This window comes from Pseudomonas sp. PLB05 (assembly GCF_021106615.1).
GTDB classification, from domain to species: domain Bacteria; phylum Pseudomonadota; class Gammaproteobacteria; order Pseudomonadales; family Pseudomonadaceae; genus Chryseomonas; species Chryseomonas benzopyrenica.
Genome location: NZ_JAJOHO010000003.1, coordinates 1,014,726 through 1,072,079 on the forward strand (window position 1 = coordinate 1,014,726; position 57,354 = coordinate 1,072,079).

General features: G+C 66.5%; 46 protein-coding genes and 1 pseudogene (2 of these 47 running past the window's edge). 26 read left to right on the top strand and 21 right to left on the bottom strand.

Translation table 11 applies throughout. From position 1 onward, the window contains the following. Positions 1-805, bottom strand: the 5' portion of a protein-coding gene (locus LRS53_RS17465) for a glycerophosphodiester phosphodiesterase (RefSeq protein ID WP_231356730.1). Its footprint begins 317 nt before the window's first position; the window shows 805 of its 1,122 coding nt (coding positions 1-805); it begins with the start codon at positions 803-805; its stop codon lies beyond the left edge, outside the window. Between the two features lie 295 nt (positions 806-1,100). On the opposite strand from LRS53_RS17465, the gene LRS53_RS17470 reads away from it, so the two are divergent. The 7 genes from LRS53_RS17470 to LRS53_RS17500 all read left to right on the top strand — a co-directional run bounded on the left by LRS53_RS17470 (position 1,101) and on the right by LRS53_RS17500 (position 10,704). Continuing rightward, positions 1,101-1,316: a cysteine-rich CWC family protein gene (locus tag LRS53_RS17470; protein WP_064307976.1), complete on the top strand. Its 216-nt coding sequence runs from the start codon at positions 1,101-1,103 to the stop codon at positions 1,314-1,316. Beyond that, positions 1,316-2,020: a pseudouridine synthase gene (locus tag LRS53_RS17475; protein WP_064307977.1), complete on the top strand. Its 705-nt coding sequence runs from the start codon at positions 1,316-1,318 to the stop codon at positions 2,018-2,020. Before LRS53_RS17470 ends, LRS53_RS17475 begins: the two co-directional genes overlap by 1 nt. A gap of 60 nt (positions 2,021-2,080) precedes the next feature. After that, positions 2,081-3,052, top strand: a complete 972-nt coding sequence (locus tag LRS53_RS17480) for an aldo/keto reductase (RefSeq protein ID WP_231356731.1) — start codon at positions 2,081-2,083, stop codon at positions 3,050-3,052. Positions 3,053-3,109: 57 nt separating this feature from the next. Further along, positions 3,110-4,048 (top strand): 23S rRNA (adenine(1618)-N(6))-methyltransferase RlmF, encoded by a 939-nt coding sequence (rlmF, locus tag LRS53_RS17485; RefSeq protein WP_442968521.1) that lies wholly within the window; start codon positions 3,110-3,112, stop codon positions 4,046-4,048. Between the two features lie 605 nt (positions 4,049-4,653). Then, positions 4,654-6,291, top strand: a complete 1,638-nt coding sequence (gene mqo, locus LRS53_RS17490; protein WP_231356733.1) for a malate dehydrogenase (quinone) — start codon at positions 4,654-4,656, stop codon at positions 6,289-6,291. A 269-nt stretch (positions 6,292-6,560) separates the two neighbouring features. After that, the gene (locus LRS53_RS17495) at positions 6,561-9,200 is read left to right on the top strand and encodes an MGH1-like glycoside hydrolase domain-containing protein (RefSeq protein WP_231356734.1); all 2,640 of its coding nucleotides are present in this window, start codon (positions 6,561-6,563) and stop codon (positions 9,198-9,200) included. A gap of 121 nt (positions 9,201-9,321) precedes the next feature. After that, positions 9,322-10,704, top strand: coding sequence for a GGDEF domain-containing protein (locus LRS53_RS17500; RefSeq protein WP_231356735.1), 1,383 nt, complete (start codon positions 9,322-9,324; stop codon positions 10,702-10,704). On the opposite strand, the gene LRS53_RS17505 is transcribed toward LRS53_RS17500, so the two are convergent. Further along, positions 10,705-11,097: a hypothetical protein gene (locus tag LRS53_RS17505; protein WP_231356736.1), complete on the bottom strand. Its 393-nt coding sequence runs from the start codon at positions 11,095-11,097 to the stop codon at positions 10,705-10,707. A 336-nt stretch (positions 11,098-11,433) separates the two neighbouring features. On the opposite strand from LRS53_RS17505, the gene LRS53_RS17510 reads away from it, so the two are divergent. After that, a complete protein-coding gene (locus LRS53_RS17510; protein ID WP_231356737.1) occupies positions 11,434-13,245 on the top strand; it encodes an ABC transporter ATP-binding protein in 1,812 nt (603 codons plus the stop codon). Between the two features lie 64 nt (positions 13,246-13,309). Further along, on the top strand, positions 13,310-13,462 hold the full coding sequence (locus tag LRS53_RS17515) for a hypothetical protein (protein ID WP_231356738.1): 153 nt from the start codon (positions 13,310-13,312) through the stop codon (positions 13,460-13,462). 336 nt (positions 13,463-13,798) lie between these two features. Here LRS53_RS17515 and treA read toward each other — a convergent pair whose 3' ends face one another. From treA to LRS53_RS17530, 3 genes are all read right to left on the bottom strand, one after another. Then, complete coding sequence (gene treA, locus LRS53_RS17520) at positions 13,799-15,442, bottom strand: alpha,alpha-trehalase TreA (protein ID WP_231356739.1); 1,644 nt, start codon at positions 15,440-15,442, stop codon at positions 13,799-13,801. A 99-nt stretch (positions 15,443-15,541) separates the two neighbouring features. Continuing rightward, entirely contained in the window at positions 15,542-17,455 is a 1,914-nt protein-coding gene (locus LRS53_RS17525) for a PAS domain-containing sensor histidine kinase (protein ID WP_231356740.1), read from the bottom strand. Positions 17,456-17,580: 125 nt separating this feature from the next. Next, positions 17,581-21,006, bottom strand: a complete 3,426-nt coding sequence (locus LRS53_RS17530; protein ID WP_231356741.1) for an AAA family ATPase — start codon at positions 21,004-21,006, stop codon at positions 17,581-17,583. Between the two features lie 172 nt (positions 21,007-21,178). Between LRS53_RS17530 and LRS53_RS17535 the strand changes: the two genes are divergently transcribed. Further along, a complete protein-coding gene (locus LRS53_RS17535) occupies positions 21,179-21,316 on the top strand; it encodes a hypothetical protein (protein ID WP_231356742.1) in 138 nt (45 codons plus the stop codon). Positions 21,317-21,358: 42 nt separating this feature from the next. Here the strand turns inward: LRS53_RS17535 and LRS53_RS17540 are convergent, their stop codons facing one another. From LRS53_RS17540 to LRS53_RS17560, 5 genes are all read right to left on the bottom strand, one after another. Beyond that, positions 21,359-22,534: a zinc-dependent alcohol dehydrogenase gene (locus LRS53_RS17540; RefSeq protein WP_064308622.1), complete on the bottom strand. Its 1,176-nt coding sequence runs from the start codon at positions 22,532-22,534 to the stop codon at positions 21,359-21,361. Then, on the bottom strand, positions 22,534-23,373 hold the full coding sequence (locus LRS53_RS17545; protein WP_231356743.1) for an SRPBCC family protein: 840 nt from the start codon (positions 23,371-23,373) through the stop codon (positions 22,534-22,536). Before LRS53_RS17545 ends, LRS53_RS17540 begins: the two co-directional genes overlap by 1 nt. A 100-nt stretch (positions 23,374-23,473) precedes the next feature. Beyond that, entirely contained in the window at positions 23,474-24,679 is a 1,206-nt protein-coding gene (gene sbcD / locus LRS53_RS17550) for an exonuclease subunit SbcD (protein WP_231356822.1), read from the bottom strand. A gap of 182 nt (positions 24,680-24,861) precedes the next feature. Continuing rightward, positions 24,862-26,052 carry an MFS transporter gene (locus LRS53_RS17555; RefSeq protein WP_231356744.1) on the bottom strand — a complete coding sequence of 397 codons (1,191 nt, stop codon included), beginning with the start codon at positions 26,050-26,052 and terminating at the stop codon, positions 24,862-24,864. A gap of 174 nt (positions 26,053-26,226) precedes the next feature. Continuing rightward, complete coding sequence (locus tag LRS53_RS17560) at positions 26,227-27,087, bottom strand: LysR family transcriptional regulator (RefSeq protein WP_231356745.1); 861 nt, start codon at positions 27,085-27,087, stop codon at positions 26,227-26,229. 97 nt (positions 27,088-27,184) lie between these two features. Here LRS53_RS17560 and LRS53_RS17565 point away from each other — a divergent pair, with 97 nt between their 5' ends. Next, positions 27,185-28,084: a DMT family transporter gene (locus LRS53_RS17565; protein ID WP_231356746.1), complete on the top strand. Its 900-nt coding sequence runs from the start codon at positions 27,185-27,187 to the stop codon at positions 28,082-28,084. Between the two features lie 73 nt (positions 28,085-28,157). Here the strand turns inward: LRS53_RS17565 and LRS53_RS17570 are convergent, their stop codons facing one another. Beyond that, on the bottom strand, positions 28,158-28,313 hold the full coding sequence (locus LRS53_RS17570) for a hypothetical protein (protein WP_085984310.1): 156 nt from the start codon (positions 28,311-28,313) through the stop codon (positions 28,158-28,160). Positions 28,314-28,498: 185 nt separating this feature from the next. After that, positions 28,499-29,512 (bottom strand): GlxA family transcriptional regulator, encoded by a 1,014-nt coding sequence (locus tag LRS53_RS17575; protein WP_093250807.1) that lies wholly within the window; start codon positions 29,510-29,512, stop codon positions 28,499-28,501. 249 nt (positions 29,513-29,761) lie between these two features. Between LRS53_RS17575 and LRS53_RS17580 the strand changes: the two genes are divergently transcribed. The 4 genes from LRS53_RS17580 to LRS53_RS17595 all read left to right on the top strand — a co-directional run bounded on the left by LRS53_RS17580 (position 29,762) and on the right by LRS53_RS17595 (position 33,866). After that, positions 29,762-31,216, top strand: a complete 1,455-nt coding sequence (locus LRS53_RS17580; RefSeq protein ID WP_231356747.1) for an amino acid permease — start codon at positions 29,762-29,764, stop codon at positions 31,214-31,216. 85 nt (positions 31,217-31,301) lie between these two features. Further along, the gene (locus LRS53_RS17585; RefSeq protein ID WP_231356748.1) at positions 31,302-32,177 is read left to right on the top strand and encodes a GntR family transcriptional regulator; all 876 of its coding nucleotides are present in this window, start codon (positions 31,302-31,304) and stop codon (positions 32,175-32,177) included. Between the two features lie 79 nt (positions 32,178-32,256). Then, positions 32,257-33,264 (top strand): nucleoid-associated protein YejK, encoded by a 1,008-nt coding sequence (gene yejK / locus LRS53_RS17590; protein ID WP_017640943.1) that lies wholly within the window; start codon positions 32,257-32,259, stop codon positions 33,262-33,264. A gap of 164 nt (positions 33,265-33,428) precedes the next feature. Continuing rightward, positions 33,429-33,866 carry a hypothetical protein gene (locus LRS53_RS17595; RefSeq protein ID WP_017640942.1) on the top strand — a complete coding sequence of 146 codons (438 nt, stop codon included), beginning with the start codon at positions 33,429-33,431 and terminating at the stop codon, positions 33,864-33,866. Between the two features lie 316 nt (positions 33,867-34,182). On the opposite strand, the gene LRS53_RS17600 is transcribed toward LRS53_RS17595, so the two are convergent. Next, complete coding sequence (locus tag LRS53_RS17600; protein ID WP_231356749.1) at positions 34,183-35,088, bottom strand: hypothetical protein; 906 nt, start codon at positions 35,086-35,088, stop codon at positions 34,183-34,185. A gap of 125 nt (positions 35,089-35,213) precedes the next feature. Beyond that, the gene (locus LRS53_RS17605; protein ID WP_231356750.1) at positions 35,214-35,729 is read right to left on the bottom strand and encodes a dihydrofolate reductase; all 516 of its coding nucleotides are present in this window, start codon (positions 35,727-35,729) and stop codon (positions 35,214-35,216) included. 81 nt (positions 35,730-35,810) lie between these two features. On the opposite strand from LRS53_RS17605, the gene LRS53_RS17610 reads away from it, so the two are divergent. Together LRS53_RS17610 and LRS53_RS17615 are read left to right on the top strand one after the other, a co-directional pair. Beyond that, positions 35,811-37,199, top strand: coding sequence for a DUF2868 domain-containing protein (locus tag LRS53_RS17610; RefSeq protein ID WP_231356751.1), 1,389 nt, complete (start codon positions 35,811-35,813; stop codon positions 37,197-37,199). Next, entirely contained in the window at positions 37,196-38,572 is a 1,377-nt protein-coding gene (locus LRS53_RS17615; protein WP_231356752.1) for a GTPase/DUF3482 domain-containing protein, read from the top strand. Before LRS53_RS17610 ends, LRS53_RS17615 begins: the two co-directional genes overlap by 4 nt. Here the strand turns inward: LRS53_RS17615 and LRS53_RS17620 are convergent. The 4 genes from LRS53_RS17620 to LRS53_RS17635 all read right to left on the bottom strand — a co-directional run bounded on the left by LRS53_RS17620 (position 38,569) and on the right by LRS53_RS17635 (position 43,053). After that, positions 38,569-39,462, bottom strand: coding sequence for a proline iminopeptidase-family hydrolase (locus tag LRS53_RS17620; protein ID WP_231356753.1), 894 nt, complete (start codon positions 39,460-39,462; stop codon positions 38,569-38,571). The genes LRS53_RS17615 and LRS53_RS17620 overlap by 4 nt on opposite strands. Before the next feature lie 965 nt (positions 39,463-40,427). Continuing rightward, complete coding sequence (locus LRS53_RS17625) at positions 40,428-40,589, bottom strand: DUF2474 domain-containing protein (protein ID WP_017640936.1); 162 nt, start codon at positions 40,587-40,589, stop codon at positions 40,428-40,430. Further along, entirely contained in the window at positions 40,589-41,611 is a 1,023-nt protein-coding gene (gene cydB / locus LRS53_RS17630) for a cytochrome d ubiquinol oxidase subunit II (RefSeq protein ID WP_231356754.1), read from the bottom strand. The genes LRS53_RS17625 and cydB overlap by 1 nt, the downstream gene beginning before the upstream one ends. Then, positions 41,608-43,053, bottom strand: a complete 1,446-nt coding sequence (locus LRS53_RS17635) for a cytochrome ubiquinol oxidase subunit I (RefSeq protein WP_017640934.1) — start codon at positions 43,051-43,053, stop codon at positions 41,608-41,610. Before LRS53_RS17635 ends, cydB begins: the two co-directional genes overlap by 4 nt. Positions 43,054-43,532: 479 nt before the next feature. Between LRS53_RS17635 and LRS53_RS17640 the strand changes: the two genes are divergently transcribed. From LRS53_RS17640 to LRS53_RS17655, 5 genes and pseudogenes are all read left to right on the top strand, one after another. Next, positions 43,533-44,762, top strand: a complete 1,230-nt coding sequence (locus LRS53_RS17640; protein ID WP_231356755.1) for an MFS transporter — start codon at positions 43,533-43,535, stop codon at positions 44,760-44,762. A gap of 147 nt (positions 44,763-44,909) precedes the next feature. Beyond that, positions 44,910-45,410, top strand: a pseudogene (locus LRS53_RS24020) (MCP four helix bundle domain-containing protein); the annotation flags it as partial. A gap of 393 nt (positions 45,411-45,803) precedes the next feature. Further along, entirely contained in the window at positions 45,804-46,538 is a 735-nt protein-coding gene (locus LRS53_RS24025) for a methyl-accepting chemotaxis protein (RefSeq protein WP_414206702.1), read from the top strand. 85 nt (positions 46,539-46,623) lie between these two features. Further along, complete coding sequence (locus LRS53_RS17650) at positions 46,624-47,427, top strand: glucose 1-dehydrogenase (RefSeq protein WP_231356757.1); 804 nt, start codon at positions 46,624-46,626, stop codon at positions 47,425-47,427. After that, positions 47,420-49,249: a glycoside hydrolase family 15 protein gene (locus LRS53_RS17655; RefSeq protein ID WP_231356758.1), complete on the top strand. Its 1,830-nt coding sequence runs from the start codon at positions 47,420-47,422 to the stop codon at positions 49,247-49,249. The genes LRS53_RS17650 and LRS53_RS17655 overlap by 8 nt, the downstream gene beginning before the upstream one ends. A gap of 388 nt (positions 49,250-49,637) precedes the next feature. Here LRS53_RS17655 and LRS53_RS17660 read toward each other — a convergent pair whose 3' ends face one another. Continuing rightward, the gene (locus LRS53_RS17660; protein ID WP_231356759.1) at positions 49,638-50,042 is read right to left on the bottom strand and encodes a response regulator; all 405 of its coding nucleotides are present in this window, start codon (positions 50,040-50,042) and stop codon (positions 49,638-49,640) included. A 248-nt stretch (positions 50,043-50,290) separates the two neighbouring features. Between LRS53_RS17660 and betT the strand changes: the two genes are divergently transcribed. Beyond that, positions 50,291-52,255 carry a choline BCCT transporter BetT gene (gene betT / locus LRS53_RS17665; RefSeq protein ID WP_085984311.1) on the top strand — a complete coding sequence of 655 codons (1,965 nt, stop codon included), beginning with the start codon at positions 50,291-50,293 and terminating at the stop codon, positions 52,253-52,255. Between the two features lie 128 nt (positions 52,256-52,383). Beyond that, entirely contained in the window at positions 52,384-53,454 is a 1,071-nt protein-coding gene (locus LRS53_RS17670; protein WP_231356760.1) for an AbrB family transcriptional regulator, read from the top strand. Between the two features lie 21 nt (positions 53,455-53,475). Here LRS53_RS17670 and LRS53_RS17675 read toward each other — a convergent pair whose 3' ends face one another. Further along, the gene (locus tag LRS53_RS17675; RefSeq protein ID WP_231356761.1) at positions 53,476-53,736 is read right to left on the bottom strand and encodes a hypothetical protein; all 261 of its coding nucleotides are present in this window, start codon (positions 53,734-53,736) and stop codon (positions 53,476-53,478) included. Positions 53,737-53,940: 204 nt separating this feature from the next. Between LRS53_RS17675 and LRS53_RS17680 the strand changes: the two genes are divergently transcribed. Further along, positions 53,941-55,500 carry a sensor domain-containing diguanylate cyclase gene (locus LRS53_RS17680; RefSeq protein ID WP_231356762.1) on the top strand — a complete coding sequence of 520 codons (1,560 nt, stop codon included), beginning with the start codon at positions 53,941-53,943 and terminating at the stop codon, positions 55,498-55,500. Here LRS53_RS17680 and LRS53_RS17685 read toward each other — a convergent pair. After that, entirely contained in the window at positions 55,497-56,516 is a 1,020-nt protein-coding gene (locus LRS53_RS17685) for a GGDEF domain-containing protein (protein WP_160923574.1), read from the bottom strand. The genes LRS53_RS17680 and LRS53_RS17685 overlap by 4 nt on opposite strands. A 341-nt stretch (positions 56,517-56,857) precedes the next feature. On the opposite strand from LRS53_RS17685, the gene LRS53_RS17690 reads away from it, so the two are divergent. Further along, on the top strand, positions 56,858-57,354 hold the 5' portion of the coding sequence (locus LRS53_RS17690) for an HDOD domain-containing protein (protein ID WP_231356823.1). It continues 316 nt past the right edge of the window; 497 of the gene's 813 nt are visible here — the first part of the coding sequence; its start codon is at positions 56,858-56,860; the stop codon falls past the right edge of the window.

Sequence of the window (57,354 nt, forward strand, 5' to 3'; positions counted from 1 at the left end):
GTACCTGCTGCTTGGCGTAGTAGGCCGCCTTGCTGGCCTCGCCCGACTCGGCATAGGTCGGCCCGGGCTTGGCCGGGATGTAGTCGTCGCCCAGCCACAGCAGCAGGATCTTCGGCGTATTGGGCATCTCCTTTTGCAGCAGCTCCAGGCTGCCTTTCTCGAAGGTCTGCAGGATCACCCGCCCGGGCATGGCGGCGACACCGGTGGCACCGGCCTTGGGCTGACCGAGCCAGCCGCGCTGGGTCAGCTTGGCCTTGAGATCGCGCTCGATGCCGGGGAACAGCTTGGGCTGCTTGGTCTCGATGTAGAGGCCCGGTTTGTTGCGCCCGCCCTCGGCGATGTCGATGACCTCGTCGAGGGTGAGGATCTTGAGTCCGGCGAACTTGGCTCGGGCGCGGTCGGGATGGGCCTGGTTGAACCAGCTGCCGGCATCCAGCGACTTGAGCTCGGCCAGGGTGAACTGGCTGACCGGCGCCTTGGCGCGCTCGGGAAAGCGCTTGGCGACATCGGTGGTGCGTTCCAGGGTGTCGTCGTGCAGGGCGATGAGCTGGCCGTCCTTGGTGCGCTGCAGATCGAGCTCCAGGTAGTCGGCACCCAGCTCTCGTGCCACCAGATAGGCCGGGGCGGTGGATTCCGGCGCATCGAAGGAGGCGCCGCGATGGGCGACCACCGCCGGCCAGGGAATGCCGGCCTGGCGGGCCAGGGTCTGGCCGACGTCGGCTTCGGTGGCCAGGGCCAGTTGGCTGACCAGCAGGGTTCCGGGTATGAGGGTACGGATCAGGGTGCGCAAGGCGTTTATTGTCATGGGGTCCTCGGGTGGTCCGACGGGTAGCGCTGAGGCTGCTGGAGATCGCACGCCCCTTGCAGGTTCGGCTGCGGCTCCACGGAAACAGCTGCAGAAGCCTAGCTCAAGGTGAGCGGATGGGTGGGTCGATCAAGAACGACAGCCTGTCGTCGATCCCCTACACCGCCCCCCTGAACAGCCTTCAGGTGGCAGACTGCACCCCGGATGTGACATTGGGCAGACACCCGGGGCAGCAGACGTTATCCAGGTCGCAATTTCCGGTACTCTGCCGCCCGCTTCGCCTGACGAGATCACCATGGCTGCATCACCCATCCCCTGCGATCCCACCCGCTGCCCGCTGTGCGGCAAAGCCAATAGCTGCGCCCTCGCCGCCGGTGGCGAGATCCACGATTGCTGGTGCCTGCAGACGCCGGTCGATCCAGCGGCCTTGACACGCCTGCCCGAGGACGAGCGCAACCAGCGCTGCCTGTGCCCGGCCTGCGCGGCGGGTATTGCGCGCGAATCCCGCTGATGCGCCTGGACCGTTGGCTGGGCAACAGACCCGAACTGGGTCGCCAACTGGCCCGCCGTCTGCTCGCCGAAGGCCGGGTGCGGGTCAATGGCGCCACCACCCAGCAGGCCGAGCAGGAGGTGTTCGCCTTCGATCGCATCGAGGCCGACGAACGCCTGCTGCAGGACGGTCCCGGCGGTCGCTATCTGATGCTCCACAAGCCACGTGGCTGCGTGAGCGCCACCGTCGACGCCCGCCATGCCACGGTGCTGGACTGCCTGGCGGCGGACCAGCGTGCCGATCTGCATCTGGCCGGCCGGCTGGACTTCAACACCACCGGCCTGCTGCTGCTCACCAACGACGGCCAGTGGTCGCGCGGCCTCAGTCATCCACGGCACAAGCAGACCAAGCGCTACCGGGTCACCACCGCCGAGGTCATCCCACCGCAGCTGGTGACCGCCTTCGCCGAGGGACTCTATTTCGCCTACGAAGACCTCACCACCCAGCCCGCCCAGTTGGAGCTGCTGGATGAGCACAGTGCCTACCTGACCCTGGTCGAGGGCCGCTATCACCAGGTCAAGCGCATGTTCGGCCGCTTCGGCATCGAGGTCATCGCCCTGCACCGCGATCGCATCGGCGCGCTGCCCCTGGATCCGGCGCTGGCCGAGGGCGCCTATCGCCCGCTCACCGGCACCGAGGTGGCCCTGCTACGTCCGGCGGATTAGGGGAACAGGACCTCGGGAGCACCGGTCGGGATGCAGACACGCACCACCCGGAGACCTTTCATGCGTATCGACATCCCCTCCCTCGGTTTCGGCGGCGCCCCTCTGGGCAACATGTTCCGCGAGGTAGGCGACGCCGACGCCCGGGCGACCCTCGAAGCCGCCTGGGATGCTGGCATCCGCCTCTATGACACCTCGCCGCACTATGGCGCCGGCCTGTCCGAGCGCCGCTTCGCCGAGGTGCTGGCCGACAAACCGCGCGATGACTTCGTCCTCTGCAGCAAGGTCGGTCGCCTGCTGGAACCGGCTGACCAACCGGAAAACGCCCCGCCGTTCGTCAACGAACTGCCCTTCAAGCGGGTGCTCGACTATTCCGCCGAGGGTGCCCGCCGCTCCATCGAAGCCAGCCTGGAACGCCTCAAGACCGACCGCCTCGACCTGGTCTGGATTCACGATCTCTCGGAAGACCAGCACGGTCCGGCCTGGCGCGACTACTTCGCCCAGGCCATGCAGGGGGCGGCGAAGGCCCTCACCGAGATGCGCGAGGAAGGCCTGATCCTGGGCTGGGGCCTGGGCGTCAACCTTGTGGAACCCTGCCGTCTGGCGCTGGAGCAAAGCGATCCCGACGCCTTCCTGCTGGCCGGTCGCTATTCGCTGCTGGACCCCCGCGAAGCCCTGGACACCCTCTTCCCCGAATGCGAACGCCGCGGCGTGGGCATCGTGGTGGGCGGGCCCTTCAACTCCGGCCTGCTGGCCGGCGGTAAGCATTACAACTATGCCGAAGCCGAGCCCGCGTTGCGCCGCAAGGTCGAATTGATCGAAGGCGTCTGCCAGGATCACGGGGTGGATATCCGCGCCGCGGCCCTGCAGTTCTGCCTGGCCCATCCCACCGTGGCCGCCACCATCCCCGGCAGCAGCACCCCGGAGCGGGCCCGGCAGAACGCTGAACTGCTGCGGGCGCCTATCCCCGCTGCCTTCTGGCGCAATCTGCGTGAGATCGGGGTATTGCCGGAAGATGCACCGACGCCAGCGTGAGCCCCTTTGCGTGAGTCAAGGGGGCGGCTGTGCTAGGCTCGCCGCCCCCTTTCGACCTTGCCCACCGCCATGACCTCGCCCCGCCGCCCCCTGCCTGGCCGCCCCGCGCCCCTGCATCCGCGCAATCGCCACCAGGGCAGCTATGACTTTCCGGCCCTGATGCGGACGAGCCCGGCGCTCAGGCCCTTCGTAGCACCGACGCCGCGGGGCAATCTGTCCATCGATTTCACCGATCCCCAGGCGGTTCGGGCGCTCAACCGGGCCTTGCTGGCGCTGCACCATGGCGTGCGGGACTGGGATATCCCCGCCGATTTCCTCTGCCCACCGATTCCCGGTCGGGCGGATTACCTGCATCATCTGGCCGATCTGCTGGCCGAGGGCACGGGTGGCCGGATTCCCCGTGGCGCGACGACGCGGCTGCTGGACGTAGGCACCGGCGCCAATGGCGTCTACCCGTTGATCGGTTTCAAGGAGTATGGCTGGCACTTCGTGGGCAGCGACATCGCCCCAGCGGCCCTGGACGCTTTCGGCCGCACCCTGGCCGCCAATCCGGATTGCGCCGCCGCCATCGAATTGCGCCACCAGCCGGATCCCCAGGCGATCTTTGCCGGCATCCTGCAACCCGGGGAGCGCTACGCCGCCACCCTGTGCAATCCGCCCTTCCACGCCAGTCCCGACGATGCCGTACGCGGCAGCACGCGCAAATGGAAGAACCTGGGCAAGACCACCGGCAAGCAGGTTCCCCTGCTCAACTTCGGCGGCCAGGCGGCCGAACTCTGGTGCCCCGGCGGCGAGGCAGCCTTTATCAAACGGATGATTCGCGAGAGCCGCGCCTTCGCCAAGCAGGTCGGCTGGTTCACCTGTCTGGTGTCCAAGGTCAGCAACCTGCCGCTGCTACAGGCGGCGCTGCGCCGCGAGCAAGCCAGCGAGATCCGTGTCGTGGCCATGGCCCAGGGCCAGAAGCAGAGTCGCTTTCTCGCCTGGCGTTTCGGCTAGTTGCTGTACGAAAAATGCCCGCGCGGCGATGTTTCGTTGAAAAAGGCCTGGATCGACAGCCCGCCCTAGGCCTCGTCTGACCTTAGCTCGTCGACCTTTCGTACAGTACCTGGTCGATCTTTCCACCCCTTGCTTACCGCTACGGACGACGACCCTTCGGCGGCTTTCTGGCCGGTTTCGTCGGTACCGCCGGCTATTCGCGGAGTGGCTCCGGCACCGCTGCGGTTCGCCCGCCGAGGCATCTGGCGGGACTTTGACCCAGGTCGCAAGAGATTAGACCAAAGGATAATAGGCAAAGCCTATGAATTACGGGCTAGGCATCCCCGGCCCTTCTCATTAAAATGTCCAGCAACAAAAACGCATGCGCATGTAGCCGCGCCCGAGACCTCTGTCTCCGGTCAGCCGCTGCCAAGGCCGCGCATTGCGTTTTTGCTCCGACTCCTCCGGTGACGCACAAGAGAGGGGCGGTGGAGGGACAAGAACCTGCCCTTGCGTGTTTCCGGCTGCATTCTGCCTTGCCCACTGCACATCTACCCATGTGCCATGGTGCCGCACCGCACCGAAACTCGATAAGCAGACCCCGCTTCTATCGATTGAGAGACCATATGCTGAAGAAAATGACTGGCGCGCTGCTCGGTGTAGCCATCGCCTCCGCCCTGGGCACCGCACAGGCCGAAGACATCAAGAAGGTCGACGTCCTGCTGATCGGCGGCGGCATCATGAGCTCCACCCTGGGCATCTGGCTGAACGAGCTGGAACCGAACTGGACCATGGAAATGGTCGAGCGCCTGGACAAGGTCGCCGACGAGAGCTCCAACGGCTGGAACAACGCTGGTACCGGCCACTCCGCCCTGGCCGAGCTGAACTACACCCCGGAAGACAAGGACGGCAAGGTCACCATCGCCAAGGCCATCGAGATCAACGAAGCCTTCCAGATCTCCCGTCAATTCTGGTCCTGGCAGGTCAAGAACGGCGTCCTCAAGGATCCGAAGAGCTTCATCAACAGCACCCCGCACATGAGCTTCGTCTGGGGTGACGAGAACATCGCCTTCCTGAAGAAGCGCTACGAAGCGCTCAAGGCCAGCCCGCTGTTCTCCGGTATGCAGTACTCGGAAGATCCCGCGCAGATCAAGCAGTGGGTTCCGCTGATGATGGAAGGCCGCGATCCCCAGCAGAAGATCGCCGCTACCTGGAGTCCGCTGGGCACCGACGTCAACTTCGGCGAGATCACCCGCCAGTTCGCCGCCAACCTGCAGTCCAAGCCGAACTTCAAGCTGAACCTGTCCAGCGAAGTCGAGAACATCACCCGCAATGCCGACGGCAGCTGGCGCGTGGAGTACAAGAATCTCAAGGACGGCAAGAAGACCGAGACCGACGCCAAGTTCGTCTTCATCGGCGCCGGCGGCGGTGCCCTGCACCTGCTGCAGAAGTCGGGCATCCCCGAGGCCAACGACTACGCCGGCTTCCCGGTGGGTGGCTCCTTCCTGGTCACCGACAATCCCGAGATCGCCCAGCAGCACCTGGCCAAGGCCTATGGCAAGGCCTCGGTGGGCGCACCGCCGATGTCGGTTCCGCACTTGGACACCCGCATGCTCGATGGCAAGCGCGTGATCCTGTTCGGGCCCTTCGCCACCTTCTCCACCAAGTTCCTCAAGCAGGGCTCCTACCTGGACCTGCTGACCAGCACCAACACCCACAACGCCTGGCCGATGGTGCGTGTGGGCGTGGCCGAGTACCCGCTGGTGGAATACCTCGCCGGCCAGCTGATGCTGTCGGATGACGACCGCATGGCCGCCCTGCGCGAGTACTTCCCCAATGCCAAGAAGGAAGATTGGCGCCTGTGGCAAGCCGGTCAGCGCGTGCAGATCATCAAGCGCGACGCCGACAAGGGTGGCGTGCTGAAGCTGGGCACCGAGATCGTCGCGGCCAAGGACGGCAGCCTCGCCGGCCTGCTGGGCGCCTCCCCAGGTGCCTCGACCGCCGCGCCCATCATGCTGAGCGTGCTGGAGAAGGTGTTCAAGGACAAGGTCGCGACCCCGGAGTGGCAAGCCAAGCTGCACCAGATCGTGCCCAGCTACGGCACCAAGCTCAACGGCGATCCCGAGCGCGTGCAGCAGGAGTGGAACTACACCGCCGAAGTGCTGCAACTGGCCACCCCGCCGGTCGCCACCGGCAGCCAGAACGCCAAGGCCACCGTCAGCGCTCCGCGCGCCGACAAGGCCGCCAACGACATGGCGCTGTAAATCGCCGTCAGACCCGCTGTGCAAGCAGCGGGCTCACCGCGATAAGCAAAGGCCCCACCCCGATCCGGCGTGGGGCTTTTTTTCGCCCCTGCATTGGCCGTGATAGAGCCCTTGCGCCCAGCCAGGCCCTGTGACAAAAACCGCAACGGCGTGAATTTTTTCCCGCCAGACAGGCACTAAAACAGCAGCGATACGCCGAGGCAGCTCATTGCACGCCACAATGCTGATCTATCCTCAAGCCTTAACCGTTACCTGAATCTGGAGACACGATGACGGCACATCCCGCCCCGGGCATCCTGCATACCCGAGAAGGCCAGCGCCTGGCTGATACCGACGCCGCCGCCTGGCGGCAGTGGGGGCCCTACCTGAGCGAGCGCCAGTGGGCCACGGTCCGTGAAGACTACAGCGCCGATGGCGACGCCTGGCGCTACTTTCCCCATGACCATGCGCGCAGCCGCGCCTATCGCTGGGGGGAAGACGGCCTCGCCGGTTTCTGCGACAAGGCTCAGCAATGGTGCCTGGGCATCGCCCTGTGGAACGAGCGCGATCCCTTCCTCAAGGAACGCCTGTTCGGCCTGACCAACGCCGAGGGCAACCATGGCGAAGACGTCAAGGAGCTGTACTTCTACCTGGACGGAGTGCCGAGTCACGCCTACCAGAAGATGCTCTACAAGTATCCCCACGCCGCCTTTCCCTATGCCCAGCTCACCGAGGACAACGCCCGGCGTGGGCTGAACGATCGCGAGTACGAGATCCTCGACACTGGCGTCTTCGACGAAGATCGCTATTTCGACGTCACCGTCGAATACGCCAAGCACACCCCCGACGACATCCTCATGCGGGTCACCGTGGAAAACCGCGGGGCCGAGCGCGCCAGCTTGCGGGTGCTGCCGCAGATCTGGTCGCGCAACACCTGGGCCTGGACCGGCACCCCGCCGCGCTCCATGCTCAGCCTGGAAGGCGACCAGGTCCGCGCCAGCTATTTCGACCGGCCCGACCTGGTGGTGAGCGCCTGGGGCCCCCGCGAGGTCGAGTGGCTGTTCTGCAACAATGAAACCAACCTGCCCCGCCTCACCGGCGAGCCGGCCGAAGGCCCCTTCAAGGACGGCATCAACGACTACGTGGTGCGCGGTGCCCGCGAGGCGATCCGCCGCGACTTCGGCAGCAAGGCGGCCGCCCATTTCGCCGTGGAGCTGGAGGGTGGCGCCAAGACCGTGGTCTACCTGCGCCTGGCGCCCACCAACGCCCTGTCGGTGGATGCCGACGCCGTCTTTGCCGAGCGCATCGCCGAAGCCGATGCCTTCTATGCCGCCCTGCAGGAAAAGATCGCCGAGCCCGATGCGCGCCTGGTGCAGCGCCAGGCCCTGGCCGGCCTGCTCTGGTCCAAGCAGCTCTACTATTTCGAGGTCAATCGCTGGCTCGATGGCGACCCGGCCCAGCCGACGCCACCCGCCCAGCGCCAGCGCATCCGCAACGGTCACTGGCGCCACCTGCTCAATTTCGACATCGTCTCCATGCCGGATAAATGGGAGTACCCCTGGTACGCCTCCTGGGACCTGGCCTTCCAAGCGGTCGCCTATGCGCTGATCGATCCCGGTTTCGCCAAGCAGCAGCTGCTGCTCCTGGTGAAAGACAGATTCATGCACCCCAACGGCCAGTTGCCGGCCTACGAGTGGAATTTCGAGGACGCCAATCCGCCGGTGCACGCCTGGGCCACCTGGCACGTCTACCTGCAGGACAAGTCCCTGACCGGCGTGGGCGATCGGGTCTTTCTCGAACGGGTCTTCCACAAGCTGCTGCTGAACTTCTCCTGGTGGATCAACCGCAAGGACACCGAGGGTCGCAACATCTTCCAGGGCGGCTTCCTCGGCCTGGACAACATCGCCCTCTTCGACCGCTCGGCGCCCCTGCCGGAGGGCTATCACCTGGATCAGGCCGACGGTACCGCCTGGATGGCCGCTTATGCCCTGGACCTGATGCGCATCGCCCTGGAGCTGGCCAAGGAAAATCCGGTGTACGTCGATCTGGGGGTCAAGTTCTTCGAGCACTTCCTGCACATCGCCGGCGCCATCAACCACAGCGATGATCGCGAAGACGGCCTCTGGGACGAACAGGACGAATTCTTCTATGACGTCCTGCACAAGGCCGATGGCAGCGCCGAGCCGCTGCGCCTGAGGTCCATCGTCGGCCTCATCCCGCTGTTCGCGGTGCAGGTGCTGGAACAGCGCGAGCATGAAGGCCTGCCCGGCCTGGGCGGACGGCTACGCGGCTTCCTGCGCCAACGTCCGGACCTCGCGCGACTGGTCTCGCGCTGGACCGAACCCGGCCAGGGCAATAGATTCCTGCTCTCGTTGCTGCGCGGCCATCGCACCAAGCTGTTGCTCAAGCGCATGCTGGATGACCAGGAATTCCTCTCCGAATACGGCATCCGCTCGCTGTCCAAGGCTCACGAGCAGCAGCCCTTCGAGATGCGCCAGGCCGACGGCAACCTGCTCAGTGCCCGCTACCAGCCGGCGGAATCGGATTCGCGCCTCTATGGCGGCAACTCCAACTGGCGCGGGCCACTGTGGATGCCGATCAACTACATGCTCATCGAGTCGCTGCACGAATTCCACCGCTACTACGCTGACAGCTTCTCGGTGGAATACCCCAGCGGTTCCGGCTACCTGGCCAATCTGGAAGAGGTCGCCGACGGCCTCAGCCAGCGCCTGACCCGGCTGTTCCTCAAGGACGCCGACGGCAAGCGCCCGAGCATGGTCGACTATCCGCAATTGCAGAACGATCCGCGCAGTCGCGACCTGGTGCTGTTCCACGAGTACTTCCATGGCGAAAACGGCCGTGGACTCGGGGCCTCGCACCAGACCGGCTGGAGTGCCCTGGTGGCACTGCTGCTGCAACCCCGGCGCTAGCCCGAGCACGCCACGGTGCCGGTCCTGGCCGGCACCGTGGCAGACTGCAACAAGGCTGCAGTTTTCCTCTGCCACCCCGGATACTATGCTTTAGCCAGACATCCCGCCTTCGCGAGCCCGCATGACTGCCCCCGATGACGCCCTGCGTCTCCAAGCCCTGAGCGAATTGCAGATTCTCGATAGTGGCGTCGAAGCCGCCTACCAGGACATCGTCGTCCTGGCCTGCCAGCTGACCCGGGCGCCGGTGGCCTTCATCACCCTCGCCGATCGACATCGCCTCTGGTTCAAGGCCTGTCAGGGCCTGACGGTAGCCGAGGTGTCGGTCGACGCCTCCCTCTGCCACCTGGCGATCCGTACCCCACGTGAGCCTTTTCTGGTGGAAGACCTGCAAAGCGATCCTCGCGTTGCCCATCTCAGGTCAGCTCCTGGTCTGGAAGGGATGCGCGCCTACCTGGGCATTCCCCTGCTCGACCGGCACGGGGTCGCCCTTGGAACCCTCTGCGTGATGGACGACCGGGTTCGGCGTTTCGAGACGGCCCAGGTCGACAACCTGCAACGGCTGGCCCGACAGGTCATCATCCTGCTGCAACAGCGCGAGACCCTGCGCCAACTGGAAGAGCTAGACATCAACTTTTCGGCCTTCATGAACAACGGGCCCTTCATCGCTTACATCAAGGACCGCGACTGGCGCTACCGCTATGTCAACGAGCCGTTTCTGCAGCAGTTGGAATTGACCCGCGACGAGGTCCTCGGCCAGGACGACTTCAGCATCTGGCCAGAGGCGGCGCCACGCTTTCGCCAGGTCGACGAACAGGTGATGAACGAACTCAAGCCGAGCCGACTCGTCGAGCGCATGACTGTCCACGACGGTAGGCGCATCTTCTGGCAGTCCTACAAGTTTCCCCTGGTCACCCGGCAGGGCATCGCCCTGGCCGGATTGTCGGTGGACGTCACCGAGCACATCGAGCAACAGCACCTGCTGGAGGCCTCGCAACGCCAACTGCTGGACATGATGCAGGCCGCCGAGCAGCGCAGCGTCACCGATGCCCTGACCGGTCTGTTCAACCGACGTGCCTTCGACCTGCGCCTGGCAGAGCACTTGCTGCGTGCCGAGGAGCAGCGTACGCCCTTGTCCATGCTGTTGATCGACGTGGATCACTTCAAGGCCTACAACGATGCCTATGGTCACCAGGCAGGTGATAGCGCCTTGCAGACCGTCGGCCAGTTGCTGCTACAGAGCTGCCGCGACAACGACGCCTGCTTCCGCTATGGCGGCGAGGAATTCGCAATCCTGTTGCCGGGTGCCGATCTCACCGCGGCCCATCTGGTGGCCGAGCGCTGTCGTGCGAGCGTGGCCAATCACGCCTGGCCACGGAGTCCAATCACCCTGAGCATTGGCATCGCCACCTATGCTACGGGGATGGACGCCTATGCTCTCACCGAACAGGCTGACAAAGCGCTCTATGCGGCCAAGGGCGCTGGCCGCAATCGTGTGGCGGGCTGATCAAGGAACGACCTTATAGTGGTTCTGTACCGCCCCGGTCTTGCCGTCCAAAAACCACAATCCTTCCGCTGATTGCTTAACCGTGTCGCACTCACGCGGATATCCGGGCGAGTCAATGCAGATTTGCCCATTAGCAACCGTCCAGCGCTCGACGAGCCGCTCAGAGCCCATGGTGAACAGATTGGTGCCATCCGCATTGAAGGTCTGAGTGACAGACTCTCCCCTTTTGCTTTTGGTCTGCAAGGTCTTGCCGATAAGGGCCGCACGGATGCCGGCATCGTCCAGCGTGACGGCATGTGGCGGCGGCGGTTCGTGTCCTGGTTGTGGGCCGCTCGCGCAGGCAACGGTCACCAGCACTACGACGACCAGTGACGATTTCGATATCAGGTCCATGGCGTAGATCCTTGAGGGAGGGAGCTTTACCCTGCCAGTTCGCCCACTACTGCGCATCCTTCAAATGAAGGATGCCTGATCGCAGAAAACAAAAAACCCGCCGAAGCGGGTTCTTTGTTGCGACCATCCCAACATCCTGTCAGGCGCCATCCTGGCCTGGTCTTCGTCCGTGACCTCAGGGCTGCGCATCCTGCGCGGCTGATGGGTGTAGATTACGCAGTCCACGGCAGTGGCAACATGGCCAGGTGACACCAGGACGTGTAAGCCTTTTGCCATAGCCTAGGGAACACCACGACCGCCGCCCCACCTAATGCTGACCCCTGCCGAAGACCCACCATGGCCCTCTCCACCTCCTTCGCTATCGTGCAACAGCAGATGCGCCGCGCTGCCGGCCTGGTCTGGAGCACCTCTCCCGCACTGATGATCGGCCTGTTCCTGGCGACCCTGGTCGCCGGCCTGCTGCCGGCCCTGGCCGCCTGGCTGGGACAGCGTATCGTCGATGCCGTGGTAGCGGCCATGCGGCTGCATGCCGAGCAGGGCCAGGCACCACTGTGGCCGGTACTGAAATTCGTGCTGGCCGAAGCCGGGGTACTGGCAGCCCTGGCGGGCGCCCAGCGCCTGCTATCGGTGCAGCAATCGCTGCTGCGGGTGCGCCTGGGGCAGACCGTGAATCTGCTGATCCTGGAAAAGGCCCAGACCCTGTCCCTGGCGCAATTCGAGGACGCGGATTTCTACGACAAACTGGTGCGGGCCCGGCGCGAGGCCTCCATCCGGCCCCTGGCGCTGGTGACCAAGTCCCTGACCCTGTTGCAGAACCTCATCTCCCTGGTCAGCTTCGCCGTGCTGCTGGTGCATTTCTCGCCTTGGGCCCTGCTGCTCCTGGTGGTAGGCGCCCTGCCGGTGTTTCTGGCCGAAGCGCGCTTTTCCGGCGATGCCTTTCGCCTGTTCAGCCGGCGTGCGCCCGAGACCCGCCGCCAGACCTATCTGGAAACCCTGCTCTCCCACGAGGCCTACATCAAGGAGGTCAAGCTGTTCGGCCTGGCGCCGCTGCTGCTGGAGCGCTATCGCACCACCTTCACCAAGCTCTATGCCGAGGACCGCCGCCTGACCCTGAGGCGTGACGGCTGGGGGTTCGTCTTTGGCCTGCTGGGCACCCTCGCCTTCTATGCCGCCTATGCCTGGGTGGTGCTCGATACCGTGCGCGGTCGCCTGAGCCTGGGCCAGATGACCCTCTATCTCACCCTGTTCCGCCAGGGTCAGGCGGCGGTCAGCGCCAGCCTGACGGCCCTGGGCGGGCTCTACGAAGACAGCCTCTACCTGAGCAATCTCTACGACTATCTGGGCCAGCCGACCAGTGCCGAGGGCGGCAGTCTCACCCTGGGCAGCCAGCCTGGCGATGGCCTGAGATTCGAAGGGGTCGGCTTCACCTATCCGGGTGCGACCGCGCCGACGCTAGAGGACATCAGCTTTCACCTGGCGCCGGGCCAGAGCCTGGCCCTGGTGGGGGCCAATGGTTCGGGCAAGACCACCCTGATCAAGTTGCTGACCCGCCTGCACAGCCCGACGCGGGGCCGTATCCTGCTCGATGGCAGCGATCTGCAGGAGTGGCAGCCGGCGGCGCTGCACAGGCGCATCGGCGTCATCTTCCAGGACTTCATCCGCTACCAGCTCACCGCCGGCGAGAACCTGGGGGTCGGCGATACCGCGGCCTTCCACGACGAGGCACGCTGGCGCAAGGCGGCCGAGCAGGGCCTGGCCGACGAGGTCATCGCCGGCTTGCGCGAAGGTTACGCGACCCAGTTGGGGCGCTGGTTCCTGGGCGGCCAGGAATTGTCCGGCGGGCAGTGGCAAAAGATCGCCCTGTCGCGCGCCTATATGCGCGAAGACGCCGATATCCTGGTGCTGGACGAACCCACCGCCGCCCTGGACGCCGCCGCCGAAGCGGTGATCTTCGAGCGCTTTCGGGCCCAGGCGCAGCAGCGCATGACCCTGCTGATCTCGCACCGCTTCTCCAGCGTGCGCAACGCCGATCAGATCCTGGTGCTGGAAGGTGGAGAGATCCGCGAACGCGGCGATCATGACCATTTGCTGGCCAGCGGCGGCCGCTATGCCCAGCTGTTCGATCTGCAGGCCCGGGGTTATCGCTGATCGCCGGTGGCGAACTTCGCGCAGGGCGCTCTGCCCAACCTTAACAACCACTCGCGGAGGCCGCATGAACGATCAGATCAAGGAAAACCCCAACGACCTGGACATCGATCCGGACATCGCGCCCGATCCCGAAGAGCCCGTAGGCGATAATCCGGATGACAAGCCGGTTGAGGAACGCCTGCCGCAGAAGAATCCGCGCGATCCGGAGTACAGCTGATGAACGCCATCCTGCCGCTGCCCGAGGATGAAGATCCGGAAGGGCTGCATCCGGCGGAGCTGCCGGCCGACGAAGACGACGCGCCGCCGGTGGATCCGCTGTGACGTCTAGAGTCAGTATCCGGATGGATCTGGCGTAGGGTTTGCTCTCACCCTAGCCCTCTCTTGGAGGGAGAGGGGGAAATAGCGGCCCGTAGGTTGGGTTGAGCGCAGCGAAGCCCAACGCTTTTCAGGTCGGCACAGGTTTGTTGGGCTTCGACGATGGGGCTGTCTCAGCCCAACCTACGGGTATTCCGCATCATGAAAAGGTCCGCCGTAGCGGACCTTTTCTTTGGCCTTATTTCGTGCCGGGTTGCGGTTGGTAGAGTTCGAGCAGCTTGAGCGTGACGCCGTTGGTCCAGCCGAAGCCGTCCTGCAGCTCGTACTCGCCGCCGCCACCGCCCTGGCCACCGGTGAGGTCGTATTTTTCCACCAGCTTCTGCTCCCGGGCGTAGAGATTCTGCACCTGGGTCAGGAAGCGGGTGCCGATGTCCGCCGCAAGCTTGTCCTGCTGGTAGCGGCGCAGGCCATCCACGGCCACCCACTGCAGCGGTGCCCAGCCATTGGGCTCATCCCACTGCTGGCCAGTCTTGACCGTAGTGGTGGCAATGCCACCCGGACGCAGCAGCTGGTTGGCCACGGTCGCGGCGGTCTGGTCGGCGCTGCTCTGGCTGGCCGCACCCACGAACAATGGGAACAACGTCGCCGCGGTGACCTTGTCGGTGCGGCGCTTGGCCTGCCAGTCGAAGTCGGTGTAGTAGCCGGCGGGATTCCACAGGTAGCGATCGATGGCCTGCTGGCGGGTCTTGGCCTTCTGGCTGTAGGCCTGGACGCAACTGGCCTCGCCGGTCTTTTCGCAGGCCTTGGCGATGGTCTGTTCCAGGTGATAGAGCAGGCTGTTCAGATCCACCGGGGCGATGGCGGTGGTGCGGATGGTCGCCAGGGTCTTGCCGTCGCCGAGCCAGCGCGAGGAAAAGTCCCAGCCACTCTCGGCACCCGCGCGCAGGTCTCGATAGACCTCGCCGGCCGGTCGACCCTTGGCCTGGGCGGCGGTGGCCAGGTCTTCCATATAGGATTCCTGGCGCGGGGTGTCGCGGGCGTCCCAGTAGCGATTGAGCAGGGTGCCGTCGGCCAGCTTGACCACATGGGCATTGGCCTGGCCTGCCTGCAGCCCTTCGGCGCCGGCCATCCAGTAGGCGTATTCCTTCTGCAGCTGTGGCAGGTAGCGACGATAGGCGGAATCGCCTTCCAGGCTGGCCTGCAGGTCGACCATGTAGGCGAAGAACGGCGGCTGCGAGCGACTCAGGTAGTAGCTGCGATTGCCGTTGGGGATGTGGCCGTAGACGTCGATCTCATGGGCGAAGTTGTCCACCATGTCGCGGACCAGGTCGGTGCGCCCATCCTTGGCCAGGCCCAGCATGGTGAAGTAGGAATCCCAGTAGTACACCTCGCGGAAGCGACCGCCCGGTACCACATAGGGCTTGGGCAGCGGCAACAGGCTGCTGTAGGCCGGGACCTCTTCGTAATGGCGGGTTAGTACCGGCCAGAGGTCCTTAACGTGGGTGGGCAGGTTGGCGCCCGCCTTAGGCGGCTCGGCCTTGATCGGAGCGGATTCTTCGAAGTTGGCGCTGACGAAGGCCTTGAGGTCGAAGCCCGGCTTGTCGCGCTGGGCCAGGTAGTCCTGGCGGATGTCGGCCGGATTGCGCTTGGGCAGGGCATCGACGAAGTGCTTCTGGTCGGTGAACAGCTTGCCCTGCTGCACCGCGGCGAACAGCTCGGGATAGGCCTGGTCCGGCGGCACGGCGCGGGCGTTGCTGGCGTCACGCCAACTCCAGGTCGGGGTTTCCGGCTTGCTGCCCTCATGGGCGCAGGCGGCGAGAAAGGCGATGGACAGGGACAGGACGAGCATCCGCGCGGGTGGCGCAGGTGGCAGGCGTTTCATGAAGCGCTCCTTTTCTTGTCGACACGACAGCAGCCGCAACAGACGTTGCGACACGAAAGGATCGACCCTGAAGCGCCGCGACAGTTCGCCGCGACGGGCTCAGCTACCCGGGCGCAGGCGCCTCACGCTGCGCGCCAGTTCCTCCAGGCCGAAGGGCTTGCCGATGAGTTCGACACCCCCCTCGGCCAGCTCCGGCAAGGACGCGGGATCGGCCTGGCCGGACAGATAGAGCACCGGCAACCCGGGGGTGGTGGCCCTGGCTTGCTCGGCCAGTTGCCGGCCATCCAGCCCGGAGAGGCCGAGACTGGTCACCAGCAGATCGATGCGGAGGGTGCCCGAGGCGATAAGGGCAACCGCGGTGGCGCTGTCGGCCACCGCCAGCGGGGTGTAGCCCAGTTCCGCCAGCACCTCGCCGATGATGACGCGAACCTCGCGCTCTTCCTCGACGATCAGCGCGCAGTCACCGGAGACATCCGGCAGCACCGGGCCTTCGGCTTCGCTGGGGGTGGGCTGCACCTCGGGCTGGGCCAGCAACCGCGGCAGATAGAGACTGATGCAAGTGCCCTCGCCCACCACCGAGTGGATTTCCACCTGGCCGCCGGATTGGCGGACGAAACCATAGATCATCGACAGGCCGAGACCGGTGCCGCGACCGCTGGGCTTGGTGGTGAAGAAGGGCTCGCAGGCACGCTTGAGGGTATCGGCGTCCATGCCGGTGCCGGTATCGCAGACCTGGATACGGACGAAATCACCGGCCACCGTATCGATCGGCAAGCCGATGCTGAGAGGGCCGCTGACGTTTTCCACCCAGATGCTCAGGTTGCCGCCTTCGGGCATGGCGTCGCGGGCGTTGATGGCCAGGTTGAGAATGGCGTTTTCCAACTGGTGCGGATCGCAATGCAGCAGCCAGAGGTCGGCGTCCAGCTGAACGTCCTTGCGGATCTTCTTGCCCAGGCTGTGGCGCAGCAACTCGTGCATGCCCTGCACCAGCTGACCGGCATCCACCGGGCGCGGTTCGAGCACCTGACGGCGGGCGAAGGCCAGCAGGCGCTGGGTCAGGGCAGCGGCGTTCTCGGCCGAGCGGGTAGCGGTGTCCAGATAGCGCTCCAGCTCCTGGATGCGTCCCTGCTGCACCCGCCGACGCATCAGGTCGAGCGAGCCGACGATGCCGGTCAGCAGGTTGTTGAAGTCGTGGGCGATGCCTCCGGTGAGTTGGCCGATGGCTTCCATCTTCTGCGCCTGGCGCAGTTCCTCCTCCAGGGCCACCAGCTCCTGGCTGCGCACCTCGATGCGTTCTTCCAGGTTGCGGTTGAGTTCGTCCAGGGCCTCGCGGGCCCGCACGGTTTCGCTGACGTCGCGAGAGATGGAGAGGAATTTCAGGGGGTTGCCGTCATCGCCCAGGATCGGCGTGACCACCACGTCCCACCAGCGCCGGGTACCCTTGGCGGTGGGCGCGAGCCCGGTGAAGCGGCCGATGCCGCCGTGGCGCGCTGCCTCGATCGCGGCCAGCACCTCGTGACGCTGCCCCTCGGGCCAGAGTTCGGCCCAGAGGCGCCCCTGGAAGGGAATGAAGTCATCGATCTCCATGACCATCAGGCCGCCCGGATTCATATATTCCAGGCGCCCTTCCAGATCGATCAGCTTGATGCAATCGACGCTGCAGACCATGACGCTGCGCTTGAAGGCCTCGCCCTGCCAGAGTTCCGCCTCATGGCGGCGCTGCGCGGTGACGTCCAGCATTACGCCGCCGGCCTCGCGGCGCTGGAACTGCAGGCAGCGCAACTGGCCATCGGCACCCTGGTGCCAGGCCTCCCAGACCTGCCCTGGCGCGGGCAGCAGTCCCTCGGGCGGCGCACTGCGACTCTGCAGGCCGCTCAGCACCTCGGCGGGTGGAAGGCCCCGGGCCAGCACCTCGACGTCCCGTTCCAGCATGGCCGCACAGGCGGCATCCGCACGCCATTCGGCGCGGCTGGGATCATATTCGAACAGGCCGACGGCAAGGAACTGGGACATGGTAGGTAGTGGCCGGTGAAGGAAAGAGATGTCATTGCGCTAGCAGACCCGGAAAACCTGTCTAAGTTAACAGTTTCGGCGTTTCGCTTCGCGCTGGCCTTCGACCACTGCTCCAGAAAAATTACTCACTCGGTCGCGTTTTTCTCCACGGCATAGCGCCGCTCCAGGCCGCTGTGACCCAGACCGACGCCCTTGCGCACCTTGAGCTGCACCGGAATGCGTTCCTTGAGCGCCTCCACGTGGCTGATGATGCCGATGGTCTTGCCGCTGGCATTGAGCTGGTCGAGGGCATCTAGGGCGACCTCCAGGGTCTCGCCATCGAGGGTGCCAAAGCCCTCGTCGAGAAACAGCGAATCGATGCCGGTGCGCTGACTGACCAGATCCGACAGGGCCAGCGCCAGAGCCAGACTCACCAGAAAGCTCTCGCCACCGGACAGGGTACGGATGTCGCGCAGGGCATCGGCCTGCCAGGTGTCGAGGATCTGCAGTTCCAGTTCCGCCGCCTGGCGCCGGATCAGCCGATAGCGGCCGTGCAGACGCATGAGCTGACCATTGGCCAGGTGCACCAGGTGATCCAGGGTCAGGCCCTGGGCGAACTTGCGGAATTTGGCGCCGTCGGCCGAGCCGATCAGGCCGTTGAGGTGCTGCCAGAGATCGTGATCGCGCTCCTGGGCGGCGATCTCGCCGAGCAGGGCCTGCAGGCCGTCCCGGCGCCGTTCGTCTTCGCGCAGGGCGGCGTTGACCTCGCCCTGGCGCTGGCCCAGCGCACGCAATTCGGCGCTGGCGGCGGCCAGTTCGGCATCCAGCTCGGCGGCGCTGCGCTCGGTCTGCGGCGCGGCGTTCAAGGTTGCCAGGCGTTCCTGCGCCGCACCGGCCAGGGCGCGAGCCTCGGTCAGGGCGGTCTCCAGGCGGCTGCGCTCCGCGGTCAGGGCGCTGTGCTCGCCGTCGTCCAGTTGCGCGGCGCGCCAGGCGTCGGCATCGGCAAAGGCACTGGCGGCCAGGGCGGCCTGCCAGCGCTCGTTGGCCTCGCGGGCTTGACGTGTCTCACCCGCCAGCCGCTCGTGCAGCGCCTGGTGGGTCCCCTGCAGCGCCGCCCCCTGCTCGCGGCAGTCTTCCCAGGTCCCGGTGGCCTCAACGAGGACGGCGGCGGCGTCTTGCGGCGCTACCGTGGCAGGCGCGACCTCGCCAGCGCGCTGGCGCCAGGTCGCCACCAGCGGGGCAAGCGTGGCCAGGCGCTGGGCGCTGTCCTTCAAGCGCTGCTGCAACGCCTGCGCCCGTTGGCAATCGGCCTGCCAGAGTCGCCATTCCTGGTCGCGCTGGGCCAGCCATTCCGCCGCGCGACGGGGTACCTCATGGCCCCAGCCGGCCAGTTCCTCGCCCAGTCGACGCTCGGCACTGGTCTGTTGCGCCTGGGCTTCGCGCTGCTCGTCGGCCCCCTCGGCCAGCGCCTGGCGAGCCCGCTCCCAGGCCGCCTCGGCCAGGGCCAGGCGCTGTTCGGCATCGGCCTGCTGGCGCGTCAGGCGCAAGGCCTCCTGGCGGCTTTCCTCGCCCTGCTGGCGCAGACCATCCAGGGTGGCGAGCACCTGCTGGATGCGCGCCAGTTCCTGATCCTGACGGCGGCGCAATTCGGCCACCGCGCCGGGCGCCTCGGGATCGGCGCCCAGGGCCGTGCAACGCTGGCGCCAGAGTTCGCCCAACTGCTCCACTTGTTGACTGGCCTCGGTCTGCTGCTCGTTGGCCTGATCGAGTTGCGCCTTGAGCGCGGCCAGGGCTTCGCTGAGTTCCTTGCCCTCCTGGGTCAGGCGCTCCAGTTCGGCCTTGGCGTCCTGCAGGGCGGTCTGGGTGGCGGAAACGTCCAGAGCGGCATAGTCGGCCACCGCGGGATGCTCGCGAGAGCCGCACAGCGGACAGGGTTCGTCGGGCTGCAATGCGGCACGCTGGGCTTCCAGGCTGCGGATGACCCGCTCCTGTTCGAGCAGCTTCTCGCGCTCGCGCACCTGCTGGGCCACTTCGCGGTAGCGTCCGCGCAGGGCATCCAGGCGCACCTGATGATCGCCATGCTGGCGCTGGCGCTCGCCCTGGCTGCGCGCCAGGCGCTCCAGCTGGGTCTGCAGCTGGCGCCGACGCTCGACCAGCTGATCCAGCTGGTCCACCTCGTTGACCCGGCCCAGCGCGGCCTGCCAGAGGGCACGCCAGGCCTTTTCGTCGCGCCCGTCCAGCGCCGCCTGCCAGCGTTCGGTCTGGGCCTGCTCCGCCGCCAGGGCCTGGGCGGCCTGCTCGCGGGCGCGGGTCAGCGCCCCCTGCTGGGCCTCGCGCTCCTCGGCCAGCAACTGCAGCTGGCGGGTCTGCTCCTGCTGGCGGCGGGTCAGGCGGGTCAGGGCCTCGGCTCTTTCGTCGCGCAGCGCCAGTTGGCTGCGCCAGTCGCCCAGGCGTTCGCCGAGTTCGGCATGGCGGGTACGCTCGGCCAGACTCTGCTCCAAGCGCTGGTGTTCCTCTACCGCCTGGGCCTGCTCCGCTTCGGCCTGGCGCAGCTGTTCGCCACTGGCGCCCAGGGCCTGGGCCAGGGCGGCGTCGCGGCGCCTGGCCAGGGTCTGGATGCGTTGATCGAGCTGTTCCAGCTCTTCCCGGCTGCGCTGTTCGCGGGTCTGGGCCTCGCGCCAGGCCTGTTCGATGGGCAGCAATCGCGCCGCCGGTTCGGCCGCCGCCAATCGCTGGCGCTGCGGCTCGGCGGCCTCCCAGGCCTGCTGCGCCGCGGCCAGGCGCGCCTCGGCCTGCTGCTCGCCCGCCACCGCCTGCTCCAGGGCGGTCAGCCACTGGCGTTGGGCCTGCCAGGTCTTGAGGTCGGCGCCCAGCTGTTCTTCACGCTGCGCCAGACCGAGACCCTCGACGGCCAGCGCCTGACGGCGTTCGTCGTCCAGCACCTCGACTCCCGCGACATGCTGGCGCAAGCCGTCCAGCACGCCCTTGGCCTCCCGCGCCCGCTCGTATACCCGCTGGGAGATCTGGCCGTACACGGCGGTCCCGGTCAGCTCTTCCAGGAGTTCGGCGCGCTGGCTGGCACTGGCCTCCAGGAAGGCGGCGAAGCCCCCCTGGGCCAGCAGCATGGAGCGGGTGAAGCGCTCGAAGTCGAGGCCGGTGAGTTCTTCGGTGAGCCTGAGCTTGTCACCGGTCTTCTCGGCGAGAATGGTCCCATCGAGCCGGGCCAGTTCCACTTTGGGCGGTTGCAGGGCGCCATCGGCACGATCCCGCGCGCGCCTCTGACTCCAGAAGGCCCGGTAGCGCTCGCCACGCACGGCGAACTCCACCTCGGCGAGGCAGTCGCCGGTATGGCGGGTCATGAGTTCGTTGCTCTCCCCGCCCACCTTGCTCATGCGTGGGGTGCGGTGATAGAGCGCCAGGCAGATGGCATCCAGCAGCGTGGTCTTGCCCGCCCCGGTCGGTCCGGTGATGGCGAACAGGCCACTGCTGGCGAAGGGTTCGGCGGTGAAGTCGATCTTCCACTCACCCTTGAGGGAATTGAGGTTCTTCAGGCGCAGGGTGAGGATCTTCATCAGGCTTTTCCAGGACGACTCGGCGAACCGCCGATTCTGGCATTGTTGGGCGCGCGCGCCCACGCCAACCGACCATTCGACCTATGGTCATGCCCGCTGCTGAACTTGCTTCCCGCTCCGTTCTCAACAGAAAGGTACCGCCTTGCAACAACGTTTCCTGGGAGGATCCGTCGTGCGCTCACCTCTGTCTCCCTTCGATTTTCTTGGCATGCCGCTGCTGATCGGCCTGGGCATCCTGGCACTGGTCAGTTGCGGTGGTGATGACCAGACCGCTGCGCTCTGGCAGCCGCTGACAACCTGGCTGGTCTAGCGGATAAAAAGCCCGACGATCCTGGGATCGCCGGGCGGCCCCTCAAGGCATGAACACCGCCCTCATGCAGTTCTTGTCCTTGGACTTGAACAGCTCGTAGCCATAGGGCGACTCTTCCAGGCTCATCGGATGGGTGAGCAGGTAGGACGGATCCAGCTCGCCCTTCTGGATATGCTCGAACAGCCGCTCCACATAGCGCTGCCCCGGCTGCTGACCCGATCTCAGGGTCAGGGCCTTGTTGACGATGGCGCCCATGGGAAACTTGTCGATCAAGCCGCCATAGACACCAATCACCGACACCGTACCGCCCTTGCGACAGGCGCGGATGGCCTGGCGCAACGCCGACCCGCGCTCGGTGTGCAGGCGCAGCATCTGCTTGGTCTTGTCGTAGGCGTAATCCAACTGGGTGCCATGGGCCTCCATGCCGACGCAATCGATGCAGCGATCGGGGCCGCGCCCGCCAGTCAGTTCCAGCAAGGCTTCATGGATGTTGGTGGTCTCGTAGTCGAGGACGATGGCACCGGCCTTCTCGGCCGCCAGCTGCAGGCGATCACTGAAGCGGTCGATGGCAATGACCCGCTCGGCGCCCAGCAGGTAGGCGCTGCGAATGGCCATCTGGCCAACGCCACCACACCCCCAGACCGCCACGGTATCACCGGGCTGGATGTCGGCGATGTCGGCGGCGTAGTAGCCGGTTGGCACGGCATCGGACACGAACACCGCCTGGGCATCGCTGACGCCGTCGGGCACCTTGAACAGGTTGACGTCGGCATAGGGCACCCGCACGTAGGTCGCGTGGCTGCCGGCATAGCCGCCGAAGGCGTGGCTGTAGCCAAAGATGCCGGAACAGGGCTGCCCGTAGGCCAGTTCGGTCATTTCAGGCTTGGGATTGCTGTTGTCGCAGCAGTTGTAATCCTCGCGCTGGCAGTGCTCGCAGTCACCGCAACCGATGATGGAGACGGTCACCACCCGATCGCCCACGGCCAGGCCCTGGTTGCGCAAGCTGCTGCCCAGCTCGACGATCTCGCCGAGGAATTCGTGGCCGATGATGTCGCCGGGTTTCATCGCCGGGACATAGCCGCCCAGCAGGTGCAGGTCCGAGCCACACACCGAGGACATGATGATGCGCACGATGGCATCGCGCGGATTGAGGATCTCCGGATCCGGGACGGTTTCCACCTGCAGACGGTTGGGGGCTTGCCAGGTCAGGGCACGCATCAGTTCGCCCTCCCCGGAGTGCCGAGGCCGGCGTCGATGTCAGCCGAGGGTTCATCGGCCGGGCGAGTCACCGGCGGATGGGGCGGCGCCAGCGGGCGACCGCTGCGCGAGACCTCGGGGGTAGCGATCTCGCCGGTCTCCAGTTGCTGCTTGAGGTGGCGCAGGCCGAGGTTGACCGCCTTGCCGGTGAAGCGGCTGATGCCTTCGGTGACGGCATGACCGAGCAGGCCGGCCGGGGCTTCGCAGGCCAGCACGACCTGCACCAGGGTGCCACGGCCCTGGGGGGCGTCACTGAAGGTCAGGCTGGCCTTGTGCGCCATGAAGGTGCCGGGCACGGTGCTCCACAGCAGGAACTCGTTCTCGCGGCGCTCGCTCTGCTCCAGGGTCCAGCTCAGGGTGCGTCCCAGGGGACCGGAGGCATGCCAGTGGCTGTCGCCATCGGCGCCCAGTTCGATGCGGTCAACGAAGGGCAGCAGCTCGCGCAGCTTTTGCAGGTCGGCGCAGTAGGCGAACACCTCTTCACGCGGCCGCGCGATGGTGACGCTGCGCTGGATGGCGGTGGGATTGCGCCAGCCCCAGCGCTCGGCTAGGGCCTGCTCGAAAGGCGACGGCTGCAGTGCGGCCTTGAGTTCGCAGCGCTGGCGTACCCCGCGGCTGAGGGCCATGGCGCCCAGCGCCATTTTCACGCAGCCGGCCAGGCCACCGCGGCGCAGGCCGCCAAGGATCAGCAGACCGCCGCCGAGCAGGGAAACCACCCGTTCGGTGCCCTGGACGTTGGGGACCTGGTTGTCGGAACGCTCATGGCGCGTGGCGGCGAGGGGTTGGGATAGGTCGTGCATGGGGTCTCCTCCGGTATGGGCTACATAGAGAGGGTGACCCCAGCGCGCGGGACGTTGTTCCGAAGGGGAAAAGCGGTCCGATGGACGCGTCTCGCTGCGATCAGGCAGGCAACTCGCCAAGAACCTCGCGGTAAAGCCCTTCCAGCCGGCTGCGCAGCTCGTCGTCCAGGGTCTCTTCGGCCAGGCGCTGGCTGAAGACGTCCAGGGGACTGAGTTCTTCCAGCGTTTCGCGCTGGGTGCCCTGCAGGGTGGGCGCCATCGCGCTGCGTGCGCGCCTGACGCGCAGTACCTCCAGCGGCAACTCGGCGACCAGGGCGGAGATGCGTGGCTGCAGATCGGCCAGGTAGTCGTCTCCGGTCACCACCACCTCGGCCCACACCGGGCACCCGGGGTGACCATCGGCAGCGGCCTCGATCAGCGCCGCACCCAGGGTATCGAGGCTGCCCTGCACCACGGCCAGGGGCTGGAAACAGGGCACCGCCAAGGGCGTCACCCGCTCCAGGGCGGTGCCGAACTCCACCAGCAGGACCTGCTTGGCGCGCTCTTCGTCGAAACTCAGGCACAGTGGCGAGCCGCTGTAGCGCACCTGCTCCAGGCCGCCGACGCGCTGGGGTCGGTGGATATGGCCGAGGGCGATGTAGTCCGCCGGCGGAAAGGCGCTGGTGGGAAAGGCGTCGAGGCTGCCGACATAGATCTCCCGCACCGACTCGCTGGCGCTGGCGCCCACGGTGGTCAGGTGGCCGGTGGCGATGATCGGCAGAGCCATACCCAACTCGGCGCGGCGCGCCTCCGCCAGACCATGCAACTCGGCATAGTGCCCCTGGATGGCCTGTTGCAGCGCCTGGCGCTTTTCATCGGCGCTTTGCCCGGCCTGGCTCTGCACCACGTCCCGTGGGCGGACGAAGGGAATGCCGCAGAGCAGCGCGCCGATCTCGCCATCGCGGCGACGCAACTCCAGCAACTGATCGGCCGGCGTCTCGCTGACGCAGGGGATCACCCGGGTGTCCAGGCAGGCCAGCAACTCGCGGGACTCGGCCAGCACCGCGGCGGAATCATGGTTGCCGCCCAGCACCACCAGGCTGGCACCGGTACCACGCAGGGCGACGATGAAACCGTTGTACAGCTCGCGGGCATAGCTCGGCGGCGTGGCGGTATCGAAGATATCTCCCGCCACCAGCACCACGTCCACCCCCTGCTCCTCCACCTGGGTGACCAGCCAGGCGAGAAAGGCGCGATGCTCGGCCTCGCGGGTGCGCCCAAGAAAGTGCTGCCCCAGGTGCCAGTCGGAGGTGTGCAGCAGGCGCAGGCCGCCTTGAGCGGTGGCCTTGCGGGCGCGCCTGGGCTTGGATTTTTCCTCGGGGACAGCGGCGGGCAGATCGAACAGCGGGAGGTTTTCCATGGGTATCGGCGGTCAGAGCGGCAAAGAGGCGCAGTATCCTCCTCCTGCTGCACCGAGGGAAATCCGCGCCGGTACGCACGGCCGAGCGGTCACTCCGCGCAGGGCCGTGCCGCGATTGCCGCATCCCTTCGCAAGCCCAGGGGAAGCAGACTCAGCAGCCCCAGCAGCGCCATCCCCAGGCCGACCCACAGCGGCGCGCGCAGGCCCTGACCGGCATCGATGGCCGCGCCACCGGCCCAGGCGCCTACCGCCAGGCCCGCGGTGATCACCGAGGTGTGCAGGGTATTGACCAGGGGCCCTGGCGTGGCAGCGGCCATGACCCGAGCGACCATGGCTGGGTTGAGCGCCACCCCGGTCAGGCCGATCAGGGCAAGGGCCAGGAGGCTGGACGCGGCGCTGTCGGCGCAGCCGACGAACAGGGCGAAGCCCAGCGCCAGCACGGCCAGGCCGACGCCCTGCACCCTCAGGGTATGGCGATCGGCCAGCCGGCCCACCAGCAGATTGCCCAGCACATTGGCTAGGCCATAGCCCATCAGCAACCAGGGAATGGTGGTGGGCGCGAAACCCGTCACCTGGATGAGGATGGGTGAGAAGTAGCTGAAACCGGCGAAGGTCGCACCGATGATCAGGCCGCTGGTGAGGTAGGCCGCCCAGAGCCGGGCACTGACCAGGGTATCCAGTTCTCCGCGCAACTGCCCGGCCGCGCGCGCCGGTGAGCGGGGCACGCACAGACCGACCAGCAGGGTGCAGCAGGCCGCCAGCAGGGCGACCGCCCAGAAGCTGGCGCGCCAGCCGGCCTGCTGCTCGATCAATACCGTACCCGGCACGCCAAACACCGGCGCCAGCATGAGTCCGGACAGGATCAGCGAGGCTGCCCGACCGCGACGATCCGGCGTGACCAGGTTGGCGCCCAGGGTCAGGCACAGCCCTATGCTGGCGGAGCTGGCGACGCCCATGAGCACCCTGCCTGCTGCCATCACCGGATAATTGGCCGCCAGCGCGGCCACCACGGCGCCCACCAGATAGAGCGACAGCAGCCATAGCAGCGCCGACTTTTCCGCCAGGCGCAGGGCCAGCAACAGCAGGGTCAGGGGTGGGCCGCCCAAGGCCATGCCCAGGGCATACCAGGAGATCAGATAGCCGATCTGGCCGATGGAGACGCCGAGATCAGCGGCCAATGTCGGCATCATGCCGGCGACCATGAATTCGGCGGTGGTCAGTGCGAAGATGGTGAGGGCCAGCAGATAGATGATACGAGGGATGGCGGGTGGGGCATTCATGACAGGCGGAGGATTCCAGAAAAGCGGACAGGAGCGGCTGTAGCGGGCCGGACGGGCGGACTGATCCCGCGTGTCTCGGGGGTGGGGCTGGGTTTGATAGGCGCCGGAGGTCGTGCGCCAAGGCGGGCACTTTAGTGGCTGCGCCGCCGTCCGGTCAAACGTGGGGCCGCCTGGCTAGAGGCGGAAATCCTCGGCGATCAGCCCGGCCAGAGAGGCGCAGGCGGAGCTGCGTTCGCCCGGTGGCGAGGCCAACCGCAGTTCGTGCACCGGTAGTTGTCCAAAGCCCTCTTCCGGCATCAGTTCGCGCATCGGCGGGGTCATGCGCGCCCGGTCGGTGATGGCCACGGCCTGGCCCAGTTCGACCGCCGCCTCCAGCGCCGACGAGGCGGCGCTGGTCACCACCGCGTGCCAGCGCCGGCCCTGGCGGATCAGCAGGTCGATGCCCAACTCGCGATAGCTGCAGCCTTCGCCGTGCAGGGCCAGAGGCACGCTGGCGTCCGGGCTCAGCTGCAGACCGGGACCGGCGACCCACACCGGCTGGGTATGGCCGAACAGCTGGCCGTCCGCCCGGTCGGTGCGGGGCGGCCCTACCAGCAGCGCCAGGTCCAGCAGCCCTTGGCCAAGCCAGCGACGGAGTTGGCCGCTATTGCCGGTAAGCACTTCGAGAACGATGCCAGGATGCTCGCCTTGCAGGCGCGGCAAGACAGCCTTGAGCAGTCGCGCGGCATAGTCCTCGGCCACACCCAGGCGCACCTCGCCCACCACCGGCTGCCCCGTGAGACCGGCGAGGATGCGGTCGTGGGCCTGCAGCAGCTCGGCGGTCTCCAGCAGTACGCGACGTCCGAGCGGGGTCAGGGTCACGGCCTGGTTGTCGCGTTCGAACAGCCGGCCGCCGGTCTGCTCTTCCAGCCGGCGGATCTGGCTGCTCACCGCCGAGGGACTGCGGTTGAGCTGCAGCGAGGCCGCGCGAAACTGCCCCAGCCGGACGATGGTGTGGAAGGTGCGCAGGACGTCGATATCGAGAGGAGCAGGCATGATGCACCTTTATCGAAGCATAGCTACGGATAATGTCGTTTGAGTGTATTAGCACCTCGGTTCAGGCTCAAGGCATCCCGCCATCTGGAGCTTGGCCATGCCTTCGACTCTTTCCTCTACGCTGTTCCGCCAGCTCGCCCTGGTACTGTGCTGGAGCGCCGGCTTCGTCGGTTATCACTATGCGGCGGACCAGGCCCCTACCCTGCTGGTGACCTTCTGGCGCCTGCTGTTGGCCGCCCTGCTGTTGCTGCCGTTCGCCTGGACCGAGGTGCGGCGATTACCCCTGAAGATCATCGGCCAGCAGGCGGGCATTGGCGTCCTGGCCTTCGCCGGAGTGGTAGGGCCGGCGGCCAAGGCCATCGAATTGGGTGTCTCACCTGGGCTGGCGGCACTGCTCTCGGATCTGTCGCCGCTGCTGGTGGCCCTGGGCTGCTGCCTGCTGCCGGGCCAGCGTACCAACGGGCGTCAGTGGCTCGGCCTGGGGCTGGGCCTGGCCGGGGTCCTGCTCGCGACCGGTGCGGGACTGGGGCTGGGCGTGGCGCCTGCCTGGGCCTATGCCCTGCCCCTGGGCAGCGCCCTGGCCCTGGCGCTGGCGACCCTGGTGCAGAGTCGCCTGCCGCCCAGTCGCCTGGCCCTGCGGACCCAGCTGTTCATCCAGCTCGCAGCCAGTAGCCTGGTGATGCTGGGAGTGGCCGGAGTGGAAGGCCCGCTGACTCCACCGCTGACCCTTGGCTTCGCCCTGGCGGTTCTGTGGCTGCTGATCCCGACCCTGCTCGGCTTCGGCCTCTACTGGCTGTGCCTGCGCCAGGGCAGCCCCCAGGCGGTGAGTGGCGCCCTCTATCTCAGTCCGCCGGTGGCGCTGCTGTGGGCCTGGGCCTGCTTCGACGAACCCCTGGCCCCAGGCATGCTGCTCGGCCTGCTGTTCGCCCTGGCGGGGCTGCTGTGCCTGAATGCGGCGGAGCGGAGCGGCCGCCTGGAGCCGGCGCTGGGCAGATGAGGGTCTCCAGAACGCGATGCTGACGGCTGTCAGCATCGTCATGCGCCTCGTTCGATACGAGGCGCGCCCATGCTCACTCCTTTTCGTCAGCCTGCTCGTCGTGATCCTTGAGCGCAGGCTTCTTACCTGGTTGCGGCGCGTGCTCGGCATCGGGGGCGATGTCCTCACCATGATGCTTTTTTTCTTGCTGCACTTTCTTGTCGTGGGCGACGTTGCGTGGATCGGTCATGGGATTTCCTTGGCTTGGTAGGTCATTCGGATCCCCATCGACGCATCATGCGGGCAGTTTTGCACCGGGGGTGATGTTTCGAGCGGGACGGCCCGCAGCCGTTCCAGCTCACCGACGAAACACTCCGAAGTAGCCATGCAGGCGTTTTCTCGACGGTTGTCATTGCCTGGCGGCGTACCGGCAGGCTAGTACTTCAACCGCCGCTCCTTGGACGGCGGATAGCCGAAGTAGGCCGAGTATCTCTTGCTGAAGTGGGTGACCGAGGTGAAGCCGCAGGCCACCGCCACCTCCAGCACCGACAGGGTGGAGTGCTGCAGCAGGCGCCGCCCTTCGGTGATGCGCAACTCCAGGTAGTAGCGCATGGGCGCGGTGTCGAGCTGCTCGCGGAACAGCCGCTCGACCTGGCGCCGCGAGCGGCCGGCGTAGTCGCACAGCTGCTCGATGGTCAGGGGCTCCTCGATGTTAGCCTCCATCAGGGTCACCACCTCGCGCAGCGGCGGCGTCATCTGCACCTTGAGCGTCGGATTGACCTGGCGGAAGCGCGATTCCTCGAAGGCCAGGATATTGACCAGGCCATCGGCCAGAGCGCTGCCGCACTGGGCGCCGATCCATTCGAGAAAGAGGTGGAAGGCGCCGCTGGGGCTGGCGGCGGTGAGGCGGTCGCGATCCAGCACATGGCTTTCCGCCGAGGTCTTGCAACCACGCACCCGCTCGCTGAAGGCGCCGCGGTGCTCGGGATGGATGGCGCAGCGATAGCCGTCCAGTACCCCGGCCTGACCCAGTTGCCAGGCGCCATTCCACAGGCCGCACAGGGTCACCTGCTGCTTGGCGGCGCGCAGCAGCAGCGCCTTGAGACGCGGATCCAGCTCCAGCGGTGTCCGCAGCCCGCCGCAGACCACCAGCAGGTCGAAGCGGGCCTGCTCCACGGCGCGGTAGTCGCCATCCGGACGGATGACGATGCCGAGGTCGCTGAGCACCTCGGCGCCGGTCGGGCTGTAGGTCTGGGTGGCGAAGGTCCCGGCGGCCAGCAGGTTCGCGGTGACCAGAGTATCCAGCGCCTGGGTGAAGGACGGCAGGGAGAAGTGATCGAGCAGGATGAAGCCGACCAGCCGGGAAAATTCCGGTCGCGGCCGCGTCGACTGCAACTGCAGGTAGTTCTTGCCCTGGATACCGCTACCAAAGGTTCTTGAATCGATCACGCTATGCTGCCTTCTCCGACCTTGGGCTCATGCTAGCCGAAGCTCAGCCTGGCGATGATCGGACTGCGACAGCTTCGCACCGACGACCGCCATCCCACCTGGCGCCCTTAGCCTGCTAAGCTTCGCCGCTTTTTTGCCGCCTGCCCGCGCAGGTGGCGGCAGGCGATGCGTGCACCGCCCTGCGATCCATGACCGAGAATGGCCGCCAGAGCCAACGTCCGGCCCCTTCAACTGCCAGCTGGAAATTCCATGTCCACCGCCTCTCCGAGTCTGCAGCGCCGGCTCAAGCCCCGCCACCTCAACATGATCGCCATCGGCGGCTCCATCGGCACCGGCCTGTTCGTCGCCTCCGGCGCCACCGTGGCCACCGCTGGCCCGGGCGGCGCCCTGGCGGCCTATGCGCTGATCGGCCTGATGGTCTACTTCCTCATGACCAGCCTCGGCGAAATGGCCGCCTACCAGCCGGTGTCGGGTTCCTTCTCCATCTATGGCAGCCGCTTCGTCGAGGACGGCTTCGGCTTCGCCCTGGGCTGGAACTACTGGTACAACTGGGCGGTGACCATCGCCGCCGAACTGGTGGCCGCGCAGCTGGTGATGGGCTTCTGGTTTCCCGAGGTGCCGGGGCTGATCTGGAGCGCGCTGTTCCTCGCCCTGATGTTCCTGCTCAATGCGGTGTCGGTACGGGGCTTCGGCGAGAGCGAATTCTGGTTCGCGCTGATCAAGGTGGCCACCGTGGTGGTCTTCATCGGCCTGGGCCTGGCCGCCATCCTCGGCATCTTCAGCGGCATCGAACCGCCGGGGCTTTCCGTGTTCACCCAGGGCGAGGCGCCCTTCGTCGGCGGCTTGCAGGCCATGGTCGGGGTGGCCATGATCGCCGGCTTCTCCTTCCAGGGCACCGAGCTGATCGGCATCGCCGCCGGTGAATCGGAGAATCCGCGCAAGAACGTGCCCATCGCCATCCGCCAGGTGTTCTGGCGCATCCTGATGTTCTATGTGCTGGCGATCTTCGTCATCGGCATGCTGATTCCCTACACCGATCCGCGCCTCTTGCAGAACGATGCCACCGACGTTTCGGTCTCGCCGTTCACCCTGCTGTTCGAGCGCGCCGGCCTGGCCTTCGCCGCCAGCCTGATGAACGCGGTGATCCTCTCGGCGGTGCTCTCCGCCGGCACCTCGGGCATGTACGCCTCGACCCGGATGCTGCACAGCCTGGCCGAACAGGGCAAGGCGCCGCGGCTGTTCGCCCGCGTCGCGCGCAATGGCGTGCCGCGCAATGCCCTGCTCGCCACCACCGCAGTGGGCGCCCTGTGCTTCTTTACCTCCCTGGTCGGCGACAAGGCCCTCTATGGCTGGCTACTCAACACCTCGGGCATGTGCGGCTTCATCGCCTGGCTGGGCATCGCCGTCTCCCACTATCGCTTCCGCCAGGGCTACCTGGCCCAGGGTCGCCGCCTGGAAGACCTGCCCTACCGCGCCAAGCTGTTTCCCTTCGGGCCGCTGCTGGCCTTCGCCCTCTGCCTGGTGATCACCCTGGGGCAGAACTATGCCGCCCTGTTCGGGCCGCACGGCGTCGACTGGCTGGGCCTGGCCGCCACCTACATCAGCCTGCCGCTGTTTCTCGCCGTCTGGCTGGGCTACCGCTTCAAGCATCGGAGCCGCCTGGTGAAGCTCAAGGACATGGACGTCAGTCCGAGCGGGGACTGAGCGACCGCCAGCGGGACCTGCCGGCTGCGCCCGGTGGGTCCCGTGCTAGCATCCTGACCTTTCCGGTCGACTCGCCAGCGCTGCCATGGGTACCCTCGCCTCCCAACTGATCCCCGACATCCTCACCTACATCGCCTCGCACCAGCTGGCGGTCGGTACCCGGCTGCCCGAGCGCACCCTGGCCGAGCGGCTGCGGGTGTCGCGCTCGCCGGTGCGCAGCGCCCTGCAGCAGATGGCCGACCAGAGCCTGCTGGCGCGGCATCCCGAAGGCGGCTTCGCCGTGGCCGCCGCGGCCCTGGACGCCACGCCCCAGGCGCGTGAAGAGGTGTCCGCCAGCGAACGCCTGTACCTGACCATCGCCCGCGACCGGATCGAGGGCGAACTGCCGCTCAAGGTCACGGAAAACGAGCTGATCCGCCGCTACCAGGTCACCCGTGGGCAACTGGCCGACATTCTCAGACGCATCGTCCAGGAAGGCTGGGCCGAGCGCCTGCCGGGCTATGGCTGGAGTTTCGTCGAAGGCCTCACCTCGCCCGACGCCTACGCCCAGAGCTATGCCTTCCGCCTGCTGATCGAACCCGCCGGCATCCGAGACGCCGGCTTCACCCTGGATGCCGGTGAATTGCGGCGCTGCCGCGACGAGCAGGCGCTGCTGGCCGCAGGCCGGGTGTTCGAGGCCTCACCCGCGGAAATCTTCGACGCCAACACCCGCCTGCACGAGACCATCGCCCGCTGCTCGGGCAATGCCTTCATCCTCGATGCCCTGCGCCGGCTCAATCGCCTGCGCCGACTGATCGAATACCAGAAGTCGGTGGATCGCCAGCAGGCCCAGCGCCGTTGCCAGGAGCACCTGCAGCTGATCGATCTACTACTGGAGGGCCACCGCGAAGAGGCCGCGACCTTCATGACCCGGCATCTCGGCAACGCGCTGCAGGAAAAGCAGGCCACGGCGGCGCGCTGAGCCTGTGGCGCCCAGGGCCTGCCCGCCAGGGCGCGGGGGCGTTAGACTGGCGGACTTTTCTCCGTTACCCGAGGCCGTCATGCCGATCCGTCACGCCATCGTCCATCTGATCGACAAGAAGCCCGACGGCCAGCCCGCGACCCTGCACGCGCGGGACGCCGAACTGGCCGACTCCCAGGCCATCGAGAATCTGCTGGCCGATCTCAATGACAGCTACAACGCCAAGCCCAACAAGGCCTGGGGCCTGTTCCACGAGGAATCCGGCGCCTATCCCTTGAGCGGCTGGCTCCATGCCTATCTGGAAGGCGAGCAGGACTTCGTCGCCTTCAGTCGCCAGGCGGTGGAGCATCTCAAGGGGCTGATGGAGAGCAGCAACCTTTCCACCGGCGGCCATGTGCTGTTCGCCCAGTACCAGCAGGGCATGACCGACTACCTGAGCATCGCCCTGCTGCACCACAGCGAGGGGGTGACCGTCACCGAGAGCCTGGAGGTCGCCCCGGCCAAGCACCTGGACCTGGGCCAGTTGCACCTGGCGGCGCGCATCAACCTCTCGGAATGGCGCAACAACAAGCAGTCGCGCCAGTACATCTCCTTTATCCGCGGCAAGGGTGGCAAGAAGGTCTCGGACTACTTCCGCGACTTCATCGGCTGCCAGGAAGGCGTCGACGCCAAGGGCGAGACCCGCACCCTGCTCAAGGCCTTCAGCGACTACGTGGAAAGCGAAGACCTGCCCGAGGAAGCCGCCAAGGAAAAGACCGACACCCTGGTGGACTACGCCAGCAGCCAGGCCAAGCGCGGCGAACCCATGGCCCTGGACGCCCTTTCCGAGTTGATGGACGACCAGGCCCCGCGCGCCTTCTACGACTACATCCGCAACAAGGATTACGGCTTGGCGCCGGAGATCCCGGCGGACAAGCGCACCCTCAACCAATTCCGCCGCTTCACCGGTCGCGCCGAAGGCCTGTCGATCAGCTTCGAAGCGCACCTGCTGGGTTCGCGCATCGAATACGACGAAGGCCAGGATCTGCTGATCATTCGCGAGGTGCCGACCCAGCTCAAGGACCAGCTCAAGCGACGTAATGACTAGCCTGAGCGCAGCGAGCACGGTCATCCGCGAATGACCGTCGAGCCTCCTGGACACCTGGGGTTGCAAACGCGATCACCGATCAGGCGCCCCCGGCTGGACAGTGGCCGGCCAAAGGGGGCACAAGATGTCCCTTCTTTTCCTTATCTGCCGAAAAAGTCGAAACCATGAGCCAGTACCCCTTCGAACGCCGCATCGTCATCACCCTGCAATCGAACAATGAACTGACGCTCGACGCCGCCCTCGACCAGGCCGTGTCGCGCATCAAGCAGGGTGAGACCCACGGTGGCGACGAAGGCCTGGCCACCGCCTACAGCTTCCATGTGGACACCGTGGCCGAAGGCCCCTCCGGCCCGGTGGACCTGGGCGAATACCTGGGCCGCCCCGCGACCAAGGCCGAGCAGAGCGTGGTGGACGCCGGCGTGGTCCCGCGCTTCCGCCTGGGCCAGACGGTGGCCGTGCAGGTCGGCAATGGCGAACCCAAGCCCAGCAGCATCCAGGAAGTACGCCTCTTTCCTCAGGTGGAAGGCCCCTGCTGGTTGTACCTGGTGGAAGAACGCGTCCATCGCGACTACCTGCCGGCGAAGAAACTGCGGGCGATCTGAGGTCAGCTTGGCGTTGGGCTTCGCTGCGCTCAGCGCCAACCTACCGACCCGTAGGTTGGGTTGAGACGGCTCCATCGTCGAAGCCCAACAGATAGACCTGAGCGCCACGATGTTGGGCTTCGCTGGCGCTCAGCGCCAACCTACCGACCCGTAGGTTGGGCTGAGACGGCTTCATCGTCGAAGCCCAACAGATAGACCTGAGCGCCACGATGTTGGGCTTCGCTGGCGCTCAGCGCTAACCTACTGCGCCGTAGGTTGGGTTGAGACGGTTTCATCGTCGAAGCCCAACAAGCAGGCCCTAGCCCAACAGCCCCACTCAACCGAACGCGGCGATCTGGCGATAGAGCGACAGCGCCGGCGCGGCGGTCGCGCCGGTCATCTGGGTGAGGATACTGCCATCCAGCGCGGTGTTTGCCCCTGCGCCCTGTTCGTCCACCGGCAGCACCGTCCACTGGGGTGCACCATCGGCACCGGTGCTGACGTTGAAGGTCGGCGCCGACAACTGGGCGGTTTCCTGAGCGGCAGCGGTCGCCACGCCGCCGGGACTCAGGCCGTCGATGAGCTGGCTGCTCAACTGATTGGGTTGCCAATCCGGCATACCGGGATTCAGCGTACCGAGGATACTGGCGTCTTCCGTGGCGGCGGGAGCCCAGTTCCAGGACGCGGCACCCTGATCCTGCGGGGAGAGCCCGGAGAAGGCCACGTTGGCCGCATCGGTGCCACGCTGCGCGCCTTCGAAATAGGCGAGCTGACGTTCAGCCGAAGTGAAGGTGCCCGAATCGTCGCTGGCGATACGCGTCAGGCTGTCGCTGTCCAGGTTGGCGAAAGGATCCTGGGTGGAGGCGTCGGCATAGCGACTGTCGTCATGGTAATAGCTCACCAACAGGTGATTGGCCGCCTGCTTCGCCAACTGGATACGGTCGGGACTGGCCCCCTCGGGCATCTCGCCGAGCACGGCGGCGTCGGTACCCTGGCTGCGGATCTGTTGCTGGAGGATCTGCATGAAGCTGTCGAGATCGCTGTTACCGTTCGACTGGCCCGGCAACAGCCTGGCAATGAGCTGGGCGGCGGGCGACAGGTCCACCGCGACATCGGTGCCGGCTGGGGTTCCCCCCGCGCTGGCGGAGTCGGCGGCGGGTGCGCCCTGATTGCCGGTAGCGCTCGTACTGGCAGGCTGAGTCCCTGCCATTGCCGTCGAAGTCTGGCTGTCGATCGCCCTCATGGTCGTGCCCTCCGGCCGCCCAGGCGGCCTGCCTCAGCGTCTTTATGCCATGCCTGTCTTAGGTTTTACTTAAGGCCGGGGCAAGGATCGGAGACGCGACGCGGGAAAGCCGCAAGCTGCAGGCGCTAGTCCCGCCGCTCCCAGACCTCGCAGGCATAGGCTGGACGATCGTTTTCGGCCGCATGCTCCTGCCGCGAGACAAGCTGCCAGTCGCTCTCCTGCCATGGGGGAAAGAAGACATCGCCTTGCGGCGCCAGGGCAACTCGGGTCAGGTAGAGGCGCTGCGCCTGGGGCAGAGCGTCGGCGAACAGCTGGGCGCCGCCGATCAGCATGATCTCGGCTGCCTGGTGCTCAAGGGCCCAGGCCTCAGCGCGCTCGACCGCAGCGGCCAGCGAAGTCCGCACCTCGGCACCTTCGGCCACCAGATCAGTCTGACGGGAGACCACCAGATTCAGCCGACCCGGCAACGGGCGGCCCAGGGAATCCCAGGTCTTGCGACCCATGACCAGCGGCTTGCCGAGGGTCACGGCCTTGAAATATTTGAGCTCCGCCGGCAGGTGCCAGGGGAGACGATTGTCGATGCCGATGACGCCGTTGTCGGCCACGGCGACGATCAGGCTCAGGGGAAGAGAGGTTTTCATGGTGACAGAGCATAACAGAGGCGTTAACAGCCGGGGCGCCAGGGACTATCCTCGGCGTTTTTGCCGCAAGGGCACCGACGCGTGACCGCAACCCCCTCCCCCGCCTTCGAAGACCTCTGGCTGACCGAAGCCCTGCGCCTGACCGAGGAAGACGGCGGCCCGCTGGAAGACGCCGAAGCCAATCGCCAGGCGCGGGCGGCCGGCGGCGCCTTCGAGACGCGCCTGGTGACCCGTGCCCGGCTGCTCGGTCAGCGCGATGGCCTGTTGGCCGCGCGGCGCCGCTGGCGCCAGGGTGCGGTGCTGGCCGCCTGGCTGCTGGGCGTCGTGGCGCTGTTCTGCGGCGCCGGGCTCGCCGCTGGCGCCCTGGGTGACGGCAGTCGCCCGGTCAATGTGTTCTGGGCGCTGGGCAGCCTGCTCGGCCTCAATCTGCTCAGCCTGGCGGTCTGGGCCCTTGGTCTGCTGGGCGGTGGACGGCAACTGGCCTCACCGCTGGCGCGACTCTGGCTGTGGCTCTCCGGCCGCCTGGCGCGGGATGCCCGAGCCCTACACCTGGGGCCGGCACTGGTCGGGCTGCTGGGTCGCGCGCGGCTGCTGCCCTGGGCCCTGGGCGGCCTGGTGCACGGCCTCTGGCTGCTGATCCTCGGCAGTGCCCTGGCGACCCTCCTGGCACTGCTCTCCGGACGCAGCTATCTGTTCGTCTGGGAGACCACCCTGCTCGGCAGCGACACCTTCGTGCTGCTGACCCAGGTACTGGGCGCCCTGCCCCAGCTGCTGGGCTTTCCCCTGCCCGACCCGGCCAGCATCGCCGCTAGCGGCGATGCCGCCAGCCCCCTGGCCACGGCGCGCCAGGCCTGGGCCGGCTGGCTGCTGGGCGTGGTGCTGGTCTATGGCCTACTGCCACGGCTGCTGCTGACCCTGCTCTGCCTGTGGCGCTGGCGGCGCGGGCGCGGGCGCCTGCGGCTGGACGTGGAACGCCCCGGCTATCTGCACCTGCGCGAACGCCTGCTGCCCACCAGCGAACGCCTGGGCGTGAATGACGCCGCTCCCGCCCACCTGCCCCAGCAGGACGCCGGTGGCCTCGCCCGCACCGGCGACGAGGCGCTGCTGGTGGGTCTCGAACTCACCGACCACACCTGGCCGCCGCCACTGCCCGAGGGCGTGCGTGACGCCGGCGTGCTCGACGACGGCCAGGGCCGCCGTCATCTGCTCGAACAGCTGACCCGCTATCCGGCGCGCCGCCTGCTGATCGCCTGCGATCCCCGCCGCTCGCCGGATCGCGGTACCCTGACGCTGTTGGCGGAATTGTCGCGCTGCGCCACGGCGACCCGCGTCTGGCTATTGCCCGCGCCTCTGGGTGGCAAGCTCGATCCGGTCCGCCTGGACGACTGGCGCCAGGCACTGGATGCCCTGCGTCTGGCACACTGCGAGGGCGATCTCGAAGAACTGGCCTGGCTGGAGACGAATCCATGAGCGGCCCCCTGCGCCTGGCGCTGGTCGGCCATACCAATGTCGGCAAGACCTCGCTACTGCGCACCCTGACCCGCGACGTCGACTTCGGCGAGGTTTCCCATCGCCCCAGCACCACCCGTCACGTCGAGGGCGCGCGGCTGTCGGTGGATGGCGAGGCGCTGCTGGAGCTCTACGACACGCCCGGCCTGGAAGACGCCATCGCCCTGCGCGACTACCTGGAGCAGCTGGAAAGACCCGGCGAACGCCTGGACGCCGCCACCCTGCTCGACCGTTTTCTCGACAGCGTCGAAGCCCGCCAACGCTTCGAGCAGGAAGCCAAGGTGATCCGCCAGCTGCGCGCCTCCGACGCCGGTCTCTATGTCATCGACGCCCGCGAGCCGGTGCTGGCCAAGTACCGCGACGAACTGGCGGTGCTGGCCGGCTGCGGGCGCCCGCTGGTGCCAGTACTCAATTTCGTTGCCGCCGAGGGCCACCGCGCCGACGACTGGCGCGCCACCCTGGCCCGCCTCGGCCTGCACGCCCTGGTGCGCTTCGACAGCGTCGCGCCACCGGCGGATGGCGAGGCGCGTCTCTACGAAAGCCTGGCGACCCTGCTGGAAAGTGGCCGCCCGGCCTTGCAACGGCTGATCGCCGACCATGCCGAACAGGCCCGCCGTCGCCATCAGCAGGGCGTGCGGCTGATCGCCGAATTGCTGGTGGACGCCGCCGCTGCCCGGCGCAGCGTAGCGCCCGGCGAAGCCGAGGTGAGCAACGCGACCGCCGAATTGCGCGATGCCCTGCGCAGCCGCGAACAACGTTGCGTGGAAGAACTCCTGCGGCTGTTCGGCTTTCGCCCGGGCGACGCTCATGCCAGCGACCTGCCGCTGCTGGACGGCCGCTGGGGCGATGACCTGTTCAATCCGGAAACCCTGCGCCTGCTGGGCATTCGGCTGGGCGGCGGGGTGGCGGCCGGTGCCGCGGCGGGGGTCGGTCTCGACCTGCTCACCGGTGGCCTGACCCTGGGCGCCGCCACGGTACTGGGCGCTCTGGCTGGCGGCCTGGCACAGACCGGCGGCCACTATGGCCGACGGCTGTTCGGCAAGCTGCGTGGCGGGCGGGAGCTGTCCATCGACGATGCCGTGCTGCGGCTGCTGGCGCTACGGCAGCGTCAGCTATTGGCGGCGCTGGAAACCCGCGGCCACGCCGCCCAGGGCGCCATCGAGGTGGCCGCCCCCGACGAGCAGCGCTGGCGCGAGGGCAAGCTGCCCGCCGCCGTGCAGGTGGCCCGGGCCCACCCGGAATGGTCGGCGCTCAATCCACGCCCGCGCCTGCAGGCCGACGACCGCCAGACCCGTATCGACGAGATCGCTGCCGCCTTGGACGCCGAGGCCTAGCGGCGCTCCAGCTCGGCGAGAAAGACCGCCACCGTGGCCATGCAGGCTTCGCGTTCTTCTACGTGGGGCATGTGGCTGGAGTCCTCGAAGATGCGCCAGCGCACGTTCGGGATGAGCCGCTCGAAGGGCTCCACGCAGGCCGGCGTGGCCTCGTCATGGCGCCCCGAAATTAGCAGCGTCGGCACCTGGATCCGCGCTAGCCGCTCGATCACGCTCCAGTCCCGCAGACTGCCGATGACATGGAATTCGGTGGGGCCGTTCATGGCGTGATAGACGGTGGGATCGGCGTCGATGGCGGCGAAGGTCCGCGCCACCTCGGCCGGCAGCGGCTGCACCCGGCAGACATGGCGGTCATAGAAGACCTGGCTGGCGGCGCGGTACTCCGGCGAGTCGGTCGTGCCGGCGGCCTCGTGTCGCGCCAGGGTGGCCTGCACCTCGAGCGGCAATTCGGCCCGCAGCCCAGCCGCCGCCTCGCGCCAGAGCGCCATGGACGCAGGCGAATTGGCGATGATCAGCCCCCGCAGCCCTGCCGGCTGCCGTACCCCATGCTCGGCGCCGAGCATCCCGCCCCAGGATTGGCCGAGCAGCACGTACTGGTCGATACCCAGGTGGCGCAGCAGGTTGTTCAGTTCGTCGAGAAACAACGCCACCGTCCAGAATCCCGGATCGATGCCGCGCAGGTGGGTGGAACGGCCATTGCCCAGCTGGTCGTAATGCACCACCGGCCAGCCGTGCTCGGCCAGGTCCTTGAAGCTGTCCACATAGTCGTGCGTGCAGCCGGGTCCGCCATGGGCCACCACCAGCGGCAACCGTCCACTTGCCAGGTCGCCGGTGACCCGGTACCAGGTCTGGTGGCCCTGGAAATCGGCGTAGCCTTCTTGAACCTGCATGGATGCCTTCCTCGTCTGGATGGGAACGGGGTCAGGCTAGCGGGTAGGTGGGAGGGGGATAACTGGGAAAAGTTGTAGGTTTGGGGAGTTTGGCTGATTCAGGGAACTAACGAATCCCTCACGCCATATGCCCCTCTTCACGCCGAACAGCCCCTCTCCCGCTTGCGGGGGAGGGTTGGGGTGGGGGCCATTAGGCCAGGTCATCAAGCTGATTCACGGCGTGCTCGGATAGCTCTCGTTCCGCCCTCGCCGGGCGGGTCACTTTTTGCAGTCGCGCAAAAAGTAACCAAAAACGCTCGCCCCAACTAGCCGGTCCTGCGCGTTGCGCAGGATGCCCTCACGTCAGCGCCGCTCCAGCGGGCCAGGGCCGAAGGGCCGTCCTGGCCCTCGGCCCCTTTCGCGGCATCCATGCCGCTCACCCGCTTCCTCGACACTAACGTTCGGCCGGCCAGACGGGGCACTGGAGTGCCCGCTGAAAGTTTAGGGTTATTCAAGCGGTTTTAAGACGTTGGCTAACGCTTGCTACTTGCCATGCCTATTGAATGAAAGGCACGAGGACATTACGTAACACGCCAGGCTAACCAGCTTTTAAAAAGATACTTCCAGCCGGCACCCAAGCGCCCTGTTCAGTAGGCCGAACGCAGCCGCTCTGGAGGTGGGTGAGCGGCAGGGATGCCGCGAAAGGCGTCGAGGGCCAGGACAGCCCTTCGACGGCGGCCCGCCGGAAGAGTTTTTGGTTACTTTTTTGGCAACTGCAAAAAGTAACCCGCCCGGCGAGGGCGGAAGAGGGAGTATCAGCAAACGCCGAAAATCAGCTTGGCGACCTGAGCCAAGTACCCCACCCCAACCCTCCCCCGCAAGCGGGAGAGGGGGCGGTCCCGCACGCGGGATACCTTCCAGCACTGGAACAGGCCCCCACGTAGGGTGGATGACGGCGCAGCCTCATCCACCGACACATGGAAGGGTCAATGGGACTTGAGCCCGGCGGCCGTCAGCACCAGCCGCAGCACCCAGGCCACCACGCCGAGCGCTACCAGGCTGCAGGCCCAGATGCCGGCCATCCAGGCCAGCCGCTGCCAGAGCGGCTTGTTGTCCGCGGGGTTGGGTTCGCGCGAGCGGCCGACCATCAGTGGTAGCCCTCCCCCGCGCGTACCTTGCCGCGGAACACGTAGTAGCCCCAGAAGGTGTACATCAGGGTGATGGGGATGATGAACAGGGTGCCGATGAGCAGGAACAGCTGGCTCTGCGGCGGCGACGAGGCCTCCCAGATGGAGACGCCCGGCGGGATGATGTTCGGCCAGAGGCTGATGCCCAGGCCGCTGTAGCCGAGAAAGATCAGCGCCAGGGTCAGCAGGAAGGGCGCATGGTGCGAGTCCTCGCGCAGGATGGCGCGCAGCAGGGCCAGGGTCACCACGCCCACCAGGATCGGTACCGGCAGGAACCAGACCAGATTGGGCATGCTGAACCAGCGGGCGGAGATCGCCGCCTGGCTCAGCGGAGTCCAGATGCTCACCACCGCGGTGAAGGCCAGCAGCAGGAACAACAACGGCTTGGTCAGGCGGCGCATGGTCGCCTGCAGCGGGCCTTCGGTCTTCATGATCAGCCAGGTGCTGCCCAGGAGGGCATAGGCGACGATCACGCCCAGGCCGCAGAACATCGAGAAGGGCGTCAGCCAATCCAGCGGCCCGCCGACGTACTGGCGATTCTCCACCGGGAAGCCTTCGATGAAGGCGCCCAGGGCCACGCCCTGGCAGAAGCTGGCCAGCAGCGAGCCGAAGATGAAGGACTTGTCCCACAGGGCTTCCTTGCCTTCCTGGACCTTGAAGCGGAATTCGAAGGCCACGCCGCGGAAGATCAGGCCGATCAGCATGAAGATCAGCGGCAGATACAGCGCCGGCAGGATCACCGAGTAGGCCAACGGGAAGGCGCCATACAGCCCCGCGCCGCCGAGCACCAGCCAGGTCTCGTTGCCGTCCCAGATGGGCGCCACGGTGTTCATCATGACGTCGCGATCTTCCTTGCCCTTGACGAAGGGGAAGAGAATGCCGATGCCCAGGTCGAAGCCGTCCATGACCACGTACATCATGAGACCGAAGATGATGATGATCGCCCAGATCAGCGGGAGGTCGATGCCAGGGATGCCGTTCATGTGCGGTCTCCGGTCAGCTGGTCATTGGGATTGTCTTCTTCCAGGCCGCCATCGGCGCCGGACAGCGGACGCTTGGGATGGCGATCGGTGCCCGGTCCGCCGGAGGTGGGCAGGTCGCCTTCACCGGTGTGCGGACCCTTGCCGATCATGCGCAACGCATAAAGGGTGCCGATGCCGAACACGGCGAAGTAGACCACCACGAAGGCCACCAGGGTGATGCTCAGCTGGGTGACGCTGTGGTTGGATACCCCGTCCTTGGTGCGCAACAGGCCGTAGACGATCCACGGCTGGCGGCCCACCTCGGTGGTGAACCAGCCGGCCAGCAGGGCGATGAGGCCGACCGGGCCCATGCAGGTGACCAGGCGCAGGAAGCCGCGGGTCTCGTACAGCTTGCCGCGCCAGCGCAGCCAGGCACTCCACAGACCGGCGGCGATCATCAGCATGCCCAGGGCGACCATGATGCGGAACGACCAGAACACCACATAGGCCGGCGGCCGGTCTTCCTTGGGGAAGTCCTTGAGCGCCGGGATCGGCTCAGTGAGGCTGTGCTTGAGGATCAGGCTGCCGAGTACCGGGATCTCCAGCTTGAAGCGGGTTTCCTCGCGCTCCATGTCCGGCCAGCCGAACAGGATCAGCGGGGTCGCTTCGCCCGGAGGATTCTCCCAGTGGCCCTCCATCGCAGCGATCTTGGCCGGCTGGTGTTCCAGGGTGTTGAGGCCGTGGGCGTCGCCGACGAACGCCTGGATGGGCGCTACCAGCAGGGCCATCCACATGGCCATGGAGAACATCTTGCGCACCGCCGGGTTGTCGTTGCCGCGCAGCAGGTGCCAGGCCGCCGAGGCGCCGACCAGGAAGGCCACCGACAGGTAGGCGGCGATGGTCATGTGCGCCCAGCGGAAGGGGAACGACGGGTTGAAGATCACCGCCAGCCAGTCCACCGGGACGATGCGACCATCGACGATCTCGTAGCCACTCGGGGTGTGCATCCAGCTGTTGGAGGACAGGATCCAGAAGGTCGACATCAGGGTGCCGATGGCGACCATGACCGTCGAGAAGAAGTGCAGGCCGCGGCCCACGCGATTCCAGCCGAACAGCATGACGCCGAGGAAGCCGGCCTCGATGAAGAAGGCGGTGAGCACCTCGTAGGTCAGCAAGGGACCGGTCACGGCGCCGGCATAATCGGCGAAACCGCTCCAGTTGGTGCCGAACTCGTAGGCCATCACCAGACCGGACACCACGCCCATGCCGAAGAAGATGGCGAAGATCTTCAGCCAGAAATGATACAGATCCTTGTAGACATGGTTGTCGGTCTTCAGCCACAGCCCTTCGAGCACGGCGAGAAAGCTCGCGGTACCGATGGACAGCGCCGGAAAGACGATGTGGAAGGATACGGTGAAGGCGAACTGGATCCGGGCGAGATCCAGGGCTTCGAGGCCGAACATAGCTATTCCTCTCAGGCACGCCGGCCGTCGAGAGCAGCCGGTCGAGTTGACGCTGACCGAGGTTCGAACCTCCGGCGTCGCCTGGGGTTCTAGCGGGACGCTAAAAAGGCGGCGCCGCTGCTAGCCCAAAGGACCAGGTCGGAAGCTGACGTGGATCAACGTCAGGCTTTAGAATAGTCCTCCTGGATACTTTTGCTTACGTGGTTCGATGTCGCATCGGGCAGGCTGTCGCACCCCAAGGACGGTGTTTCGGCAGTCACCTGCGTCATTTGGGCGGTGCTTTTTGCTTCTGGACGTCGTGGCCACGCCTCGCCATACCCCTGCCATGCCGCGTCGTCGCGCCTGGCCCCATGGACGCGCCGAACCGCAAGAATCACTCGTCATCCCTCAAGTGAACTGCTGAACCACCACGGCAAGTTGTCTGACGATTAGCCTTGAGGTGGCCTAAGATGCCGCCTCTGCCCCCGTGAGTCCCTGCCATGTCCGGCGATACCCTGCAGTTGCGTCACCATCGTCCCTTCGTCGCCTTCTGGTTCGCCCGCATCTGCACCGCCGGCAGCTTCCAGATGCTTACAGTGGCCATCGGCTGGCACCTCTATTCCCTGACCGGCAACGTGCTCGATCTCGGTCTGGTGGGGCTGGTGGAGTTCCTGCCGCGGGTACTGTTCATGCTGCACACCGGCCATGTCGCCGATCGCTACGACCGCCGCCGGGTGGCCGCCCTCTGCCAGACCGGCCAGGGGCTGATCGCCCTGGTGCTGCTGGTGGGCAGCCTGAATCAGGCGGTCACCCGCGAGCTGATCTTCATCCTGGCCTTCTGCCTGGGCACCGCGCGCGCCTTCGAGCAGCCCACCACCCAGGCGCTGCTGCCCAACATCGTGCCGCCTTCGATCTTTCCGCGCGCCATCGCCGCCGCGGCCTCGGCCATGCAGGGCGCCACCATCATCGCCCCGGCGCTGGGCGGCCTGCTCTATGCCCTGGGCGCCGCCTGGGTCTATGGCCCGGCCGTGGTGCTCTATGGCATCGCCATCCTGCTGGTCACAAGTCTGCCGGCGCGACAGACGCCCAGCCAGAAGGAAAAGCCGACCCTGGACAACCTGCTGGCCGGCATCCGCTTCATCAAGAGTCGCCCGGACGTGCTCGGCGCCATTTCCCTGGATCTCTTCGCCGTGCTCCTGGGCGGCGCCACCGCCCTGCTGCCGGTGTTCGCCGCCGACATCCTGCTCACCGGACCCTGGGGCCTGGGCCTGCTGCGCTCGGCACCGGCCGTGGGCGCCCTGGGCATGTCCTTTCTGCTCGCCTATGTCAGTCTCAATCGCCACGTGGGTCGCATCATGTTCGGCTCGGTGGCGCTGTTCGGCGTCGCCACCATCGCCTTCGGCCTGTCCACCTCGCTGTGGTTCTCGCTGGGCACCCTGGTGGTTCTCGGCGCCGCCGACATGGTCAGCGTGGTGATCCGCAGCTCCTTCGTCCAGCTGGAGACCCCGGATGCCATGCGCGGTCGGGTCAGTGCGGTCAACGGCCTGTTCATCGGTGCCTCCAACCAGCTCGGCGAATTCGAATCGGGGGTCACCGCGCACTTCTTCGGCACGGTGCCCGCGGTGGTGCTGGGTGGCGTCGGCACCCTGGTGATCACCAGGGTCTGGATGAAGCTGTTCCCGAGCCTGGCCAGGCGCGACCGGCTGACGGAGCCGCGCCAGGACGGATGAATCCAGCCCTGTCACCCGAATTGCCACTCATACCCAGGGGATGACCGCTCGCTCCGGAATAACCTTATCGCGCAAACCTTTTCCGCAAAATGTGATACAAGACACATCCTTTCAAGCGTTGAGGTCTGCATGCGTACCCCTCTTTCCATGGCCGCCCGCCTGGGCCTGGGCTTCGGCCTGATCCTGGTGCTGATGCTGCTGATCACCCTGGTGGGCGTTCAGCGCGTCGGCGTCATCGACGACACCCTGACCGCTGTCAGCCAGGGCGCCAGCGTCAAGCAGCGCTATGCCATCAACTTCCGCGGCAGCGTGCACGACCGCGCCATCGCCATTCGCGATACGGTGCTGATCCACGACGCCGCGCCCCTGGCCAGTCGCCTGGCCGACATCGACCGACTCAAGGCCTTCTATCGCCAGTCCGCCGAGCCCATGGATCAGCTGTTCGTCAGCCAGGGCGCCACCGCCGAGGAACAGCGCCTGCTGGCGGCCATCAAGGACATCGAAGGCACCGCCCTGCCCCTGACCGACCGCCTGCTGCAACTGCGCCAGACCGGTGATCTGGAAGGCGCCCGGGTGTTCCTGCTGGAGCGCGTCTCGCCGGCCTATGTCGAGTGGCTCAAGCGCATCAATGCGCTCATCGATCACGAGGAGGCCATCGCCAGCGGTCATCTGAGCGAGGTCCGCGGCATCGCCGGCGGCTTCCGCTGGCTGATGCTGGTGACCTGTGCCCTCGCCCTGCTGCTGAGCGTGGCCGTTTCCGTGCTGATCATCCGTCAGATGGGGGCGACCCTGGGCGGCGAACCCCATGCCGTGGCCGCCGCCATCCGCCGGCTGGCCGAGGGCCGGCTGGACGAGCGCCCTGCCACCCGTCACCCGGACAGCGTCATGGGCACCCTGGGCAGCGCCACCGCACACCTGGGCGAGACCATCGTCCAGGTGCGCCATACCGCCAGCTCGGTCGCCACGGCGGCGGCCCAGCTGCAAGGCACCGCCCAGACCAACCAGCGCCACACCGATGTGCAGTCCAACCAGGCCCAGCACATGGCCGCGGCGGTCACCGAGCTGGCCGCCACCATCGGCGAGGTCGCCGGCTACGCAGCCCAGGCCGCCCAGGCCACCGGCAATGCCAGCGCCCAGGTGGACACCGGCAATCAGTTGGTGACCCGTTCCGGCCAGGCCATCGGCCAACTGGTGCAGGCGCTGGAGCAGGCCAGCGTCACCGTGCAACAGGTATCCAGCGACAGCGCCAGCATCGAGAACATCGTCGCCGTCATCAACGGCATCGCCGAGCAGACCAATCTGCTGGCGCTGAATGCCGCCATCGAGGCCGCTCGCGCCGGTGAGCAGGGCCGTGGCTTCGCCGTGGTGGCCGACGAGGTGCGCAACCTGGCCACCCGCACCCAGGAATCGACCCGCGAGATCCGCGCCATGATCGCCACCCTGCAGGAAGGCGCCGGGCGCGCTTCGGCGCAGATGGAAGAGAGCCGCGGCCAGGCCCACGAGACCGCCGCGCTGACCCAGCGCGCCGTCGCGGCCCTGGCGGCCATCCAGGCGGACGTCGGCTCGGTGAACGCCATGAATGCGCAGATCGCCACCGCCGCGGCGCAGCAGACCGCCGTGGCCGAGGAGGTCAACGAGAACATCAACCGCATCCATGCCGCCACCCTGGAAACCGCCAGCGGTTCGCAGCAGATCGCCGGCGCCAGTCGCCAGCTGGCGGAACTGGCCGAGGATCTGGAGCGGCGCATGAGTCTGTTCCGCACGGCCTCGGCCTGAACATCCGGCAACGCCTGCGGGCTGAACCTAGACGCGAGCGTGGCGGTCAGCAGTCAGACACCTTTTCCCGTGCAGGAGTCTGGACATGCAGCTTTCCCTCAACGGCCAGGTCGCCCTGGTCACCGGCGGCAGCTCCGGGATCGGCGCCGCCGTCGCCGAGGCCCTGGCCAAGGCCGGTGCCGCCGTCGCCATCAACTACCACTCCAGCGCCGAACCGGCCGAGGAACTGGCCAAGCGCATCCAGGACGCCGGCGGTCGCGCCATCGCCGTCGGCGGTGACGTGGGCGACGAGGCCGCGGTCCAGGCGCTGTTCGACCGCACCCTAGAAGCCTTCGGCCGCCTGGACATCCTGGTCGCCAACTCCGGCCTGCAGAAGGATGCGGCCGTGGCCGACATGTCGCTCAAGGACTGGAACACGGTGATCAACACCAATCTCACCGGGCAGTTCCTTTGCGCCCGGGCGGCGATCCGCCAGTTCCGGCAGCAGGGCCGCGACGAAAGCATCTCCAGCGCCCTGGGCAAGATCATCCACATGAGCTCGGTCCACGAGGTCATCCCCTGGGCCGGCCACGTCAACTACGCCGCCTCCAAGGGCGGGGTCAACCTGCTGATGCGCAGCCTGGCTCAGGAAGTGGCCGCCGAAGGCATCCGCGTCAACAGCATCGCCCCGGGCGCCATCGCCACCGCCATCAACGAAGAGGTGACCGGTGACGAGGCCAAGGCACGCGAACTGCTCAGGCTGATCCCCTACAAGCGCGTCGGCCATGTCGACGACGTGGGCAACGTGGCGGTCTTTCTCGCCAGCGACCTGGCCGACTACATCGTCGGCACCACCCTGTTCGTCGACGGTGGCATGTGCCTCTATCCGGGATTCGAAGACAATGGCTGATTCTTCCTCCGTGCACGCCCGCCGCAGTATCGGCGCCCACGGTGTCATCGGCGACCTGCGCACCTGCGCCCTGGTCGCCACCGACGGCACCATCGACCACTTCTGTTGGCCGAATCTGGACAGCCCCTCGGTGTTCGCCGCCCTGCTCGATTCGGAAAAGGCCGGCTACTTCAGCCTGGCCCCGGTCTGGGAAGACGCCCGCGAGCAGCAGCTCTACCTACCCGATACCAACATCCTGCAGACCCGCTGGCTGTCGGCGGACGGCGTCGCCGAGGTCACCGACCTGATGCCGGTGTGCAGCAGCGAGGACACCAAGCCGCGCATCGTCCGCCGCGTACAGGTGGTGGCCGGACGCTGCCGCTTCCGCCTGGTCTGCGCCCCGGCCCACGACTATGCCCGCGCCGAGACCCGCGCGCGCCTGGTGGAGGGTGGCGCGCTGTTCGAGGCCAAGGGCCAGCCGACCCTGCGCCTGGCCTCGAGCGTCACCCTGCAGGTGGACGGCAACGCCGCCCTGGCCGAATTCGAACTGGAGCAGGGGCAGCAGCTGGATTTCGTCTTTGGCTGCGAGGAAGACGACAAGGTCGTCGCCGGCCAGAGCGATCTCTGCTTCGAGGACACCCTCTCCTACTGGACCTCCTGGGCGGCCAAGAGTCACTACCAGGGCCGCTGGCGCGAGATGGTCACCCGCTCGGCCCTGGCGCTGAAGCTGCTGACCTCCTGCAAGCACGGTTCCATCGCAGCGGCCGCCACCTTCAGCCTGCCCGAAGCCCTGGGCGGTGAACGCAACTGGGACTATCGCGCCTCCTGGATCCGCGACGCCTCCTTTACCGTCTACGCCTTCATGCGCCTGGGCTACACCCGCGAAGCCAAGGATTTCACCCACTGGGTCGGCCAGTGCGTGGAAAACAGCCACAACGCCCCGGAAAAGCTGCAGATCATGTATCGCCTGGACGGCGGCCTGGACCTGCCCGAGGAAACCCTCGACCACCTGGCGGGCTATGCCAATTCGAGTCCGGTGCGCATCGGCAACGAGGCCTATCAGCAGATTCAGCTGGACATCTATGGCGAGCTGATGGACGCCATCTACCTGTCCAACAAGTATGGCGAAGCCATCTCCCACCATGGCTGGAAGGACGTGGTGCGGATGATCGACCACGTCTGCGAGAACTGGAACCAACCCGATGCCGGTATCTGGGAGATGCGCGGCGATCCCGAGCACTTCCTGCATTCACGGCTGATGTGCTGGGTGGCCATCGACCGCGCCATGCGCCTGTCGGTCAAGCGTTCGCTGCCGATGCCCTATGAACGCTGGTACGCCGCGCGCGCCGCCATCCAGGAAGACATCTGGGACAACTTCTGGAACGCCGAACTGGGGCACTTCACCTCGACCCGCCACGGCAAGAGCCTGGACGCCGCCCTGCTGCTGATGCCCCTGGTGCGCTTCGTCAGCGCCACCGATCCCATGTGGCTATCCACCCTGGACGCCATCAAGACCAACCTGGCCTATGACGGCATGATCCGTCGCTACAACCCGGCCGATACGCCAGCGGACAACCTCAAGGGCGAAGAAGGCGCCTTCGTCGCCTGCTCCTTCTGGTACGTCGAATGCCTGGCCCGCGCCGGTCGTGTCGACGAAGCCCACCTGGAGTTCGAAAAACTGCTGGGCTATGCCAACCCCCTGGGCCTCTACGCCGAGGAACTGGACAAGCGCGGCTACCCGCTGGGCAACCTGCCCCAGGCCCTGTCGCACCTGGCCCTGATCAGCACCGCCTTCTTCCTGGATCGCAAGCTGAGCGGCAAGGATCCGCAGTGGCAGCCGTAGGGTGAGTCGATGCGGCCGCCCCTGCGGGTGCAGCCCGATAGCTGATCGCGATCCTGCTGGAGCGGATAAAGCCAGAAACCCACTCGGACAGCCCCCTCTTCCCCTGGGAGAGGGTTGGGGTGAGGGCACAGCGCGGTACGTAGCTACTGTGGAAAAGGCTGCGCCGTTTTCCACGCTACGGTGCCAAACGAAGGTAGCCAAACGCCTGCTCGGGCAGCCCCCTCTCCCCCTGGGAGAGGGTTGGGGTGAGGGGCCGCAGCCGCAAGGTTACCCTTGAGTAATTCAGGGTTTAGACCGAGCCGCCTGCATAGCTGCAATCGCGGCCATGGGCCGCTCCTACCGGTCAACTTCGAGCAGTGATGGCGACGCCGCCGGGAAGCCAGCCTCCTCACGCCACCCGACTCTGCCCCAGCGCCTCGTTGACGCAATTGGCCATGTCGTCGATATGCCAGGGTTTGGGCATGAAGCGGGTACGACCGGCGCCGCGGGATACGGTCAGACGGTCGCCGGAGGTGAGGATCACCGGGATATGCGGCCAACGCTGGGAGACCAACTGGGCCAGGGCCTCGCCGTCCAGCCGTCCCGGCATGCGCACATCGGTAAAGAGGATATCGATGCGGGCACCGGTCTGTTCCAGATAGCTCAAGGCCGCATCGGCGGTCGATACGGCCACTACCTGCAGATCTACCAAGGACTCCAGCGCCTCGGTGGCCAACTCCCGCAGCAACGGCTCGTCCTCTACCAGCAACAGTAGTGGACGATAGGAGCCGAGTGGAGAAGATGCTTGAGTCATAACTTACAGACTTTGCCAAGGGGTCACGGTTCTGACCATTCGGCCTGGGCTCGACCAAAGTCGACCACCGGCATAAGCAAGACTTCTAAACGGCAACTTTCAGCGCTTCGCTGACTCGAAGCGTTCACCTCAGGGGTCTCCTGTGGTATTCTTTTTTAATCGAACGATCAATAAAAAAAGAATTCTTTCCCTTTGGCAGTTCGCAAGGAGTCCCCATGAGTGCGACGCCCTCATCCGGCACCGTAAAGCTGAATCCCCCCGCCTTCTATTGCGCGGCTGCAGTGATCCTGCTGTTTTCCCTGGCCGTCATCGGTCGTCCCGAGCAGGCCGGCGCCTGGCTGCTGCAGGCCCAGACCTGGGCCGCCAACACGGTCGGCTGGTATTACCTGCTCGCCATGTCGCTCTATCTGGTGTTCGTGGTGGTCACCGCCCTGTCCGGCTACGGCAAGATCAAGCTCGGTGCCGACCACGACCAACCCGAGTTCAGCTACCTGTCCTGGGCCGGCATGCTGTTCGCCGCGGGCATCAGCATCACCCTGTTCTTCTTCTGCGTCTCCGAACCTCTGACCCACTTCGCCCAGCCCCCCGCCGGCGAAGGGGGTAATCCGGCGGCGGCACGCCAGGCCATGCAGATCCTCTTCCTGCACTGGGGCCTGCACGGCTGGGGGGTCTTCGCCCTGGTGGCCATGGCGCTGGCCTACTTCGCCTATCGCCACAACCTGCCGCTGGCCCTGCGTTCGGCGCTCTATCCGCTGATCGGCAAGCGCATCAACGGTCCCATCGGCCATGCCGTGGACGCCTTCGGCATCATCGCCACCATCTTCGGCCTCGGCGCCGACCTGGGTTTCGGCGTGCTGCACCTCAATGCCGGACTGGACTACCTGTTCGGCATCAGCCACAGCCACTGGGTGCAACTGATCCTCATCGTGCTGATGATGGGCGCGGCCATCGCTGTGGCCGTGTCCGGCGTCGACAAGGGCGTGCGCATCATGTCCGACATCAACATGGTGCTGGCCGTCGCCCTGTTGCTGTTCGTGCTGTTCGCCGGTCCGACCCAGCACCTGCTCAACACCCTGATCCAGAACATCGGTGACTACCTCTCGGCCTTGCCAGGCAAGAGCTTCGACCTCTACGCCTATGACGAGCCCTCCGACTGGCTCGGTGGCTGGACGGTGTTCTACTGGGCCTGGTGGATCGCCTGGGCGCCCTTCGTCGGGCTGTTCATCGCCCGTATCTCCCGCGGCCGCACCATTCGCGAATTCGTCTTTGGCGTCTTGTTCATCCCCCTGGGCTTCACCCTGGCCTGGCTGTCGATCTTCGGCAACAGCGCCCTGGAGCTGGTGCTTGGCCAGGGCATGACCGGTCTGGCGCAGACCGCCCTCACCGATCCGGCCATGGCCTTCTACCAGGTGCTGGAAACCTACCCGGCCAGCCGCGCGGTGATCAGCGTCGCCGTGCTGGTGAGTTTCGTCTTCTTCGTCACCTCGGCCGACTCCGGCACCGTGGTGCTGTCCACCCTGTCGTCCAAGGGCGGTGAAGCCAACGAAGACGGTCCCAAGTGGTTGCGGGTGTTCTGGGGCGCGGCCGTGGCCCTGGTCACCGGCGGGCTGCTGTTCGCCGGCAGCATGGATGCGCTGAAATCGGCGGTGGTGCTGACCTCGCTGCCCTTCTCGGTGGTGGTGCTGCTTATGATGTGGGGCCTGCACAAGGCGCTGCACCTGGAGTCCCAGCGCCAGCGCGCGCGGCTGCACTCCCTGGCGCCGGTGGCGACCAACGGCAAGGCGCGGCACGGCGGCTGGCGCCAGCGGCTGTCCCAGGCGGTGTACTTCCCCTCGCGGGACGAGGTCTATCGCTTCATGGACAGCACCGTGCGTCCGGCCATGGAAGAGATGGTCGAGGTCTCGCGGGAGAAAGGCCTGGTGGTGGAGACCCAGTTCGACGCCACCAACGCCAACCTGCAACTCATCATCGGCCACGGTGAAGAGCATCCCTTCATCTACCAGGTGATCATGCAGGGCTATTTCACGCCTTCCTTTGCCCGCGCCGGCATCGGCGGCCTGCACCTGAAAAATCGTCGCTACTACCGCGCCGAGGTGCATCTCACCGAGGGCAGCCAGGACTACGACCTGGTGGGCTACAACCGCGAGCAGATCCTCAACGACATGCTCGACCAGTACGAACGCCACCTGCAGTTCCTGCACCTGGTGCGCTAACCAGCGGTTTTTTCAGTGACTGAAAGGCCAGTGAAAGCCACAAAGGTCGTATAATCGCCCCAGGGTCGGTCCCGTGCCGGCCCCGGGGTCGGTACGCCTCGCCGGTCCCCCGCCGTTCGGAGACCGCTTTGCCCACCCCACCTGTACCCTCGCCCCATCCTCCCCTGCTGCAATGGCTGACCCTGATCCTCTGCTCCGCCCTGGTCGGGGGCGGACTCAGCTGGCTGCAGGTGCCCGCGGCCCTCTTTCTCGGCCCCATGCTGGTGGCCATCGCCTTCGGCGTCTGCGGCGCCACCATCCGTCTGCCCCGTCGACTGTTCCAGACTGGCCAGGGCGTGGTGGGCTGCCTGATCGCCCACGCCATGACCACCGCGGTCCTGCTCACCGTCGCCGAGCACTGGCCGGTGATGCTGCTGGCCACCGCCCTGACCGTGCTGCTCAGCCTGCTCACCGGTGCCCTGCTGGTACGCTTCGGCGGCCTGCCCGGCAGCACCGCCGCCTGGGGCACCACGCCCGGCGCGGCCGCCGCCATGGTGGCCATGGCCGAGGAATACGGCGCCGATCCACGGATCGTCGCCACCATGCAATACGTGCGGGTGGTCTGCGTGGTGCTGATCAGTGCCCTGGTCGGCCGGCTGCTGGGGGCCGAGGGCAGCGGCACTGGTCATCAGGCCGCGGTGGTCAGCCTGGACGGCCATTTCGCCTTCAATCTCATGCTGACCCTGGCAGTAGCCCTGGCCGGCAGCTGGCTGGGCGGTCGCCTGTTCCCCGCTGGCGCCCTGCTGCTGCCCATCGCCCTGGGTACGCTGCTGCAACTCAATGGCTGGTTGGACATCACCCTGCCTCATCTGCTGCTCGCGGCGGCCTATGGCGCCATGGGTTGCTATGTGGGACTGAGATTCGATCGGGCCACGGTCGCCTACGTCTGGCGCGCCCTGCCCAAGATGATTTTTGCCTCGCTGCTGCTGATCGCCCTCTGCGCCCTGTCGGCGCTGCTGATGGCGAAGCTGATGCACGTGGACTTTCTCACGGCCTATCTGGCGACCAGCCCGGGCGGACTGGATTCCATGGCCATCATCGCCGTGGATGCCCATGCCGATGTTGGCCTGGTACTGGCCATGCAGGCATTGCGCCTGATCGGGGTGGTGCTGACCGGACCGCTACTGGCCCGGCAACTGGTCAAGCTGGCCCGCACCTGACGGAGGATGCGGGCGGAGCGATCAGGCCGAGCGGCGGCGCTCGACCTGGGCGGTGATGTTGTAGCCCTCGGCGGCATGGCCGCGGACCACCACCCGTGCATCCGGATAGAAGCCCTTGAGGCGTTGTTCGAAGAGAAAGTAGATCTCCGCGCCAACCCGGATCTCCGCGGGATCGGTCAGGGTCAGGGAGAAATTGCGTACGGGATCGGCAGCATGCTGCGACTCGTTCTCCTCGATGCGCTGCATGGCGTTTTCGACGATCTGTTCGGCGATCTGCGACATCTGTGACCTCCTGGTCGGGCATTGACAGGGCGCCGTCCCAGCGACGGCCGTATCGCTAATGACCACAGGCGCGGCACGACGATTCGTTCTCTCTGCAAGATTCCGACGAAACTGTAGACTTGTCTGACTTTTATCCCCGTGTAGTGGCGTGAATCGGCCGGCTAGCGGTCTCTTGCACACCGAGGACGAGGAAGCAGCCCCGCCATGGTCGACGCTGACGATACCCCCCTCCCGCCGCGTAATCCGGCCACCCAGCGCCGGGCGCTGTGGCTGCTCGTCTGTGCGGTCGCGGTGATCCTGGCGCTGGAATCCTGGCAGGTGTGGCGCAATTACCAGAACGCCTTCGCCAGTGCGCGCAGCGATGTTGGCAACATTGCCCTGGCGGTGGCCCAACATGCCGATGACGCCATCAAGGAAGCGGATTCGCTGCTGGTCAGTATCCGTGACCGGCTGGAGGATCAACCCCTCGACCAAATGGACCGCCCTCGGGTGCATCGCCTGCTGGCGCGCCAGGCCGCCCTGTTGCCGCAACTGCACGGGCTGTTCATCTATGATCGCGACGGCGGCTGGCGGGTGACCGACAAGAGCAGTGCCCCGCCCCGGGCCAGCAACGCCGATCGCGAGTACTTCCAGTTTCACCGCCAGCACGCCACCGATGTGCTGCACGTCGGCGCGGTGATCGAGAGCCGCAGCACCCAGGAGCTGATCATTCCGGTATCACGTCGCCTGGAGGACCGCGACGGTCGCTTTGCCGGCGTCCTGCTCGCCACCATCCGCCTGCAGTACTTCGTCGACTACTACGAGCGGTTCAAGCTGGATGCCCGGGGTGCCATCACCCTGGCGCAGGATGACGGCACCCTGATGGTCCGCCGTCCCTATGTACCCGCGCACGTCGGCACCCCGCTCGCCAGCAGCGAGCTGTTTCGCCAGTACGTGACCCAGGCGCCCAACGGTAGCGCCCTGGTACGGGCCATGATCGACGGCCGTGAACGCCTCTATGCCTTCCAGCATCTGGAAGGCTATCCATTGGTGGCCCTGGCCGGTATCTCCAGGAGCGACATCCTCGCCAGCTGGCGCCAGGACATGCTGAGATCGGTGACGGTGGTCGGCCTCATTATCGTCGGCATGCTGATCTTCGGCTTCAGCCTGCTGCGCGAGATCCGCGCCGGCGAATGCAGCGCGGCGGCCCTGCGCCTGGCCCACGACGAGCTGCACCTGCTGACCCTCAAGGACAGCCTGACCGGGCTGGGCAATCGTCGCCAGTTCGACAACCTGCTGCCGGTGGAGCTGGCCCGGGCGCAGCGCAACGCGCAGTCGCTCAGCCTGCTGATGATCGACATCGATCACTTCAAGGCCTACAACGATCACTATGGCCATCCGGCGGGCGATCGCTGCCTGCAGGCCGTGGCCGGCGTGGTGGCCTCAGCGGCGCGGCGCCCGGGCGATCTGGCGGCACGCTACGGCGGCGAGGAGATGGTCCTGCTGCTGCCCAATTGCGACGAGATCGGCGCCCAGCGGGTGGCCGCCACGGTCCAGGAACGCCTGCAGGTGCTGGAGGTGGCCCATGCCACCAGTCCTTTCGGTCGCATCACCGTCAGCCTTGGTATCGCCGTCCAGCCGCCTGGTCAATCGCCACCGCCGCAGCCCGCCGATCTGCTGGCCAGCGCCGATGCCGCCCTCTATCGCGCCAAGCACCTGGGCCGCAATCGCACCCATCCACCGCCGGAGACGGACGCCGTCCAGGACCGGTCAGGCCTGCCTTAGCCGCAGATCATGCCGCCGCGATAGTGCACCCGGTCCTTGCCCGCGCGCTTGGCCTGGTAGAGCTCGCTGTCGGCCTGCTTGAGCAGGTCCGAGGGCTGGTAGCCCGGCGCGAAGCGTGCCACGCCTGCACTGAAGGAAAAGCAGGTGCCGGTGCGGGTGTTGCTGCGGATGTCGTCCAGCAGCGCCTGCAGCCGCTGCGCCAGGTGGCGCTCGTCGTCGGGCTTGAGCAGTACCCCGAATTCCTCGCCGCCCAGGCGTCCGAAATGGCCGTCGGGGAAATGCCTGCCAAGGATCAGCGCGGTTTCCTTGAGCACCTGGTCGCCCACGTCGTGGCCGAATCTGTCGTTGATCCGCTTGAAGTCATCGATGTCGAGCATGACGAAATACCAGGACGGGGAGCCCTCACGGCAGACCTGCTCCGCGTCCAGCATCAGCGCACGGCGGTTGCTGATCCCGGTGAGGGCATCGGTTTCCGCCTGCAGGCGATAGCGCTCCTTGAGCTCCAGGGTGGTGGCGACGATACGCACGAAGGTGGCGTTGAGCAGCAGCCCCAGCGCCAGGCTGGCGCCCAGCATCACCGCGAACAGCGGCAGGGCCGCTGCCGTGACGGTGTCCAGCTCGCCATAGAAGAGCAGCAGCCAGACCGCACCGGCGGCGATGCCGTAATCGAGCACATGGGAAAAGAGAATGGTCGAGCCGAGGATGATGACGATGGCCGTGGGGATCATCCAGGCATGGCCAGCCTCGCCCATGCCGAGGATCTGAAAGCGGAAGGCCAGGGCCTCGAACAGCACGAACACCAGGGCGAACAGGCGCCAGACGGCGAAGCGGCGCGCAGTGGTCATCGCCAGGCAAGAGCCGATCATGCCGGCAAAGGCCAGCCAGCCCCACACCGGCACCCCGGCAGTCAGAAAGGGGTTGATCAGCACGCTGATCAACCAGCCCAGGATGCCGGTGCTCTGCGCCAGCACATTGGGCAACTGCAGCATCTGGCGGATATGAGTCTGATAAGTCATTGCACAACTCGAACGCCAAATTTAGTGGCCAACCGATATCACCGGATGCTATCCCATTCGTGGCCCGTCGTCGGCGGAAAGCGGACTCAAGCAAGACAATAGACGTCTGAACATCGCACTGCTGGTGACAAGACCGCATAGGACGACGCCTGCGAGCAGACTGACCAAACGGACGGCGGCGAAATGACGCCATCGGTCAGCTCACTCTGCGGACCGGCGCGCCCGTCCCGCTAAGCTCTTCGCTTCGGGAGTTTCGACTAGGCTTGGCAGTGCCCAGGCCGTCGTTCATGCTTCCAAGGCTTTATCAGCTTCCACTACCGGTATAGAACAAACCAGGCGCCATCATGGAAATCGATGCTCTGTTCGATCACCTGCATACCCTTCCCAGCATTCCCAAGGTGGCTCAGGAGCTGATCCAGCAATTCGACGATCCGGACAGCAGCATCGAAGACGTGGCCCGCAATCTGGCCCTGGATCCGGTGCTGTCGGCGAAGGTCCTGCGCCTGGCCAATTCGGTGCGCTTTCGTGGCGTCCGTCCCTCCACCAGCATCGAAGGCGCGGCCATCCGTCTGGGTTTCGACGCCCTGCGCACCCTGGTGCTGGCCTCGGCAGTGACCGCGGCCTTCCGCCACAATCCCAGCTTCGATCCGCGGGATTTCTGGCAGCACAGTTTCGATGTGGCCAGCATCTGCCGCGTTCTCGCCCGCCAGGCCGGCGCCGATCCCGAGACCGCCTTTACCTGCGGCATGCTGCACAGCATCGGCGAGTTGCTGATCAAGACGGCGGCGCCCGACATCGCCGCGCGCATCGACGCCGAGCAACGCGCGCCGGTGCCCGC

What these genes read in the sequence shown, in the direction of transcription:
- LRS53_RS17470 (WP_064307976.1), top strand. Translation starts at nt 1,101, where the DNA reads ATGGCTGCATCACCCATCCCCTGCGATCCCACCCGCTGCCCGCTGTGC.
- LRS53_RS17475 (WP_064307977.1), top strand. Translation starts at nt 1,316, where the DNA reads ATGCGCCTGGACCGTTGGCTGGGCAACAGACCCGAACTGGGTCGCCAA.
- LRS53_RS17480 (WP_231356731.1), top strand. Translation starts at nt 2,081, where the DNA reads ATGCGTATCGACATCCCCTCCCTCGGTTTCGGCGGCGCCCCTCTGGGC.
- mqo (WP_231356733.1), top strand. Translation starts at nt 4,654, where the DNA reads ATGCTGAAGAAAATGACTGGCGCGCTGCTCGGTGTAGCCATCGCCTCC.
- LRS53_RS17495 (WP_231356734.1), top strand. Translation starts at nt 6,561, where the DNA reads ATGACGGCACATCCCGCCCCGGGCATCCTGCATACCCGAGAAGGCCAG.
- LRS53_RS17500 (WP_231356735.1), top strand. Translation starts at nt 9,322, where the DNA reads ATGACTGCCCCCGATGACGCCCTGCGTCTCCAAGCCCTGAGCGAATTG.
- LRS53_RS17505 (WP_231356736.1), bottom strand. Translation starts at nt 11,097, where the DNA reads ATGGACCTGATATCGAAATCGTCACTGGTCGTCGTAGTGCTGGTGACC.
- LRS53_RS17510 (WP_231356737.1), top strand. Translation starts at nt 11,434, where the DNA reads ATGGCCCTCTCCACCTCCTTCGCTATCGTGCAACAGCAGATGCGCCGC.
- LRS53_RS17515 (WP_231356738.1), top strand. Translation starts at nt 13,310, where the DNA reads ATGAACGATCAGATCAAGGAAAACCCCAACGACCTGGACATCGATCCG.
- treA (WP_231356739.1), bottom strand. Translation starts at nt 15,442, where the DNA reads ATGAAACGCCTGCCACCTGCGCCACCCGCGCGGATGCTCGTCCTGTCC.
- LRS53_RS17525 (WP_231356740.1), bottom strand. Translation starts at nt 17,455, where the DNA reads ATGTCCCAGTTCCTTGCCGTCGGCCTGTTCGAATATGATCCCAGCCGC.
- LRS53_RS17530 (WP_231356741.1), bottom strand. Translation starts at nt 21,006, where the DNA reads ATGAAGATCCTCACCCTGCGCCTGAAGAACCTCAATTCCCTCAAGGGT.
- LRS53_RS17540 (WP_064308622.1), bottom strand. Translation starts at nt 22,534, where the DNA reads ATGCGTGCCCTGACCTGGCAAGCCCCCAACCGTCTGCAGGTGGAAACC.
- LRS53_RS17545 (WP_231356743.1), bottom strand. Translation starts at nt 23,373, where the DNA reads ATGCACGACCTATCCCAACCCCTCGCCGCCACGCGCCATGAGCGTTCC.
- LRS53_RS17555 (WP_231356744.1), bottom strand. Translation starts at nt 26,052, where the DNA reads ATGAATGCCCCACCCGCCATCCCTCGTATCATCTATCTGCTGGCCCTC.
- LRS53_RS17560 (WP_231356745.1), bottom strand. Translation starts at nt 27,087, where the DNA reads ATGCCTGCTCCTCTCGATATCGACGTCCTGCGCACCTTCCACACCATC.
- LRS53_RS17565 (WP_231356746.1), top strand. Translation starts at nt 27,185, where the DNA reads ATGCCTTCGACTCTTTCCTCTACGCTGTTCCGCCAGCTCGCCCTGGTA.
- LRS53_RS17570 (WP_085984310.1), bottom strand. Translation starts at nt 28,313, where the DNA reads ATGACCGATCCACGCAACGTCGCCCACGACAAGAAAGTGCAGCAAGAA.
- LRS53_RS17580 (WP_231356747.1), top strand. Translation starts at nt 29,762, where the DNA reads ATGTCCACCGCCTCTCCGAGTCTGCAGCGCCGGCTCAAGCCCCGCCAC.
- LRS53_RS17585 (WP_231356748.1), top strand. Translation starts at nt 31,302, where the DNA reads ATGGGTACCCTCGCCTCCCAACTGATCCCCGACATCCTCACCTACATC.
- yejK (WP_017640943.1), top strand. Translation starts at nt 32,257, where the DNA reads ATGCCGATCCGTCACGCCATCGTCCATCTGATCGACAAGAAGCCCGAC.
- LRS53_RS17595 (WP_017640942.1), top strand. Translation starts at nt 33,429, where the DNA reads ATGAGCCAGTACCCCTTCGAACGCCGCATCGTCATCACCCTGCAATCG.
- LRS53_RS17600 (WP_231356749.1), bottom strand. Translation starts at nt 35,088, where the DNA reads ATGAGGGCGATCGACAGCCAGACTTCGACGGCAATGGCAGGGACTCAG.
- LRS53_RS17605 (WP_231356750.1), bottom strand. Translation starts at nt 35,729, where the DNA reads ATGAAAACCTCTCTTCCCCTGAGCCTGATCGTCGCCGTGGCCGACAAC.
- LRS53_RS17615 (WP_231356752.1), top strand. Translation starts at nt 37,196, where the DNA reads ATGAGCGGCCCCCTGCGCCTGGCGCTGGTCGGCCATACCAATGTCGGC.
- LRS53_RS17620 (WP_231356753.1), bottom strand. Translation starts at nt 39,462, where the DNA reads ATGCAGGTTCAAGAAGGCTACGCCGATTTCCAGGGCCACCAGACCTGG.
- LRS53_RS17625 (WP_017640936.1), bottom strand. Translation starts at nt 40,589, where the DNA reads ATGGTCGGCCGCTCGCGCGAACCCAACCCCGCGGACAACAAGCCGCTC.
- cydB (WP_231356754.1), bottom strand. Translation starts at nt 41,611, where the DNA reads ATGAACGGCATCCCTGGCATCGACCTCCCGCTGATCTGGGCGATCATC.
- LRS53_RS17635 (WP_017640934.1), bottom strand. Translation starts at nt 43,053, where the DNA reads ATGTTCGGCCTCGAAGCCCTGGATCTCGCCCGGATCCAGTTCGCCTTC.
- LRS53_RS17640 (WP_231356755.1), top strand. Translation starts at nt 43,533, where the DNA reads ATGTCCGGCGATACCCTGCAGTTGCGTCACCATCGTCCCTTCGTCGCC.
- LRS53_RS24025 (WP_414206702.1), top strand. Translation starts at nt 45,804, where the DNA reads ATGGCCGCGGCGGTCACCGAGCTGGCCGCCACCATCGGCGAGGTCGCC.
- LRS53_RS17650 (WP_231356757.1), top strand. Translation starts at nt 46,624, where the DNA reads ATGCAGCTTTCCCTCAACGGCCAGGTCGCCCTGGTCACCGGCGGCAGC.
- LRS53_RS17655 (WP_231356758.1), top strand. Translation starts at nt 47,420, where the DNA reads ATGGCTGATTCTTCCTCCGTGCACGCCCGCCGCAGTATCGGCGCCCAC.
- LRS53_RS17660 (WP_231356759.1), bottom strand. Translation starts at nt 50,042, where the DNA reads ATGACTCAAGCATCTTCTCCACTCGGCTCCTATCGTCCACTACTGTTG.
- LRS53_RS17675 (WP_231356761.1), bottom strand. Translation starts at nt 53,736, where the DNA reads ATGTCGCAGATCGCCGAACAGATCGTCGAAAACGCCATGCAGCGCATC.
- LRS53_RS17680 (WP_231356762.1), top strand. Translation starts at nt 53,941, where the DNA reads ATGGTCGACGCTGACGATACCCCCCTCCCGCCGCGTAATCCGGCCACC.
- LRS53_RS17685 (WP_160923574.1), bottom strand. Translation starts at nt 56,516, where the DNA reads ATGACTTATCAGACTCATATCCGCCAGATGCTGCAGTTGCCCAATGTG.